The sequence below is a fragment of the Cellulomonas sp. RIT-PI-Y genome, assembly GCF_025642745.1.
Lineage (GTDB): Bacteria > Actinomycetota > Actinomycetes > Actinomycetales > Cellulomonadaceae > Cellulomonas.
Genome location: NZ_JANZKP010000013.1, coordinates 1 through 57,671, shown reverse-complemented (window position 1 = coordinate 57,671; position 57,671 = coordinate 1). Strand labels below are relative to the sequence as shown.

Here is a 57,671-nt window from a genome sequence, read left to right as displayed (position 1 = left end):
CGAGGTCCAGCGCAGCCCCTGGTAGGTGGACCGGCGGCCCGCCGAGTTGATGGCGGAGTAGCGGTGCAGCGACTCCTCCTCCCGGATGCCGATCAGCACCGCGGTGCGCGCGGCGCCCGAGACGGTGTGCAGCCACCGCTCGAAGTGGTCCTGGAACCGGTAGTCCCAGACACCGTCGTACTCCGGGAAGCCCGGCGGGACGTTCCCGGTGTGCACCACGCCCGGGTGGTCGGGCAGCTCGCGCACCCACAGGTCGCGCTGCTCCGGTGCCCAGGGTCGCCAGTGGTCGGCGTACATGGTGGCCGCGCACCCGGCCGCGACCGGCAGGCAGATCCGCCAGGGCACCATCAGCTCCGACGGGGTGGACATGATCGAGTCCACGTAGTCGGTGGTGGCCGAGTACTGACCCTCGTAGTCCAGGTGGAAGACCTGCACAGGCCGCCGGATGCCGTGCGTGCGCAGATGGTCCAGCACCAGCTGCAGCATCGCCCCGGAGTCCTTGCCGCCGGAGAACGCCACGATCACCTGGTCGAAGTCCTCGAACACCCGCGCGATGCGCTCCCGCGCGGCGTCCAGCACCGTCCGGCCGCCCCGGATGGCATGCGGCAGCCCCGCCAGGTATCGCTCCAGTTCCACCGCACCGTCCCCTCGCCGCGTCGCGGGTCCGAGTATCGGCACGTGGTGGCGACACCGGGCTCACCACTCAGGCCCGACGAGGCCGAGTTGAGTGTTTCCGGCACTCACGCCAGGTGGTCGGGAGGGCGGATCGGTGCGTCCCACTCACCCGGCTTCGCCCCTACCTGCGGAGCGGCCCGCACTGGGCGGAGGCCTCAGGGCTCCAGGTCGGGACGCCGGGTCTCCGGGGTGCCACCGACCCGGCCGTGGTGCGCCGGGGAGTCGTCCAGCGCGTGCTCGGCCTGGAACACCGCGTCCGCGACCAGGCGGCGCGCGTGCTCGTCGACCAGGGCGTAGAACACCCGGTTGCCCTCCTTGCGGGCCCGGACGATCTTGCTCCAGCGCAGTTTGGCCAGGTGCTGGGACACCGCGGCCGGTGCGGCGTCGACGATGTCGGCCAGGTGGTTGACCGACAGCTCGGCGTCGCGCAACGCCAGGATGATCCGGATCCGGGTGGGGTCCGCCAGCAGCCCGAAGATCTCGGCGGCCAGCTCGATGTACTGATCGTCGATCCCGAAGTCGTCCAAAGCCATGCGCCCGATCCTACGCATGTCCGCGTAGTTGCGTATTCACGCAGATACGCACCAAGCTGTGCCCGTGCTCAACGCTCTGCGGAACGCCACCTACCGGCGACTGTTCCTCGCCCAGGTGATCGCCCTGGCCGGGACCGGGCTCGCCACGGTCGCGCTCGGCCTGATCGCCTACGACGTGGGCGGCGACCGGGCCGGCAGCGTGCTGGGCACCGCCTTCGCGATCAAGATGCTGGCCTATGTGCTGGTCGCCCCCGCCGCGGCGGCGCTGCTGGCCCGGCTGCCCCGCCGCGCGGTGATGGTCGGCGCCGACCTGGTCCGGCTGGCAGCCGCGGCCTGCCTGCCGTGGGTGGACCAGAGCTGGCAGATCTACCTGCTGGTGCTGGTGCTGCAGTCGGCGTCCGCGACCTTCACCCCGGCGTTCCAGGCGACCATCCCGGCGGTGCTCGCCGACGAGCGGGACTACACCGGAGCGCTGTCGCTGTCCCGTCTCGCCTACGACCTGGAGGCGGTGCTGTCCCCGGTGCTCGCGGCCGCACTGCTGCTGGTGGTGCCGGATCGCGCGCTATTCCTCGGCACCGCGGCCGGGTTCGGCGCCTCCGCCCTGGTGGTGCTGAGCAGCACGCTGCCCAGGACCACCGCCGCCGACGACTCCCCCGCCCCGCTGTCCGACCGGATGCTGGCCGGGGCCCGCCTGATGGTGCGCGGTCCCGCGCTGCGTCCGGTGCTGGCGCTGAACGTCGCGGTGGCCGCGGCCGGGGCGACCGTGCTGGTCCAGACCGTGCTGATCGTGCGCGGCCACTTCGGGCAGAGCGCCGGGGTGATGGCCCTGGTGCTGGCGGCGAACGGGGCGGGGTCGATGCTCACCGCGTTCACGCTGCCCCGGGTGCTGACCGAGCAGCGCGAACGTGCGGTGATGCTGGGCGGCGCGGTGGTCGCGACCGCCGGGGTCCTGCTGCTGCCGCTGGCGTTGCGGGCGTCGTCGCCGGTGCTCGGCCTGCTCGCGGTCAGCCTGCTCTGGCTGGCCGTCGGGGTCGGCTGGGCGATGGCCGAGACCCCGGTCGGCCGGATCATCCGACGCGCGGTGGCCCCCGGGCAGCTGCCCGCGGTGTTCGCGGCCCAGTTCTCGCTGTCGCATGCCGGCTGGCTGCTCACCTATCCGCTGAGCGGCGCGCTGGGCACCGCGTTCGGCTCGGGCGGCTCCGCGCTGGCGCTCGGGGTCGTCGCCGCGGTCGCGACCGGCATCGCCGCGACGACCTGGCCGGGCACGACCCGGGACCCCGCTGCCGTTGACCGGGCGGGGCCGCCGATCGGCCCGTAGCCTCGCTGGTCACAGCAGACTTCCAGGAGGGTGAACACGCGCATGGGGTGGTCGAGGCGACCGAGGACCGAGCAGCCCCCGGGGCCGGTGGCCCAGCGGTCCCGGGCGGGAGCGCTGTGGGCGGACGGATTCGGCCGGGCCGGCACCCGGTCGGTGCAGGCGCTGGCGCTGCTCACGCTGGTGACGGTGGCGGTGTTCGCCCTGACCAAGCTCACGCTGGTGGTCATCCCGGTGCTCATCGCCCTGGTGCTGGCCAGCGCGATCCATCCGCTGGTGTCCTGGCTGCGCCGGCGCGGACTCCCGTCGCTGGCGGCGACCTGGGCCGCGCTGCTCGCGATCGTCGCCGTGTTCGGCGGGGTGCTGACCGCGGTGGTCTACGCGGTCGCGAACCAGTGGCAGGACCTGGCCGACCAGGCCGTCGCGGGGCTCAGCGAGCTGCAGGACTCGATCAGCCATCTGCCGATCGAGATCACCGACCAGCAGATCCAGGACGCCCAGGACGCCGTGACCGGCTTCCTCACGTCCAGCAGCTTCGGCAGCGGTGCGATCGCGGGCTTCTCGGCCGGGGCGAACTTCGTCACCGGCGGGGTGCTGACCATCGTGGTGCTGTTCTTCTTCCTCAAGGACGGGCCGCGGATCTGGGAGTTCCTGCTCCGGCCCTTCGACGGCGAGGCCTACGCGCGGGGCAGGCGGGTCGGCGGCCGGACGGTCACGACCATGGGCGGCTACGTGCGCGGCACCGCGATCGTCGCGGCGGTGGACGCGGTCGGCATCGGTCTCGGCCTGGTGATCATGGGCGTCCCGCTCGCCATCCCGCTGGCCGTGCTGGTGTTCCTGCTCGCCTTCATCCCGCTGGTCGGCGCCACGCTGGCCGGGGTGCTCGCCGCGCTGGTCACCCTGGTCGCCAACGGCTGGGTCGATGCGCTGATCGTGGTGGCGATCGTGATCGCGGTGAACCAGTTGGAGGGGAACCTGCTCCAGCCGGTGGTGATGGCACGCTCGCTCGCGCTGCACCCGCTGGTGATCCTGGTCGCGGTGACGGTCGGGACGGTGCTGGCCGGGATCACCGGCGCGGTGCTGGCGGTGCCGGTCGCGGCGTCGGCGTGGGGTGCGGTCCAGGTGTGGAACGGGCCGGACCTCCCGGCACGGCCGGTGCAGCAGAAGAGACGGGAGACCGCCGAGGGGCGGTGACGTACCGCGCCTGCGGTAGACGGAGCACGACCGGCGGCTGATCCGCGCCGGGGACGACTGCGGCATCCTGGACCCCGTGCCTCTCCGCCCGTCGCCGCGCGCTCTCCTCGACCTCGGTCGCGGCGGACGGCCCAGCCGCGGGCAGCTCGCGGTCACGGTGCTCTGGCTCGCCGGGATGTACACCACCGCCGCGGTGCGGACCGGGGCCCTCGAGTTCCCCGGCACCGCGCTGACCGTGGCCGTGGCCGGGGCCTGGGCACCGCTGCTGCTGCGGACCTGGCGTCCGGTGCTGGCGCTGCTGGGCGCGCTGGTCGCGGAGACGCTGATCCTGGTGTTCCTGGCGGTGCCCGACTCGCTGGCGGCGACCGAGGGGATGGGCGCGTACCAGCCGGTCCCGCTCGCGACCATGCTGGCGGTGGCCACGCTCACCGCACGGGTGCCGTCCCGCTGGGGATGGTGGATCGGCGCTGTCGCCGGCGGCTACCTGGCACTGGTCGGGCTGTCGCAGCGGTCCAGCGCTACCTCGCTGACCGACCTGGTGCTGTTCTACGTGGTGCTGACCGCCGCGGCGGTGGGCGTGTGGCGCTCCGGCCGACGGGAGCGGGCGCAACGGGCGGCGGCGCAGCGGGCGGCGGAAACCCAGGAGGCCGTCCTGGACGAGCGGCTGCGGATCGCCCGGGAACTGCACGACGTGCTCGCGCACAATCTCACGCTGGTCAACGCCCAGGCCGGGGTGGCGGGCTACCTGCTGCGGACCGACGCGGCCGCGGCGGAACGTGCGCTGGCGGACATCACCGCGCACACCCGGCGGGCGATCGACGACCTGCGCGCCACCATCGGGCTGCTGCGGACCGCGGACGGCACGACGTCCGACCCCGGGGCGGACGCGGGCGCGGGTGGGCCGGCCCTCCGCCCTGTGCCCGGACTGGCGGATTTGGACGAGCTGGTCACCCGGTTCACCGGTGCCGGAGCCCGGGTCGACGTCGCACGCTCCGGGGCTCCCCGGCCCCTGAGCCCCCAGGTCGACACCGCCGCCTACCGGATCGTTCAGGAGTCGCTCACCAACGCCGCGAAGCACGCGCCGGGCACGACGATCGACCTGGCGCTGACCTGGTCGGCGGGGGGCCTGCTGGTCGGCGTGCGTAATCCGGTGCGAGCGGACCAGCATCCCGGCCCCGGGACCGGGCACGGACTGATCGGGATGCGGGAGCGTGCGCTCAGCATCGGCGGCTCGTTCCGGGCCGGACCCACCACCGACGGGCGGTTCGAGGTGCTCGCCGCCCTGCCCGACCCCCTCGACGACGGAGACCTCACATGACCCCGATCCGGGTGCTGCTCGCCGACGACCAGGCGCTGCTGCGCGCCACCTTCCGGCTGCTGCTGGAGGCCACCCCTGACCTGGAGGTGGTCGGTGAGGCCTCCACCGGTGCGGAGGCGGTGCGGCTGGCCCGCGAGGCGCTGGCCGATCTGGTGCTGATGGACATCCGGATGCCGGACATGGACGGCATCGAGGCGACCCGGCGGATCACCGCGGATGAGTCGTTGGCCGGGGTGCGGGTGCTGATCCTCACCACCTTCGAGAACGACGACCTGGTGCTCGGGGCGCTCCGGGCCGGGGCGAGCGGGTTCCTCGGCAAGGGGGTCGAGCCCGGGGCGCTGATCGAGGCGATCCGGACCGTGGCGGCCGGTGAGCAGCTGCTGTCCCCCGCTGCGACCCGCGCGGTGATCGCCTCGGTGCTGGACCGGCCGGAGCCGCGCGACCGTGCCGCGGTGCCGGGGATGGCGGAGCTGACCGAGCGCGAGCGGGAGATCACCACGCTGGTCGCCGCCGGGCTGTCCAACACCGAGATCGCGGCCCGGCTGTTCATCAGCCCGGCGACCGCCAAGACCCACGTGAACCGGGCCATGATGAAGACGGGTGCGCGGGACCGCGCCCAGCTGGTCTACCTGGCGTACGAGGCCGGGCTCGCCGAGGTACCGCCGTCGCGGTAGCCCGATCACCGCGCCCGGCCGACGACCGGGCAGGGCCGGGCGACCGAGGCTGACGGACGTCCGAACGACGGTCGTCCCGAGGAGTCTCACGTGTCAGGTCTCGCGCAGTTCAGCTATCGACGGCGCAGGGCCGTCGTCGTCGGGTGGGTGGTGCTCCTGGTGGGGCTCGCGGTCGCCGCCCTCGGGATGGGCGCCGCGTTCACCACCGCCACTACCCTCCCGGACAGCGAGTCGTCCCGGGCCTACGCCCTGATGGGCAGCTCGGACACCTCGACCGGCACGGTGGTCTGGCAGGCGGCCGACGTCGACGGCCCCGCCGTCCAGGCCGAGGTCGACCCGATGCTGGCCGAGCTGGCAGCACTGCCCGGCGTCGAGGACGTCGCGAGCCCGTACGGCGATCAGGGCGCCCGGCAGATCAGCGGGGACACCGCCTTCGCCACGCTGACCACCACCGACCAGGTCGACGTCGACCAGGTCCGGGAGGTCACCGACAGGTACGCCGACGACGGTCTGACGGTCGCGGTCGGGGGCACGGCCTTCACCGAGCAGCCGGAGCCCTCGCACGGGCCGGAGGCGATCGGGCTGATCGCGGCCCTGGTGATCCTGCTGCTGGTGTTCCGCTCCGGGTGGGCGGCCGCGCTGCCGATCCTGACCGGCATCACCGGGGTGGGGGCGTCGCTGCTGGTCGTGATGATCGCCGCGCACGCGGTCGACCTGGACTCGACCTCCCTGACCATGGCCGCGTTGATCGGCCTGGGCGTGGGCATCGACTACGCGCTGTTCATCGTCAACCGGTTCCGCAAGGCGCTGGTGGCCGGGAGCTCGGTCCCGGACGCGATCACGCAGGCGGTGACCACCTCCGGCCGCGCGGTGGTGTTCGCCGGACTGACCGTGGTGGTGGCGCTGCTCGGGATGGCCGTGGTCGGGATGGAGGTGCTGACCGGGATGGGTCAGGCCGCCGCCGTGACGGTGCTGTTCACGGTGGCCGCGGCGATCACCCTGTTGCCCGCGCTGCTCGGCATGCTGGGCACCCGGGTGCTGTCCCGCAAGCAGCGCGCCGGGCTGGTCGAGGGCTCGCACGCCGCGCCGTTGTCCGCACGGTGGGCCCTGGTGCTGCGCGCGGCACCCCGCCGGATCGCCGCCGGCGTCCTGGTGGTGCTGGTCGCGCTCGCGGTGCCCGCGCTGAGCATGCGGGTCGGGAACGCCGATGCCTCGTCCGACCCGGTCGGATCGCCGACCCGGGAGTACGCCGACCTGATGGGACCGGCCTTCGGCGAGGGCGTCGACGCGACACTGGTGCTGGTCGCCGAGCTCCCGGACGCCGCCGCCGCGCAGGCGTTCACCGCGCTGACCGAGGAGCTGCCCGAGGTGCCGGGGGTCGCGGCCGTGCGGTCGGTGCCGGTCCAGGACGGGCAGACCGTGGCGGTCGCCGCCGTGACCCCCACCACCAGCGCGCAGGCCGAGGAGACCCAGCAGCTGGTCGACCGGCTGCGCACCGAGGTGATCCCGGACTCCGGCGTCACGGTGTACGTCGGCGGGGAGACGGCGACCAACATCGACATCGCCGAGGCCCTGATGAGCAAGCTGCCGCTCTACCTGGGGCTGGTCGCCGTGCTCGGGTTCCTGCTGCTGATGATCGCGTTCCGCAGCGTGCTGGTCCCTCTGGTCGGGGCGCTGACCAACCTGGTCACCCTGGCGGTCGGGCTCGGCGCGATCACCGCGATCTTCCAGTTCGGCTGGGGGGCGGGGCTGCTCGGGGTCGGGTCCGGGGCGCCGATCATGTACATCGTGCCGGTGATCATCGTCGGGGTGATGTTCGGGCTGTCGATGGACTACCAGGTGTTCCTGGTCTCCCGGATGCACGAGGAGTGGTCGCACACCCGGGACAACGGCCGTGCGGTCCGGGTCGGCGTCGCGGAGACCGGCCGGGTGATCGCGACCGCCGCCACGATCATGCTCGCGGTGTTCAGCTCGTTCGGGTTCTCCGGGGAGAGGATCGTGTCGGCGATCGGGATCGGGCTGGCGATCGCGGTGCTGGTGGACGCCTTCCTGGTCCGGCTGACGCTGGTGCCCGCGCTGATGCACCTGATCGGCCGGCGCAACTGGTGGTACCCCCGCTGGGCGGACCGGGTGACCCCGCACCTGTCGGTCGAGGGCGCACCGGAGCCCCGGGAGCTGGTCACGGCCCGCGACTGACCGCCGGGAGCCGCGCGGCGTGCTCGGCCGGGCGGCGCGCGGGCCCGGGCGGCACTCGCGGCCAGCCGAGTTCGGTACGTCGCGCGGCCGAGTTCGGCACATCGGTGCTGAGTTCGGTCGCCGGGGTACCGAACTCGGGGCCGATGTACCGAACTCGCTTGGGGCGACCGCAGACCGAGCGCGGATGTACCGATGTCGTGCGGCGGGTCCGGAGGATGTGGCGGCGGTCCCCGACGGCCCGCCCGGGACGGGTCACGGCGCGGCCGGGCCCGGCACCCGCGGTCGTGTCGCGGGGCCGGGCCGGGGTGTTCGTGTCAGGCGGTGCGGCGCTGGCGGACCAGCGTGCGGGTGGTGAGGAACACGCCGCCGACCAGGAGCAGGCCGATCACCACATCCGCGCCGATCAGCGCCTGCTTCCAGAGCGGGGTGACCGAGACCAGCTGGCTGCCGGAGGACAGGCCGTTCATCGCGTTGCTGGCCGTGATCGCGTAGGCGATGTTGTGCGACGCCCGCCGCATGTCGGTCAGGACTGACGGGGTGAGCTGGTCGTCGGACAGCTTCCACAGCGACGCGTCGGTGTTCAGCCAGAGGTCGGTGCCTGCGGCCAGTCCGGCGCGCAGGTCCTCGTAGGCGAAGACCGAGAACGACGCCTGGTCGGTGATCACCACGCCGCGGAATCCCCACTCGTCGCGCAGGGTGCCGGTCATCAGACCCTCGTGCGCTCCGACCCAGCGGGCCCCGATCCGGTTCATCCCGGCCATCGCGCCCCGGGCGTCGGCCTCGCGGACCGGCAGCTCGAAGGCGGTCAGGTACAGCTCGCGGATGGTCTGCTCGTCGGCGAAGGTGGCGAGGCCGATCCGGTCGGTCTCCTGGTCGTTGAGGACGAAGTGCTTCATGAAGACCAGCACGCCCTTCGACTGGGCGCCCTCGATCACCGCGGCGGCCATCCGCCCGGAGAGCCGGCCGTCCTCGGCGAAGTACTCGAAGTTCCGGCCGCTGTACGGCGAGCGGTGGATGTTCATCGCCGGGCCGTACCAGCCGGTCACGCCCAGATCGAGCGAGTCCTCGCCGATCGCCGCGCCGAACTCCTGGGCCAGGTCGTCGTTCCAGGAGGAGGCCAGCACGATCGCGGGCGGGTAGCCCATGCCGCTCTGGCCGCCCACCAGGGTGTCGGAGATCCCGGCGGGGCCGTCCTTGTCGACGGTGGCGGGCAGCTGGATCGAGTCCACCCGCTTGGTCGCGTAGCCGCCGATCCGGGTCAGCTCGTCCAGCTCGGTGGCTGACATCTGGTCCAGCAGCGCGTCCCAGGCGGGGGCGTCGTAGTCCTGGCCGACCAGGGTGGCCGCGTTGAGCTCGCCGTACTCGTCGCTGACGGTGTCCAGGACGGGCTGCTCGGCATCGGGGTCGTCGACGTCCGGGATCTCCAGGTCGGCCAGCAGCTGCTCCGGGGCGGTCCAGCTGCCGTCGGCGTAGGTGGTCGGCCAGGTGCCGGTCCAGTCCGAGCGGCTCAGGTAGGTGAAGTCGGCGTCGTAGGTGCGGACGTCGGCGTCGTCGAACCGGTTGACGATCGCGGTGCCGGTGTCGGCCGTGGCGTAGGTGGTGGTGTCCAGGCTGTCGACGGTGGTGGTCCAGGTCAGGTCGGCGTCGCCGTCGGCGGTCATCCCGTCGGCGACGGTGCGGCCCTTGGCGGCCAGGACGTTGTTCAGCGCGTCGTGCGCGTCGGTGCCCGCGGCCAGGTAGTAGTCACCGGCGTCGACCACGTAGGTGCCGGCGCCCTGGGCGTCGTAGGTCCGCATCAGCTCGCGCGGGACGGAGACGGTGACCGTCTCGGTGGCACCGGGCTCGATCTCGGCGGTCTTGGCGTACCCGGCCAGCTCGACCGCGGACTTCTCGATCCCGTTCTGCCGGTCGTAGTCCGTGTACGGCTGCTGCAGGTAGACCTGGACCACGTCCTTGCCCGCCACGTCACCGGCGTTGGTGACCGTGACGCTGACGTCATAGGCGTCCTCGCCCTCGGTGACGGTGTAGTCGGACCAGGTGAAGTCGGTGTAGGACTCCCCGAAGCCGAACGGGAACTGCACCTGGTCGGCGTAGTCGTAGGCGGTGGACTGCTCGGTGCCGAGCACCACGTCCTCGTACCGGGTCTCGTAGTACCGGTACCCGACGTAGATGCCCTCGGCGTAGACCAGGTACTTGTTCCCGCGGTCGACCTCGCTGTTGACGATGTCGTAGGAGCCGAGGTTCTCGATGCTCGGGGCGCTCAGCGAGTCGTAGGCGTAGGTGTCGACCAGCGCGCCGGAGGGGTTGACCTCGCCGTCCAGCACCCGGCCGACCGCGGTGGCGCCGGTCTCGCCGAAGGCGCCGACCCACAGGGCCGCGTCGACGTCGTACTCGTCCAGGAAGCCCAGCTCGACCGGGTTCTGGGTGTTCAGCAGCACCACGACGGTGTCGAAGGAACCGGTCACCGCGGTGAGCAGGTCGCGCTCGTCGTCGGTGAGCTGCAGGTAGGTCCCGTCCCCCGGGTCTCCGGTGGCGATCAGGTCCTTGCTCTCACCGCCGGAGCGGGCCAGCACGACCAGCGCGGCGTCGTCGTAGTCGGCGTAGGAGGCGGTGACGTCCGCGGAGTAGGCGCTCTGCGGCACCTCGTTCACCGCGAACTCGCCCTCGCCGTAGACGTCCGGGATCGAGCGGCGGTAGTCCTTGCCCGCGCCGTCGGTGTAGAAGTCGCGCAGCGTCGGGTTGATCGTGAAGCCCGCGTCGGTGAGGGAGTCCTCCAGGTCGACGGCCTGGGTGGTGTCCAGCGATCCCGCGCCGGTGCCGCCGTAGACCGGGTCGACCGAGCTCTGGCCGAACACGCTGAGCCGGGCGCCCTCGGCGAGCGGCAGGGCGCCGTCGTTCGCCAGCAGGGTGATGCCCTCCTCGCCGATCCGGGTGCCGACGTCCGCGAGGTACGCCTGGCGCTCCTCGTCCGAGCTGAAGTCGCTGGTGAAGTAGTCGGCGTCCTCGCCCTCGGCGGTGACCACCTTCTGGGTGGGCTGGTCCAGGTACACGGAGACCAGGTCCGAGTACTTCTGGGCGTAGACGTTGCCGACGACGAGCCCGCCGGCGAGGGCGGCGCACAGTGCGTACACGCCGACCGCCGCCGGCGTGGACAGCCGCCGGGGGTGCTTCCTGGACATCATTGGCCTCATCTCGTGGATCGACGGCGTGGACCGGGCGGCGGCGCTCCCCTGCGCGCGCACGCCGTCGGCCGGGGTCGTCAGCGACGCCCGCCGTGGACAGCTGGTGCTGTGGTGCGGGCAGATCGAAACACGAGGGCACTGGAATTCCGACGGGCGCGGAACAACTGGTCCTGCCAGCGGCACAGGCTGTCAGGCACCCAGGTAGTCGGTGAGCGCCGCCAGGAAGCCCTGCCGACGGGCCCGGCTGACCGGGATCCGCTGACGGGTGACCGTCTCGCAGGAGTCCTGCCTGGCGGTGACCACGTGCCGCAGACCGACCAGGAAGCCGTGGTGGCAGCGGTAGAACCCCCGCTCGCCGACCTGCTCCTCCAGCGCCTTGAGCGGGCCGCGCACCAGGTGCCGGCCGTCCAGCGTGTGCACGAGCACCTGCCGCCGGGAGCCCTCGAAGGCCACGATCTGCGCCGGGTCCAGGCGGAGCGGACCGCCGACCGCGTCCAGGAGCACCGGCTGCCCGCCCCGGCGCCCGGCGCGCTCCACGGCGCGGTCGAGCTCCCGGGCCAGCGCCGGGTAGCGCACCGGCTTCACCAGATAGCCCAGGGCGTCGACCGCGTACCCGCGCACCGCCTCGGTCGCGGCGCCGGTGGCGAAGACGATGTCCACCAGCCGGTCGCGCTGCCGGATCCGTTCCGCCACGGAGAAGCCGTCCAGGTCGGGCAGCACCACGTCCAGGAGCAGCAGGTCCGTCGCGCCGTCGTGCGCCTCGATCAGCGCGGCGCCGTCGGCGTGCCGGGTGAGCGCGATCTCGATCCCGCGCTCGCGGGCGTAGCGCCGGATCTGACCGGCCAGCTGCGCGGCGTCGGCGGGGTCGTCCTCGGCCATGGTGATGGTGAACATCGGCGTCCTCCGTGGGGGCTGAGGCGCAAAATCTACTCCACTCGAAATTCGCCCCGGCAGCAGTACGCTCTGACCCCATGACCTCCCGCCGCGGCCCCTACGCCAAGACCCGCGGCCGCGAGGAGGCCGTCGGCCGGGTCGCGTACGAGCTCGTGCGCTCCGCCGGCCACCGCGCCCTCACCATGACCGAGGTCGCCCGGCGCACCGAGCTGTCCGAGGCGCAGCTGCTCTACCTGTTCCCGTCCCGGGACCATCTGCTGGTCGCCGCGCTGGTCCACGCCGACAGCCGCTCGGACCAGGCCGCCCGGGAGCGACGACCGGACCCCGGCACCGAACCGGACGCGTCCCTGGCCCGCACGATCAACCACGAGCTGGCCGACCCGGCCTCGCTGCGGCTGTTCGTGTCGATGGCCGCCGAGGCCGGCGATCCCGAGCACCCGGCCCACCGGTGGATGACGGAGCGCCGGGCGCGGATCACGCTGAGCTACGCGACGTTCCTGCGCCGGCTCCAGGCCGACGGCTGGGCGCACCCGGACGTCGACCCCGAGCAGTTCGCCCGGCAGTTCATGGCGCTGTGGGACGGGCTGCAGGCGCACTGGCTGATCGACCCGAGCTTCGACCTCGGTGCCGAGGTCGGCGCGGGGCTGCGGGCACTGGCCCGGCGGGACGCGATGCTCGCGCGGGTGGCGATCAACCAGCTGCTGTGAGGCCGGGCACGACCGGGGTCAGTGCCGGACCTGCTCACGACCGCGCTGCCGCACCCGCTGCACCAGCGTCCCGGCACCGATCACCGCGCAGACCACGGCGAACTCCGCGAGCACGATCAGGACCTGCCAGGACACGATGACCTCCGAGGGGGGACGACTGGTGTCCATCGTTCCCGGCCGGCACGGTCGGCACATCGGCCGCGGGATGTATCCCGGGGTACGCCGTCAGGTGGACCCCGGGGCACCCCGGCTCAGTAGACGAACCGGCCGGTCCGGGTCCGCAGGTCCGCGGCGAGCCGCGCGAGCTCGTTGACCGCCGAGTCGACCTGGCTCATCGCCTCGGTGGTCGAGCCGACCTGGCCGGCGACCTCGTGGATGGTCGCGGCGATCTCCCCCGACCCCGAGGCGGCCTCGGCCACCGACCGGGACATCTCCGTGGTGGTCGCGGTCTGCTCCTCCACCGCACTGGCGATGGTGAGCTGGTAGTCGTTGATCGACGCCACGATCGAGGAGATCTCCTCGATCGCCGTCACCGCACCGGTGGTGTCGCCCTGGATCGCCTCCACCCGGCGCGCGATGTCCTCGGTCGCCTTGGCGGTCTCCTGGGCCAGCTCCTTGACCTCACCGGCGACGACCGCGAAGCCCTTGCCCGCCTCTCCCGCACGCGCCGCCTCGATCGTCGCGTTCAACGCCAGCAGGTTGGTCTGCTCCGCGATGCTGGTGATCACCTTCACCACGTTGCCGATCTCCTGGCTGGACTGACCCAGCCGGGACACCTGGTCGTTGGTGGCCGACGCGACCTCGGTGGCCTGACCGGCGACCTTGGCCGCCTGCGAGGCGTTCTGCGCGATCTCCCGGATCGACGCGCCCATCTCCTCGGCGCCCGCGGCCACGGTCTGCACGCTGCGGGACACCTGCTCGGCCGCGGAGGCCACCGTCCCGGACTGCGCGCCGGTCTCCTGGGCCAGTGCGGCCACCTGGGTGGAAGAGGCGGACAGCTGCTCGGTCGCCGACGCCACCGTCTGCGCGGTGTCGACCACGTGGCTCAGGGTGTCCCGCAGGCTGCGCTGCGACGCGGTCAGACTGGCGGTCATCCGGCCCATCTCGTCGTCCGACAGCACCGGCGCCTCGACGGTGAGGTCACCCGCCGCCATCGCGGCCAGCGAGCGCTGCACGCCGCCCACCGCCCGCAGGATCGATCGCACCACGGACACCGCGATCACGACCACCACCACCAGGGCGGCCGCCAGCGCCGACCAGAGCATCAGGATCGAGGTGCGCACCAGCCGGTCGCTGGCGGCGGCGCTGTCCATGGCGCGGTCGCTGATCGCGTCGATCGCCTCGTTGATCTCCGTGTCGGCCTGACCGGCCACCGTGGTGAGGTCGGCGTTCAGGAACGCGGCGGCACCCGGATCGGCATCCGCGACCATCTCCTGGTACTCGGTCATCAGCGTGAAGTAGGGCGTGACGGCACCCGTCAGCGCATCGGCCAGCTCCGGGCTCGCGGACTCGATCTCGGTCAGCAGCGCGTCGACCTGGTCCTCGTTGTCCTGGATCGACGCGAGGGTGCCCGGCCGTTCGTCCGCGGTGTTGGTCGCCAGGCGGACGTTCCCCAGCCGCACCAGGGTGAACGCCCGCTGCAGGTCGGCGACCTTCATCAGCGGGTCGATCCCCTCCGCCTGCATCACGTCCTGCTCGTCGGCGAGCGCCGTCATCCGGCTGGTCGCCACCCCGGTGATCGCGACCGCCACCAGCGCGAGCAGCGCGAGGCAAGCACCGATCTTCAGCGCGAGCGGTCGGTCGGCGAACCACCGTCGTCGGGAAACGTCTGATGTCATGGTCATCTCAACTCCTGGTCACGGGCCTTCTTTCACCCGATCGGGACCAGATGCTGAGATGTGAGCGGTCGGTCCACGCGTCACACCTGCGGCGGAATCGGCAGCCGCCGCACGCTCCGGAACCGCCTGGGTGAACCGTCGACCGGGTCGACGAAGGACAGTTCACCCGCCAGCAGCTGCAACGGGGTGCGGAAGTCGTCCACCGGCACGTCCCGCACCCGCGGGTACAGCGGGTCGCCGACGATCGGGATGCCCAGCCCGTGCAGGTGCAGCCGGAGCTGGTGGGTGCGGCCGGTGCGCGGTGCCAGCCGGTACACCCCGTGCCCGTCGACCTCCGACTCCAGCTCGATCAGCGTCTCCGCGTTCACCGGCGCGCCCGGCACCTCGTACGCCTGCCAGTCGCCGCGCTCCTTGTGCAGGTGGTTGCGCACCGTCACGGGGAACTCCAGACCCGCGCGGATCGGCGCCAGCGCCCAGTACGTCTTGGCCACCGCCCGGTGCTCGAACGCCGACTGGTACGCCCCCCGCCAGCGCCGCTCGGTCGCCAGCATGAGCAGTCCCGACGTCACCCGGTCCAGCCGGTGCAGCGGCGACAGCTCCGGCAGGCCCAGCTCGGCGCGCAGGCGCACCACCACGCTCTGCAGGACGTGCCGGCCACGCGGGATCGAGGACAGGAACGGCGGCTTGTCGACCACGACCAGCCGCTCGTCCCGGTGCACCAGGTGGAGCTGCCCCGGCACCGGCGGCTCCTCGCGCAGGTCCCGGTGGAAGAACACGAACAGATGCGGGCGGAACGGGTCGTCCCCGCGCACCGCGCCGCCGTCCTCGGCGACGAACCGGCCGTCGGCGAGCATCCCGGCCACGTCGACCTGCTCGGGCAGCCGGTCGCGCAGCCACGCCGCCATCGTGGGCCACGGCGTGCGCTCGGGATGGGCGCGGTCCCGGTCGGGGGTGCGTAGCCAGGCGGCACTCAGGCCGTGGCGGGGCGGGAGCGGTGAGCGGGGCGGCACGGGCCGATGGTACGGAGCCTCAGCGGTCCGGGATCAGCCTGGTCGCCGCCCGGCGGGCGACCTCGGTGCCGGCGGCCGGGTCGCGCAGTCGCATCGCCAGCGAGCCGGTCACCAGCAGGAGCAGTTGCTCGGCCAGCTCGGGCGCCGCGTCCCCGGCGAGCGGCACCGCCAACGTGGTGAGTCGGTCGCGCAGCGTGTCGGTGTCCAGCCGGACCGCGTCCGCCACGTCGGGGGGCGCGTCCGCGTACTCGGCAGCCGATCCCAGGAACGCGCACCAGCGCGCGCCCTCGGGTCCGGACCGGAACGCGTCCAGCGCGTCGAAGACCGCGAGCAGCCGGCCCTCGGCGCCGTCGGCACGGTCCAGCGCACGGTCCCAGCAGGCGAGCCACGCGTCGTGCCGCCGGGCCAGCGCCGCGGCGACCAGCGCCTCCTTGCTCGGGAACCCGCGGTACATGGTGGCCGCCGACACCCCGGCGCGGGCCAGCACCGCGTCCACCGGGGTGGCCGCGATCCCCCGGGTGAAGAACAGCTCCTCGGCGGCGTCCAGCAGCCTCGACTCGGTGCTGATGCGGATCGGCATGCCGACATCCTAGGCTGCGGATGTGAAACGTACGTTTTTGTTTGTGATCGCGAGCGGCACCGCCCTGATCGCCACCACCTACGGCCTGGTCCGCCTGGCCTACGGACTGCTGCTCCCGGAGGCCCAGGCCGAGCTGGGACTCGGGGACGCGTCCGCGGGGCTCGTCGCCGCCGGAGCCTCGGTGCTGTACTGCCTGGGCGCGCTGATCGGATTCGTCACGGCGGACCGGCGTCCGCGGGCCCTGGTGCTCGCGGCCGGGACCTCCGCCGCGCTCGGATGCGCGGCGATGTCGCTCGCACCCGGGGCCGCGGTGTTCGCCGCCGGAGCCGTACTGAGCTCGGCGGGGGCCGGACTGGCGTCACCCGCTCTGGTCGTGCTGGTCGACCGCTCGACGCCGCGCGCACGGGTCGACGGAGCGCGGGGGATCGAGCGCGCCGCGCGCGACCGGGCACAGACCGCCGTGAACGCCGGGACCGGACCGGGACTCGTGATCGCCGGGGCGCTGGCGCTCCTGCTCCTGCCGCACTGGCGAGCCGCATGGCTCCTCGCGGCCGCCGTCGCGGTGCTGACGACCGCCCTGACCCTGTCCGCGACCGCCCGGCAGGACGCACGACCCGATCACCGCTCCGGGCCCGGCAGCCGCGTCACGGCGGCGTGGCTGCACGCCCATCGCGCCCCGGTGGTCGCCGCCCTCACCCTGGGCGCCGGGTCGGCCGCGGTCTGGTCGTACGGGCGCAGCCTCCTGGTCGCGGCCGGGGATGCCGGATCGGCGTCGGCGGTGGCGTGGATCGCGCTCGGCCTCGGCGGTGTCGCGGTGCTGCCGACCGGCGGGTGGCTGGTCCGCCGTCGACCCGGCACCGCGTGGGCCCTGACCGCCGGGACGGTCGCCGCGGCCACGCTGGCCCTGCCGATCGCCGCTCCGGTCCTGCCTGCCGCGGCGCTGGTCTGCGGCCTCGCCGGCTGGGGCTACACCGCCGCGACCGGGGTGCTGATCACCTGGACCACCCGGATCGAGGCCCGGCGAGCCGCCGCGGGCACGGCCGGACTGTTCATCGCCCTGGTGCTGGGGCAGGCGGTCGGCGCGGCGCTGACCGGCGCGCTGCTGCCTGCGGCCGGTGCACTCGGGGCGTTCGCGGTATCGGGCCTGATCGGGGCGGTGGGGCTGGCCGTCGCCCGCGATCCGGCCGCGCGTTCACAGCTTCCGCACAGGACGTACGGCGCGAACCCGGACCAGGGGGACGGCTAGCATCGCCGCCATGGCACCCGATGCTCACCGCCGAGCGCGTCCGCGAAGCCGTCGCCGCTCCACCGGTCGGCGCGCCCTGATCATCAGCCTGTGCGTCCTGCTCGGCCTCGGCGCGGTCGGCGTCGGAGGCCTCTGGGGGATCCAGCACTGGCTGACCAGTCGGGTGGAGAAGATCGACGACCCGTTCGCGGCCCTGCCGAGCCGGCCCGCGACCTCGGCCACCGCCGCACCGGCCGACGACGCGGACGCACCGATGAACATCCTGCTGCTGGGATCGGACAGCCGGATCTCGGCCGGCGATCCCTCGCAGTGGGAGGTCGGCGCGCAGCGCACCGACACGATCATGCTGGTCCACCTGCCCGCCGACGGTGAGGCCGCCTACGTGATGTCCTTCCCCCGCGACTCCTGGGTCGACATCCCGGGACACGGCGAGGGCAAGATCAACGCCGCCTTCTCCTACGGCGGGCCGACCCTGATGATCCAGACCATCGAACAGCTGACCAACATCAGGATCGACCACTTCGTCATCGCGGACTTCGAGTCCTTCCAGCAGATCACCGACGCGATGGGCGGGGTGCGGATCACCCTGGACCAGCCGCTGACGGTGGACGGCACCACCATCCCCGCGGGGAAGCAGCAGCTGCTCACCGGCGAGCAGGCCCTCACCTGGGTGCGGGAACGCAAGACGCTGGCACGCGGCGACTTCGACCGGGTGCAGCGCCAACAGGCCTGGATCCGGTCGATGGTCGCCCGGATGCGCAACGAGGGCACCCTGTCCAACCCGGCCAAGTCGGTGCCCTTCCTCCGCTCGGTCGGCGATGCGGTCGCCACGGACCCGGGGCTCGACGACCAGGTGATGAGCCAGCTGCAGAACATGGCGAAGAACCTGGCCTCGACCGACATCGCGTTCTTCACCGTGCCGACCGACGGCACCGGTCGCAGCCCGGACGGCACCCAGAGCATCGTGGTGCTGAACCAGGAGGCGCTGGCCGCACTGATGGCGTCCGTGGGGACGGACACCGTGGACGACTACCTGGCGGCGAACGCCGACACGGTCGACATGCTGCCGCCGGTCGTGCAGTAGTCCACCAGCCGGGGGAACCCGGCCGAGGGGGCTGCCGGCCCGTCCTGACGATGGGCGAGCGCCGGGCACGGAGAGGCAACGGGACGCACGAGGGGGCTCAGACGTGACGACGCAGCACCGGGCCCTGCGCGGCCTGTCGGAGCGAGCCGACCACTGGCGCCGCGGCGTGTGGCACCTCCGGCACGGCGGACTGTCCGGCTTCCGGCGCTGGCGCGACCGGCGCACCCCGCCGGGCAGCTCGCCGACCGGGGTCCGCGCGGTGGCCCGCAAGGGCGGCCTCCGGTTCGCCGACCTGCCGGTGCCGCCGGCTCCGCTGCGCCGCTCCGGGTTGCGGGTGGCGGTGGTCCTGGACGACTTCTCCCGGTCGGCCTTCGGCTTCGAGTGGCAGCAGGTACCGGTCCGGCCCTCGGACTGGCGCGAGGTCCTCGCGGCGGACCCGGTGGAACTGCTCTTCGTCGAGTCCGCCTGGCACGGGAACGGCGGCGCCTGGCGCTACCACCTGGCCGGCGGGTCGGCGCCGCGTCCGGCGCTCACGGAGCTGGTCGCCTGGTGCCGCGAGCGGGGGATCCCGACCGTGTTCTGGAACAAGGAGGACCCGGCGCACTACGCCGACTTCCTGCCCACCGCCCGGCTGTTCGACCGGGTGTTCACCACCGACGCCGACCGACTGCCGGACTACCGCCGGGACCTGGGCCACGACCGGGTCGGCGTGCTGCCCTTCGCTGCGCAGCCGGCGCTGCACCACCCGGTCCGGCACGGCTCGGGGCATCACGAACGGGACATCGCCTTCGCCGGGATGTACTTCGCGCACCGGCACCCGGAGCGCCGCGCGCAGATGGACCTGCTGCTGGGCGCGGCGGTGCGGGCCGGGACCCGGATGGACACCGGCCTGGAGATCTACTCCCGTCAGCTCGGCGGGGACGAGCGGTACCAGTTCCCCGCCCCGTTCGCCTCGCACGTGGTCGGCTCGCTGCCCTACGCGCAGATGCTGTCCGCATACCGGGCGCACAAGGTCTTCCTCAACGTGAACACCGTGGTCGGCTCGCCCACCATGTGCGCGCGGCGCATCTTCGAGATCACCGCCAGCGGCACCCCGGTGGTCAGCACCCCGAGCCCGGCCATCGACGCGGTGTTCCCCGCCGACGAGGTCGCCCAGGTCTCCGCGCCGGACGAGGCGGAGTGGACCCTGCGCGCCCTGGTGCGCAACCCGGAGCTCCGCGACCGCATGGTGCACCGCGCCCAGCGCCGGATCTGGGCCGGGCACACCTACGCCCATCGGGTGGACGACGTGCTGCGGTCCGTCGGGCTGGACCACGCCACCGTCACCGGTCGGCTGCCGCGGGTCTCCGCCCTGGTGTCCACCCGGCGTCCCGGTCAGCTGGACCACGTCCTGCGCACCCTCGCCGCCCAGACCGGCGTCGATCTGCAGCTGGTGCTGCTCGCCCACGGCGTCGACCTGCCCGAGGCCGACGTGCGGGCCCGGGCCGCCGAGGCCGGTCTCACCGACCTGGTCGTGCTCGCCGCACCCGGTGACCTCCCGCTCGGCAGCTGCCTGAACCTCCTGGTCGAGGCCGCCGACGGCGAGCTGGTCGCCAAGATCGACGACGACGACCTCTACGGCCCGCACTACCTCGCCGACCAGGCCGCCGCTCTCGGCTACAGCGGTGCGGAGGTGGTCGGGAAGCAGGCGCACTACCTGCACCTGGCCGGACCCGACCTGACCGTGCTGCGCTACGCCCATGCCGAGCACCGGTTCGGCGACCGGGTGTCCGGCCCGACGATCGTCACCCGCCGGGACGTCGCCCGCATCCACCCCTTCCCCGCGCTGCGCCGCGGAGAGGACACCGGCTTCCTCGAGGCCGTGCTCGCTGCCGGAGGGCGGATCTACTCCGCCGACCGGTTCAACTTCGTCCAGGTGCGTGCAGCAGGGGGCACCGCACACACCTGGGCGGCCACCGACGCCGAACTGCTCGCCAGCAGCGACGTCGTGGTGGTGGGACCCGTACACGCCCTCGTCTGACCCACGTCCGTCCGTCGCACCACAGCAGGGGAACCGCACCATGACCGACAGTCCCACGGTGGCCGTCATCGGCCTCGGCTACATCGGCCTGCCCACCGCAGCCGTCCTCGCCACCCACGGCGCCGACGTGATCGGCGTCGACGTCAACGCCGCGACCGTCGACGCGGTGAACCGCGGCGAGGTGCCGTTCGTCGAACCCGACCTGTCCGTCTCGGTCTCGGGCGCCGTCTCCCAGGGCCGGCTCCGCGCCGACATCGCCACCCCCGAGGCGGACGTCTACATCGTCGCGGTGCCGACCCCGTTCCAGGAGGACCACACCGCCGACCTGTCGTACATCGACGCGGCGGCCGACGGCATCGCCCCGCGGCTGCGCGGTGACGAGCTGGTCATCCTCGAGTCCACCTCCCCGCCCGGCGCCACCCGCCACCTCGCCGACCGCCTCCTCGCCGCCCGGCCCGACCTGAGCCTCGACGGCACCGGCGGCCGCGCTCTGCTCCACGTCGTGCACTGCCCCGAACGTGTGCTGCCCGGCCGGGTCATGGTCGAGCTGATCACCAACGACCGCATCGTCGGCGGCCTGACCCCGGAGGCCGCCCAGCGCGCCAAGGACCTCTACGCCACCTTCTGCCAGGGCGAGATCATGACCACCGACGCGGTCACCGCCGAGATGGCCAAGCTGGTCGAGAACTCCTACCGCGACGTCAACATCGCCTTCGCCAACGAGCTCTCCGTCATCTCCGGCACGCTCGGCATCGACGTCTGGGAGCTGATCGAGCTCGCCAACCACCACCCGCGGGTGAACATCCTCCAGCCCGGCCCCGGCGTCGGCGGCCACTGCATCGCCGTCGACCCCTGGTTCATCGTGTCCTCGGCACCGGAGGAGGCCCGGCTGATCCGCACCGCGCGCGAGGTCAACGACGCCAAGCCCGGCTTGGTGGTGGACCGGGTCGTCGCGAAGGCCCGGCGACTGCGCGAGCCCCGCATCGCGGCGCTCGGGCTCGCGTTCAAGCCGGACATCGACGACCTCCGGGAGTCACCGGCCCGGCAGATCGTCGCCCGGATCGCCGACGAGCTGCCGGAGGCGCGCATCGCCGCCGTGGAGCCGAACATCGAACGCCTGCCCGACGAGCTGGAACAGCGGGAGAACGTCACGCTCGAGACGCTCGACGAGGCGGTGCGCGGCGCCGACATCGTGGTGCTGCTGGTGGACCACACGCCGTTCCGGGAGGCCGACCGACGGCGGCTGCGGCTGCGGGAGAGGGTCGTGATCGACACGCGGGGGGTGTGGCGGTGACCGCGAGCGCTGAGCGCTCGAGCCTCCACGTCGCCGACCAGGGCGATCTGCTGCCACCTCCCGCACTCGGCTGGCACGTCGCGCGACGACGACTGGCCCACTCCTTCGCGACGCGTCCGACCGTCGTCACCGCCCGCCACTTCGCGGGGAACCCCGACGACGACGCGGCGACAGTGATCGACCACGGATGGCAGCTCGAGGGCTTCCCCCGCATCCCGCTCGAACCGATCGCCTGGGAGCAGGCGGCACGCGCCCACCGCTCCTGGGGATTCCGCCTGCACACGTGGTCCTTCCTGGACCCCGTGGTCCGCGAGTACCTGGACACGGGCGCGCCGGACCTGCTCGCGTGGTGCGTCCGGGTGGCGGGATCATGGGTCCGCGCGCACCAGGCGGGGAACGAACCGGCCGACGACGGCGGGACCATGGCCTGGTACGACATGGCCCTGTCCCTGCGGGCGCCGCGCCTCGCCTGGCTGCTCCGGACCGCCCTCACCTCCGGCGAGAGCCTGCCCGACGGCCAGGTCGAGGTCCTGTACCAGGCCACACTCGCCCACCAACGCGCGCTGGGCCGTGCCGCCGCGTACAACGGCCGGAACAACCACGGCTTCTACACGGCCGTCGGCCAGATGGTCCTCGCCCGCGAGATGCGGCCCCTGCCCGGCATGGCCCGACTGCACGCACAGGGCCGCGCCCGACTCGCCGACATCGCCGGTCGGCAGTTCCTGCCGGACGGCGGCCACGCGGAGCACTCGCCCGGCTATCACCAGATGCTGCTCCGGGACTTCCGTCTGGCACAGGACCTCGGGCTGGTCACGGACCCGGCGGTCCGCCGACGTCTGGAGCGGGCTCGATCCGTGCTCGACTGGATGGTCCAGCCCGACGGACGCCTGGTGCAGTTCGGTGACACCGCCGACCTCGCGACCGATGCCCGACCGGACCGCTCGGACCGCGGCGACGTCGAGGCCGTCGCCTTCCCGGAGTCCGGGTACGCCTTCGCCCGGGCGGGGAGGCGGCGCGACGGAGAGATGTACCTGGCTCAGACGGCCGCCTTCCATTCTCGCGCCCACAAGCATGCGGACGACGGCGCGGTCGTCTGGCACGACCGCGGGCACGAGTGGCTCGTGGACGGCGGCCGGTTCGGGTACGCGGAGCTCCTGCCCGCCGACTCCCCGCTGCGAGCCCGTGGGTTCTACTACGGCACGCCCGAACGGCAGTACGTGGAGTCCAGCACGGCGCACACGACGGTGACGTGCGACCGGCAGGACCACGAACGCCGCGCTCGGGCGCCCTACGGTTCCGGGATCGTCGACGCGCAGGTCCGCGACGGACACGTCCGCCTGCGCTCCTCCGTCGACCACGGCCACTGGACGCACCGTCGATCGGTCGTGGCGCTCCCCGGTCGCTGGCTGCTCCTGCTCGACCAGGTCGATTCGTCCGACACCGGTGACCATGTCTTCCAGACCTGGCTCAACCTCCCCGGAGATGCCGAGGTGGTCCGCGAGGCCGACCGGCTCCGGGTGGCGAGGACGGATCCGGAGGCCGTGCTGTGGATCCAGTCCTGGGGGGAGGGCGGCCATCTCATCCGGCCCGTCCGGGGCGAGACGGGTCCCCCGCTGCGCGGCTGGCGTTCCGTGCAGGATCGTCAGCTGGACCCGGCCTGGTCGACCGGCTACGAGTCGGGGCCCACCGGACACCACCTGTTCCGCGTCCTCCTGCACCACGGTGACCACCCCGCCGCCGGAGTGCCGGAGCACCCGTTCGACACCGAGCGGTGACGCGGGCCCCGACTCCGACCGGCCCGCCCGGCTCTCACGAGGCCGGATCCCACCACTCGCACGCCTCGTGCCAGAGGGACTCGTAGACGTCCGGCGGGGGAGTCACGTGCCCGGGACCCGAGTCGATCTCGACCGAGCGGACCTCGACGCCGGGGGCGGCGAGCGCGACCCCGGCCAGGAACGGGTCACGGTGGCCGTCACGATGGACCCGGTCCCCGGTGTTCTGCACGTACACGATGCGGCACGCGGCCCGGGTGGCGCGCAACCGGTCCAGGACGCGCGTGCGCTCCGGCGGACCCGGTGACCCCGCTCCGAACACCGCGTCGGTCGCCGGGACGACCAGACGGCGGAAGTACGCGGACAGATCGGTCTGCGGGTTGATGACGAGCACGGCGCTGCCCTCGAGATGCGCCGCGACGTGGATCGCCGCGAAGCCGCCCCCGGACGCACCGACCAACACGATCTGCCGGGCGCCCACCGCCGCCGCGGCCCGGGAGATCTGCTCGGCCAACAGGACCGGCAGATCCACGTCACCCGTGCCCAGGTACCACCCCAGGCGGAGGGTGCGATCCAGATCCAGTGTCGGGTCGCCCACGGCCAGCAGCGGTCCGCCGAAGCGCTCGTGCGTGCGGACCCGCTCGAACCGCGGCAGAGCGGTCCGGGTCCGATCGAGGGCACCGTGGAAGAGGACCGTCAGCACCGATCCCTCCCCCGGCACGAAGAGGAAGGGCTGGGTGAGCCCACCCTGCTCGACGGTCAGGACCGCACGGTCCTGGAGCCCGGCCGGGAAGTCGGTGTCCGGCCCGGCGGAGACGACCGGCACCCCCTGCACCAGCATGTCGGTCCGAGGCCAGGCGATCAGTGGTTCTCGATCTGCCGTGAACGGCACCGCGCCGGCCCGGTCGCTGCCCAGCAGATCGGTCAGAGTCGCCCGCAGCCCGAGATCGCGATCCTCTCCGAGGTAGCCCGAGAACCGGGTCGCCAGGTCGGCGGCGATGGCGGTCCTGGTGTCCGGGGACGCCTCACGCCACGCCGACCGGCGGGCGTCCCGCACCGCCCGAGCCAGCGACCCGACGTCCGCCGGCCCCGCGGCACGCCCGGCGGCGGTGCTGTGCTCGACCGTGCTGGGGTCCGCCACCGCCAGCCAGTGCTCTCGCGGGAGCGCCGGGGCGCCGGGTGCGACCGGCACGATCACGGAGACCAGCCGTGACCGTGCGCCGCACGCCGTGACGGTGACCTGGACCGCCGGCTCCGCGGTCCCCCATCCGGTGGCGGCCCACCCCTGGTGCGGCTCGGTCCCGCCACTGACCTGGTCGATCCGTTCCACGTCGCCGAGGACGAGCAGCGTCGCCCGATCGTCACCACGGGCGAGCTCGAGGCCGTCGGCACCCGCGGTCGCCCGCACCCCGGGCGCGAGCAGCCAGCGCTGCTGGACATCGACCGGTGCTTCCGCGCGCACCTCGTCCACGACGACGAGAGCCTCGGTGCGGCGATCGAACGTGACGGTCCGTCGCACCTCGACGCCCTCGTACCCGTCGTCGGCGAGCACCAGACGGTCCTCGTCGGCGCCGGTCGTCGCGCTGACGAGCCGCACCCGGGCATCCACGGCGTAGGCCCGGCCCGGCACGTGCAGCACGTTGTGGGCCGCCCGGCTCTCGACCAGATCACGGATCGGATGGGTGCCGTACAGATACTTGCCCGGATCGACCACCCAGGACCCGCCACCGGCGTAGTAGGTGAGCGACCCGCCGTCCGGATGCCCGTGCACCCGGTCCGCTCGTCCGAAGGACACCGAGTAGAACGTCTCGTCACGGTAGCCACGGTCCGTCTCGCCCCAGCCGGTGCGTCCGAAGGCGTAGCCCTGGTCGTACACGGCGAGGACCTCCGTCGGCGGTTCGCCCTCCGATCCCTCGGACACCACGTACCGGGTCGCCGGGTGGTCGATCCCCTGGGGCCGACCACCGTCGCCGTCACCGATGCTCTCGTACACCCCGTCGGGGCGGGTCGCGTGCGCGAGCGCGAGCGGAGCCCGCTCCAGCCGTGCGGCGTGCTCCAGCGGAGGCACTCCCTCGCGACGCAGTCGTTCGAAGGCGCGGGACCACCACCGGAAGTTGAGATCGTGGTACCGCGGGCTGCCCTCCGCGTTGATGCCCTGGTCGTCGTAGCTGGCGGCGAACAGGAGCCCGAGACGATCCGTCGCCGCCTCGACCCACTCACCACGGCGCAAGGCGGTGCCCAGCACGAACAACGCCTCGTGCTGGTGCAGCGCGTGGTTCGAATGTCCGAGGCGGTCCTCGTCGAACAGCCACGCCCCGTGCTCCTCCAGCGCGACGAGCAGCCACCCCGGATCCTCGACCACGGTGAGCCCGGCGGTCAGGACGAGTGCCCGGGACGCGTCCACCATGCTCGACCAGGTCGACCGGGCGGCGGCGGGGCCGGGGGGATTGTGCGCGATCCACGAGCGCGCGTACCGCTCCCAGAGCGCGGCGGCCGCCGGATCACCCGCGGCCGCGACGCGGCGGACCGGCTCGAGCCACCGCAACATGTGCAGTTGGGCCCGCCAGTTGCGGTTGTCGAACGGGTCTTCCGTCCACGACAGGTCGCCGGACATCTGCCACACCGGATGCGGGTGCAGCGCGATCCGGCCGCCCGCGACCTCCGCGACGGTCGCCCGATCGGTCCGTCGCCACTCGAAGTGCGGGCCGAACGACTGCCGTGCGGCGACTCCCCGGGCATGCTCCACCGCGTCATCCGCCGAAGGGACCGGGGCGGCCTCAGCCATGCGACCCTCCCACCTGCGCGTACAACCGCCGGTACTGCTCGGCGTTGCCGGTCCACGAACGCTCGGCCCGCACCCACGCGGCGCCCTGCGCCGCGAGGCGTTCCCGGCGCTCCGGGTCACGCGCGAGCCGATCGAGGGTGTCGGCGAGCGAGCGGGGGTCCCCGGCGGTGAAGAGATCGGCGGCGCCCGAGTCCTCGGCGATCTCGCGCAGAGCCTCCACGTCGGACATCACCACGGCGCGGCCCGCCGCGAACGCTTCGAACGGCTTGAGCGGTGTGACCAGGTGGCACACCCGAGCCGGTCGGCGTGGTACCACGAACACGTCGATCAGGCTGTAGTACCCGAGCACGTCCTCGTGCGGCACCCGCCCGGTGAAGGTCACGTTGTCCAACCCCAGCGCCGACGCCTGCTCCTGCAGAGCGGAGCGCACGGGCCCGTCCCCGACGACCAGCAAGCGGAGCGGGGCCGGAGCGTCGGCCTCCGCCAGCAGCGCGAGGGCCTCGAGCAGGACGTCGATCCCCTCGTACTCGACCACTGAGGTGATGCATCCGAGGACCACGGTGCCGGCGGGGACACCGAGTTCGGCGGCCAGTCGTTGGTCGCGCTCCCCGATGCTGAACTGCTCTCCGTCCACCGCGTTGGGCACGATGGTCAGACGGTCCTGGTCGAGACCGTGATCCAGGATCCGGCGCGCCATCACCCGGGCGAGGGTGACCACGTGCGCGGCGGCCCCCCGGGCCTCCGCCTCCCGCGCCTGGCGCCAGCTGTAGGCCTCCGGAGCGCCGTACTCCGCGAAGAGCCGCTCGACGTCGTCCCAGCCGAACTTGTCGGCGGTCCGGGACAGCCACGACTCCTCCCAGAACCCGCGGGCCTCGTAGACCACCGGCAGCCCGGTGGCCGCCCCCACGGCCGAAGCGATCAACGCGTTGAAGAAGTCGGAATGCGCGTGCAGCACGGCGGGGCGGACCTCCTGGACGACCGCCAGCAACGCCTCGGCATTCGCCTGCAGCCAGGCGCCGTGCCCGGCGGTGAACACCGACCGGCCGACGGGGCGGTGGTAGGTCACCCCGTCGAGGACATCCGTGCTCGCGACCTCCGCCTCCGTGACCCCGAGCTGCACGAAGACGTGCGGCTCGAGCCCCTGATCCAGCTGCGCGCGCACCGTGCTGTGCGTCCTCAGGGTGTAGCCGGACTGCGTGGTCGGCACCGCCCGTCCGACGACGTGCAGCACCCGGTGGCTCGTCGGGACCACCGGGTCGGTCGCGGTGACCACCGGCCTGGCCGTGCCCGCCATCACCTCGATCTCGCTGCGCCGGAGCTCAGCCGTGGTGCGGTCCCGTTCGTCACCGATCGCCGCCGCCGCCGCGAAGTACTCGCCCGCACGGGCCAGGTAGCCACGGTCTCGCAGCCCGCGGGCCAGCAACCGCAGGGTGCGGAGCGGCAGGGCTGCGGCCACGTCGTACCGGCGCACGAGGTGGTCCCCGAAGAGGACGTCGCCGCGCTCCACCGCACGCAGCACCGCGGCGGCGAGGGTGGAGGCGGGAACCCCGGCGATCGCTCCGCCGCGCGTCCCGATGTGCGACGGCCCGGACAGCGCCTGCAGCTCGACCCGGGCCACCGCGAGGGTGAGATCCGCCCACAGGTCCTGGGGGTCGGCCTTCGCTCCCTCACCTCGCGAGGAGGCGGAGGGGCTCACCTGCGCGGTCAGGGCGTCGTGCTGCGACCGGAGCTCGCGCCAGCGACGCTCGGAGACAGCCAGCCGCATGCGCAGACTTCGCACCGCGAACAGGGCCGCGGCCACCCCGACCAGAGCGCACAGGACCGCGATGACCGTCCAGATCGACTGCCCGCCGAGCAGGGCGACCAGCGCGGCGACACCTCCCCCACCGAGTGCCCCGGCACCGACGATCTGCGCATGACGAACGTTCATTCGGGCCGGCCCCCTGCCGTGACGGCGACTTCTCGCTCGATCCGCAGCACCACGTCGTCGTAGGTGCTGGTCGCATAGTGGAAGGGCGCGCGCCCCCAGCGGTGGGAAGCACCCGCGACCGCCCGATCCGGCTCGACCGCCGCCACCCGCAGTCCGGCCTCCGCCGCGGCGTCGTAGTAGCGGGCGAACATCGCATTCGCCTCGTGCGAGGTGAGCCCGGCACTGCGCGGCACGGTTCCCGCGTCCTCGGCGATCGTGGCCCACGGCACGGCCAGGAGCAGCACGCGGTCGGCCAGCCCGATCGCCGCCAGCTGTCGCGTCAGCCGTCCGAGTGCCGTCCGCCAGGCGGCGAAGTGCTCGTCGCTCCCGAACGCGACCAGCCGCCATCCCCTGAGGCGGTCCACCAGTCCGCTCGAGACCGAGTCGACCGACCGGGTGATCACGTGTCCCTCGGGGGACACCAGCACACCCATCCGTTCATCCGTGAGGTCCCAGAGCACCAGGTCCGTCCGGTCGGCGTCGTCGACGAGCGCCGCGGGCAGGCTGCCCCGGACGTCGTCGTCGATCATCCGGCGCTGGAAGGCCGAGCTGGTGTGGAGATCTCCGTCCGGGACGACGGCAGCGGGAGAGTACGCGCTGATCAGCGACTGCCTCGCGATGTACCGCACGAGGGCGAGCCGCTCTGGTCCCGCATGGGCGAGCGAGTCGCGGGCGACACAGCTCCCGTAGATCAGGACCCGGGTGGGACCGGTCACGGCCGCGCACCCGCATCAGGACCGCTGCCGGGACGGCCGGATCGCAGTCCGCGGAGCGCGACGAGGCTGCGCCGGGCGGCGGTCCCGTCTCCGTACGGGTTGACCCCGGCGGCCATCGCGGCGTGGGCGGCAGGATCCCGCAGCAGTCTGGTCACCTCGTCCACGATCCTCTCCTCGTCGGTCCCCACGAGCCGGACCGTGCCCGCGACCACCGCTTCGGGTCGTTCGGTGGTGTCCCGCATCACGAGGACCGGCGTCCCCAGGCTCGGTGCCTCCTCCTGCACGCCGCCCGAGTCCGAGAGGATCAGGTGCGCCTCGGCCATGAGCCGGGAGAACTCACCGTAGGGCAGCGGTTCGGTCACCACGACGTTGGCCACTCCGTCGAGTGCGGGCAGCACGGCCTCCCGCACCACCGGGTTCCGGTGGGCGGGCAACACCACCAGCAGATCCGGGTGCTCCCGCGCGATCCGGGCGATCGCCCGCCCGACGCCCTCCATCGCCCCGCCCCAGTTCTCCCGGCGGTGGGTCGTCACCACCAGGAGCCGGCGGCCGACGTCGACCGCCTCCGCCAGCGCCGGGTCCGCGAACGGCACCCGCTTCGCCACCGTCTCCAGCAACGCGTCGATCACCGTGTTCCCGGTGACCACGATCCGCTCCGCCGGCACGCCCTCGGCGAGCAGGTTGTCCCGGCTGGTCGTGGTCGGCGCCAGGTGCAGCGACGCGATCTGGCTGGTCAGCTTCCGGTTGCCCTCTTCCGGGAACGGCGAGTCCAGGTCCCCGGAGCGCAGCCCCGCCTCCAGGTGCACGACCGGGATCTGCCGGTAGAACGCCGCCACCGCGGCCGCGGTGGAGGTGGTGGTGTCGCCCTGGACGATCACCGCGTCGGGGCGTTCCGCCTCGAGGACCGGATCCAGTCCGGCCAGGACCCGGGCGAAGATCCCGCTGAGCGACTGGCCGTGGCTCATCACGTCCAGGTCGTGGTCCGGCACGATGCCGAACAGCTCGTTGACCTGGTCCAGCATCTCCCGGTGCTGTCCGGTGACGACCGTGATCCCCGCGAAGTCCGGCGACTCCGCCAGTGCCTTGACCACCGGCGCGCACTTGATCGCCTCGGGCCGGGTGCCGTACACGGTCATGACACGGATGGGCATGGTGGCTCCGATCATCGGCGGGCGTGCCGCGGGACGACGTGGGTGGCATCGGCGGGCGAGAGGACGATCTGGGTGTCGACGCCCTGCCGGAAGGCGTCCTCCAGCAGACCGGCGGCCTTCTCGGTCTCACCCTTCGCGAGGTTCCAGGCCCACCAGCGGTACGCCTGGGCGACCTCGTAGGCGGGGCCGTCGGTGACCACCCGGCCGTGGTGCAGCCAGATCGCCCGGGTGCAGGTCTCCTCGACCGTCTTGGCCGCATGGCTGACCAAGAACACGCAGCCGGCGTTCTGGCGGAGCAGCTTCATCCGCTCCTCGGAGCGGTCGCGGAAGGCGGCGTCGCCGGTGGCGAGGGCCTCGTCGATCAGCAGGATCTGCGGTTCGGACGCGGCGGCGATCGCGAACTTGAGCCGGGCGGCCATCCCCGAGGAGTAGGTCTTCATCGGCCGGTGGATCGACGCGCCGATGCCCGCGACCTCCACGACGGTCGGGTAGGCCGCCTCGGCCTGCGCCGGTGTCATCCCCATGGCGAGGCAGCCGAGGTGGACGTTCTGGCGGCCGGACAGCTCGGGCAGCAGCGCCGCGTTCACGCCGAGCAGCACCGGAGTGCTGCGTGCCCGGGCCTGCCCCCGGTCCGGATGCTCCAATCCGGCGATGATCCGCAGCAGCGTGCTCTTGCCGGAGCCGTTGAGCCCGACGATGCCGACCGCGTCCCCGGCCCGTGCGACCAGGGAGACGCCCGCCAGTGCCCGCACAAGCACGGTGGGCTCACGCCCGATCACCCGGTTCGCGGCCCGCTGCCAGCGCGGCAGCGACCGGCGCAGCCCGGCGTCGTCCGAGGCGGTCCGGTAGCGCACGTGCACCTCGTCGACCGCGACCTGGACGTCCGGCCCGAAGTGCTCAGAGAGCGCCATAGCGGTCCTCCCCGCGCCAGAAGACGACCATGCCGATCCCGCAGGTGCCGACCGCCCAGAGGCCCAGCGTCAGCCACGCGCCGGCATGCGGGGTCACGCCGTACAGCAGGCAGTCGCGAGTGATGTCCAGGACCTGGAACATCGGGTTGAGCTCGATCACGCGCAGGATCCCCGGGTGGTCGATGAACCGCTCGTAGGAGAAGAACACGGCCGACCCGTACAGCCAGAACCGCGTCCCCATGCCGATCAGGTGCTGCAGGTCGGGCACCCGGGTGACGGGTCGTGCGAGCAGCAGGGCCAGGCCGAGGGCCAGCAGGACCTGGAGTCCGAGGACGAACGGCACCAGCAGCCATCGCCAGCTCAGGTCGGGCCCCGGCGGCAGGACGAGCACCACGCACACCATCGCGACCAGGACCGGGAGGTAGCTGACCGTCTCGCGGACGACCGCGGCGATCGGCAGGGAGGCGCGCGGGAAGGCGAAGGCCTTCATCAGCGTCCGCCCGGCGATCACCGACTGCGCGCCGGAGCTGACCGACCGCGCGGTGAACTGGAACATGAACGTCCCGATCACCAGGTAGCCGAGGAAGTTCTCGATGCCGCGGTCGGCCTTCAGGACCAGCCCGAAGATGATCAGGTACACGCTCGCGTCCAGCACCGGCCGCAGCACCAGCCACGCGGTGCCGAGCAGGGCGCCCCGGGTCCCCGAGACCACCCGGGCTCGGGCGTCCGCCCGGATGAAGTGGCGGCGCTGCCACAGCTGGGCGAGGTACTCGGTCAGCGGCGGGCGTCGGGACACCGGCAGCAGCACCGAGCCGTCGACGATCTCGGACCGGACCTCACGCCTGGTCGTGGTCGGGGCCGGGTCGGTCATGTCGCCCCCAGCCGCTCGTACAGCTCCCGGTACCGCAGGCCGTTGCGCTCCCAGGTCCGTCCGGCCGCGACCTCCCGTCCGGCCGCGACCAGCTCGCTCCGGGCCCGGTCGTCCTCGCGCAGCTCGGCGATCGTGTCCGCGAGCGCCCCGGCGTCCCCCGGAGGCACCAGTCGCCCCGCACCGCCCTCGAGCACCTCGGCCAGGGCGGGCAGATCGCTGGCCACCACCGGCCGGCCCAGCGCCATCGCCTCGACCGGTTTCAGCGGGGTCACCCGACGGCAGACCTCCAGGTCACGACGCGGCACCGTGAAGACGTCGAGCGCCCGGTGCCACCGCGGCGCCTCGGCCGCGGGTACCCGTCCCGGCAGGACGACGGCGTCGGCGATCCCGGCGGCGCGTGCCCGGCGTTCCAGCTCGGGCCGGGCCACCCCGTCCCCGACCAGGCACGCCCGCACGTCCAGGCCCCGGGCTCGCAGCATCCGTACCGCGTCGATCACCATGTCCAGACCCTCGTAGCCGACCAGGCTGCTCACCGTACCCACCCAGAAACCGTCCTCCGGGAGTCCCAGGTCCGCTCGCGCGTCCGCCGGCGACCGGTCCGGCAGGGTCAGCAACCGGCCGTCGACGGCGTTGGGGATCACGGTGACCCGTTCGGCCGGGACACCACGACCGGTCAGGTCGGCGTGCAACGTCCGGCTCAGGGTCACGACGTGATCGGCGCCCGCGGCCACGGCGGCCTCCTGGGCGCGCAGGAGCCGGAACCGCTCGCTCGCCGTGGCCCGCTCCCGGGCCGCGGGTCCGGGGCGGCCTGCCACCCAGGTCTGCTCCAGCAGTCCGCGCACCTCGTACACCCACGGCACACCGAGCTCGGCGGCGACGGCGGCGGCGATCTGCCCGTTGCCGTAGGGGGTGGTGGTGTGCACAACGGTCGCCCCGAACCGCTCGGCGACCGGCCGCAGCAGGGCCACGGTGCGGGACGCACGGTCCGGGACGGTCGCGGGCAGGCGCGGCGGCAGCAGCCGTTCGTAGGTGAGGCCGTCGACGGTGTCGCGGTGCCGGGCGGCGAGCGACCCGATGGTCACCGGGTACCCGATCCGGGTGACGGCGGTGACCTCGACGCCGGCGGCGGCCTGGGAACGCAGCACCGCGTGCGAGCGCAGGGCATACCCGCTCTGGGTGTGCGGCAGGGAGTTGGTCAGCAGGTGCAGGGCGCGCGGCGGACCCTCCGATCGGCACCGGTCGGTGCTCCGCCGGACCGGGAGCGCGAAGGCCGGGTCGAGGGTCTGCCGCTCCGCGAGGTACCGGTCGGCCAGACGATCGGCCCCGGCCGCGCGCGCGACCTCGGCCGCCCCGGACAGGTCACCGCTGCGCCAGGCCGCACGGGCCCGCACCCGTCCGGCCGGGGCCGCCGCGACCGGGACCGCCTCCAACTCCACCGCCAGTTCCTGCAACAGCCGCCGGCTGAGCCGGCCCCGGGGCCGGGCGTGCGGCACCGCCTGCGCCGCCGCCTCCCGTCGACCGGCCAGCCAGTGCCCGGCGACCGCGCGGACGCCGTCCCCGGGCCGCCCGGCCAGCAGCACCGCCGACACCGCGCCGGTCAGTCGCCGTGGCAGCCGGCGCGACGCCTGCACCACGAGCAGCAGCGGGTCCTCCCGGAGCATCCCCGCCGCGGTGGTCGCCGCGAGCAGCGTGTTCCGGGCGATGTCCAGGGGCGTCGTCACCGGGCGACCTCGCCGATGACCTCCAGGTAGTGCGCGGCCAGCCGATCGAAGTCGGCGTGCTCGGCGACCCAGCGGCGGCCGTTCTGGCCCACCCGCAGTCGCGAGCGATCGGCCGCGAGCGCCACCCAGAGATCCGCCAGCGCCTCCGGGTCCTCCGGGGGCACGACGTCCCCGGCACCGGCCTCACGCAGCACGTACTCCGCCTCACCGGCCAGGGACGCGGAGACGTGCCGGCCCGAGGCCATCACCTCGTAGAGCTTGGAAGGCACCGTCCACTCGAACGGGTCCCAGGCGCGCAGTGACACCAGCACCGTGTCGGCCCAGGCGTAGTGCGCCTCCACCTCGGAGGGCGGCACCCGCCCGACGAACTCCGCGTCGATCCCCAGCTGGGCCGCCGCCTCCCGGAGCCCCTGCTCGTCATGACCGCCCCCGACGAGCCGCAGCCGCACCGGCACACCCCGCGCGGTCGCGTATGCCGCCGCGTACACCGCGTTCACCAGACCCTGGCTGCGCCCCATCGTCCCGAGGTACAGCACGTGCAGCGCCTCCCGGGTCGCCGACGGCGGCGCCAGCGGCTCGACCGAGGCGGCGCCGTTGCGGATCACCTCGACCCGGGGCATCCGCCGCCCGCGCAGGATGTCGGCGAACGACGCCGTGGTCGTCACCACGGCGTCCGCACGCCGCTGCAGGGAGGTCACGATCCGGTGCGCCGTCCGTGTCGCCCAGGCCTTCCAGCCACGCCGCCGCGCGTGCCCCCACATCCCGCTCGGGGCGATCAGGTCCGGCCAGGCATCGCGCATCTCGACCACCAGCGGCACCCGGAACCACCGGGACAGCAGATAACCGGCGCCCAGCGACGGGATCCCCGGAGCGGTGGCGATCACGACGTCGGGCCGGTCCTGGCCCCGCAGTCGTCGCGCACCCACCCACACCGAGTGCCCGGCGGCCACCGCCTGGTCGAGCGTCCGGCTGAGCAGGTCCGGCCCGTGCGGGCGGAACCGGACCCGGTGGATCGTCTCCCCGCCCTGCCCGCGGGAGGTCGCACGGGGGCGGTCCTCGTCGGCGAGGTCCTCCACGTCGCCCTGCGGATAGTGCGGGGGCGGTGCCAGCACGGTGACCCGGTGGCCCTGCGCGACGAACCGCCGGGAGAACTGCTGCCACCGGCGCTGCGGGGCGCCGACCTCGGGCGGGTAATGATGAGTGATCAGGACAATGTGCATCGCGCCATTGCCCCCCGCTCGCGTCCTCATGCACCGGCGCCGAAGCGCTCCCCGGAGGTTATCAGCGGGTCAGCGAGCCTTCAGCCGATCGGGTGACGACGGCACCGAGGGAGAAAGCCCGGGCACGGGACCGGTCCCTGCGCCCCGGCGGCGCGCCCTCTCCCGGCGGTGCGGCCGGGCGGTGCGCTCAGGGCCGGGCCGGATCCGGGCGACGCGCCGGAGGCCTCTCGGCTCAGGGTCGGAGACCGGCCCTGACGGCGAGGGAGACGAGCTGGGCGCGGTCGCGGGCCCCGACCTTGGTCATCGCGCGGTTGACGTGCGTCTTGACCGTGAACGGGGACACGAACAACTGCTCCGCGATCTGCTGGTTGTCCAGACCCTGCACCACTGCCTCGACGACCTCGCGCTCGCGCGCGGTGAGGGCGGCGAGCAGCTGGCGAGCGGTCTCGTCGGGCGGCACGCCGGCGTCGGTGGCGACGTGGTCGATGATCGCGGCCGCCGCCGCCGCCGACAGCGTGCCCCCTCCCGCGGCGACGTCGAGGATCCCGGCCGTCAGCTCGGCCGGCCCGACACCCTTGCTGAGGAACCCGTCGGCGCCCGCACGCAGGGCCGCCAGAACGTTCTGGTCCTGGTCGAAGGTGGTCAGCACGACGATCCGGACGTCCTCGGGCGGGTGCGACCGCCGGATCCGGCGCGTGGTCTCGACGCCGTCGATGCCGGGCATGCGGAGGTCCATCAGGATGACGTCGACGTGGCTCTCCCCCGCCTCCAGGGCGCGCAGGGCGTGCAGACCGTCCGGGGACTCGGCCACCACCGACAGGTCGGGGTGGGCGTCGATGATCGTGCGCAGCCCGAAGCGGATCATCTCCTGGTCTTCGACCAGCATCACGCGGACCATCGATACCTCCCGGTTGTTCGCGCAGCCCGTGCGTCGCGGGCCCTCATCCTCGCAGTGGTCCTCCCGGTGACGTCGGACATGGGGTGCTCCTCGGGGTCGGGGTGATCGGAATGCGGTGCGTGCGGTGTCAGCGGACGGCGGTCACGACCGGGGAGGAAGGGCGGTCGGCGCCGGGGGACGGCGTGGCGGCGGGATCCTCGCGCCCGGCCGAGGCGGGGATCGTGGCCGCGACGACCGCGGCGAGGACGCCCGCCGCGCACCCCACAGCCAGCGCGAGGCGGAAGGCGCCCTCGGACGGGACCAGATGCCCGTCGGTGAGGGAGCCCAGCGTGGCCAGCAGGACCCCGACGACGGCTGCCGCGGTGCTGGTCCCCAGGGACCGGACGAGGGTGTTGAAGCTGTTGGCGGAGGCGATCTCCGAGCGCGGGACCCCGCCCATGATCAGCAGCGGGATGGCCCCGTACGCCATGCCGGTGCCGACGTTGACCAGCATCACCGCGACCATCAGGCCCCAGGTCGAGCCCATGAGCAGCAGCGAGGCCGCATAGGCGGCGGCGATCGCGGCGGCGCCCGCCGTGAGCGTGATCTTCGGTCCGCGGGTGCGCGACAGGCGTGCGCCGAGCGGGGCGACAGCCATCATCACGAACCCGCCGGGTGCCAGCCACAGCGCCATCGCGAGCATCGACTGCCCGAGCCCGTACCCGGTGGCGGTCGGCAGCTGGAGCACCTGGGGGATCACCAGGGACTGGGCGTACATCCCGAACGAGACCAGGAGCGAGGCGGCATTGGTCACCGCCACGGGACGGCTGGCGATCGACCGCAGGTTGACCAGCGGGTGCGTCGAGCGCAGCTGCACGACCACCCACAGCCCGAGGACCACCAGGGCCCCGGTGGCGCAGCCGAGCGTCGCCGGGGAGGTCCAGCCCCAGGACGCTCCCTTGGACACCGCCAGCAACAGGCTGATCAGTCCCCCGGAGAGCAGGATCGCGCCGACCGGGTCGAACCGCTGGCCCGAGGGCCTGCGGTTCGACCCGGTGGGCACCACCCGCCACACCGCGACCAGTGTGAGGGTCGCCAGCGCCGCGAAGGTCCAGAACATGGCCTGCCAGCTCGCGGTCTGGGCGATGGCGGCGGCGAACGGCAGCCCGAACGCTCCGCCGATGCCCATCGACGCGCTCATCAGCGCGACCGAGGACGCGACGCGCTCGGGCGGCACCACTTCCCGCAGCAGGGCGATGCCGAGGGGCGCCACTCCCATGCCGAGTCCCTGCAGACCTCGCCCCAGGAGCATCGGGGCCAGCGAGGCCGACAGAGCACAGACCGCGGACCCGCCGATCAGCGGGACCATGCTGATCAGGAAGATGCGCCTCGTGCCGTGCAGGTCGCCGAGGCGGCCGGCGACCGGGACGGCCACGGCCGAGGCGAGCAGGGTGGCGGTGACCACCCAGGAGGCGTTGTCGGCGCTGGTGCCCAGGATGCTCGGCAGCTGACCGATCAGCGGGACGATCAGGGTCTGCATGCCGGCGGCGATGACCCCGGCGAGCGCGAGGACGGCCACGATCAGCCCGGGCGCCCGGGTGCTGGTGCGGTGCATAGGAGGGTTCCTCCGGTGTGGTCGAGCGGTCGGGCACCCTCGTCCGGCCGTGCGGATGACAGGGCGGGACGCGGATCAGGCCAGCAGGTGCGCGGCCTGCTCGCCGGTCTCGTACACGACGTCGTACTGCTGGTCGATCAGCGGGGTGACCTGCGCGGTCTTCTTCGCCTTCACCCGCCCGTGCGCGAGGTAGCCCACGAGCCAGCCGATCAGGCCCACCGCGCCCAGGACGATGGACAGGGCGGTCAGGTCGGCCTCCAGGGAGAAGACCGACCCGGCCAGGAACGCCGAACCGACAATCCCGGTGCCCACGGCCGCCGCGGTGGCCGTCGTGGTCTTCGAACGCTCCAGGCTGGCGATGGAGTCCAAGGCGTGCTGGCACTTGCGCTGCAGCTCCAGGACCAGCGCGCGGTTCTTCACCCGGCGGTCGCGCTTGAACTTCAGGGTCACCGCGCCGGTCCCCGGCATGGTGGTGGCGTACCCCTCCGCGACCCAGCCGAAGTTGCGGTACGCGTCGCGGTACAGCGACTCCAGGTCGCGGTCGGCGCGCACCGTCGTGTACTCGTAGGCCACGAACTCGGTGCCCGTGGCGACGGCTTCGGTCTGGCTCATGATCGATCTCCTGTTCCTGCGACGGGCCGTCGGGTGGTGATCCGCGAGGAGCGGCCCGATCTCTCCTCCGGCATGTCCCCAGCCTGTCGACACGACAGCGGCCTGCCGTCCTCCGGGTGCACCGACTTCCCCTACTGCGACGGCAGTACGTGGCCGGTGACGCCCGATGGCACCATCGGACAGGTGACGGCCTCTGCTCCCCGCTCCCGCGCCGGAACGGCGTTCTGGAACCGGCTGCCCCGCGTGCTGGAACGGACGGTCCTGGTGATCGTCGCTCTGGCGCTGTCCGTTCAAGTGGTGATCGTGGTGGAGGCCGGGAACCCCGTCGGCGGCTGGCTCGCGATCGTGCTGTCGTCGGCCGGGATCTGGGTGCGCCACCGCGATCCCCACCTGGGGCTGGGACTCACGGCGGCGGCGCCGGTCGTCGCGGCGCTGCTGGGCTGGGACCCGATCGCGAGCTGGTCCCTGGCCTGCTTCGTGGCGTTCCTGCTGACCCTGCGGTCGCTTCCCGGTCTGCTCACCGGCGCCGTCGTCGGGGCCGCGAACCTCACGGCCTCGTGGATCTCCCTCGGCACGGCCCTGCCCTCGCAGAATCCCGGCGCGTCGATCGCCGCCTGCGCAGCCTTCGTCACCGCCTCGGCCGGCAGTGCGATACGCGGGCACCGGCAGTACTGGTCCGAGCTGGAGCGCCGCACCGCTCAGGCGATCGCCACCCGGGAGGCCGCCGTCAATCGTTCCGTGGCCGAGGAACGCGTGCGCATCGCTCGCGACCTGCACGACAGCGTCGGCCACCAGATCGCCGTGGTGAACATGCGCCTGGGCGCCGCGGAGGTGCATCTGCCCGCCGACTCCGAGGCGTCCCGTGCCGATCTGGGTGCCGCGCGCGCCGCGGTTCAGGAGGTGCTCCGCGAGACCCAGCAGATCCTCCAGGTGCTCCGCGTCGGCACCGAGGAGCAGACCGTCGCACCCACCCCGGGGCACGCGTTGCTGCCCGACCTGATCGCCTCGTTCCGCGAGGCCGGCCTGGAGGTCGAGGCGACGCTGCCCGAGCAGCCGCTCGATCTGCCGCCCGCCGTCGGCGCCGCCGTGTACCGGATCGCCCAGGAGTCCCTGACCAACGCCCAGAAGTACGGCACCGGGTCGGCGTCGATCCTCGTGGAGCGCACCCCCGGGGAGCGGATCGTGGTCGAGGTCGTCAACCCCCGGACGGACGCCGCGCGCCGCGGGAGTTCACCGGGCGGCAACGGCATCATCGGGATGAGAGAGCGCGCCGCCGCCGCACACGGGTCCTTGCAGGTCCGCGCGGACGGCCACCTCTTCTGGGTCCGCGCCGAACTGCCCGCTCGTGCGACCGACTGAACGCGGCCGCCGTGCGCCGGGCCCGTCGACCGCGGCGACGGTCCGACCTGGCGGCCCGGTCGGACGCTTCGGTCCGCTCACCGCCCTGCGGTACGCCGTGCACGACACGTCCGAACGCGGCATCTATCTCGCCGGTCTCTCGATCCCGATCGGGATCCTGGTGGCGGGATGGAAGATCGCGCTGACCGTGCTCTCCCCGTCGTGGTTCCTCGCCGCGAACGCCCTGTTCACCCTCGGTGCCGTGGTCGCGAAGCAGCACGTCGTGCGCGCGCACTTCCTGACCAGGACGGCCCCCGACCCAGACGGGACCCTGCGGCCGCACCCGGAGCGACGTCGCGCCTACCGGGCCACCGGCGCGATGGTGAGCGTGCTGGCTCTGCTCTACGTCGCCAGCTGCGTGCCGCTCGTCGTCGATCCGGGCGAGCAGGAGAGGTTCTCCGAGATCGTCGCGATCTCGATCGCGGTCGTCGCCTTCACCGAACTCGCCATGGCGATCCGCGGCGTCGTGGTGGCACGACGGAGCAAGGACCTGACCGTCGAGGCGATCCGGATGGTCAACCTCGCCGGGGCGATGGTGCTGATCGTCCTGACGCAGACGGCGCTGACGTCCCTCGACGGGGGGATCGGGACGAGCGTGTACAACGGTGGGGCCGGGATCCTGTTCGGGACGATCGCCGCGCTGATCGGCGTCTCCATGCTGGCCCGCCGGACCGACCACGTCCGGACGTCGGCCGAGCAGGGGACGGACGCGGAGCGCGTCAGTTCTCCGGCCGCCCCTCCCGCCAGTACCCCATGAACGCCACGGCCTTCCGGTCCACCCCGCACTCGGCCACCAGGTGCCGCCGCAGGGTCTTGATCGCCCCGGCCTCCCCGGCCAGCCAGGCGTACAGCGCCGCGTTCTGCCGCAGCGGCTGCCCCTGGGCGTCGACGGGCAGCTCCCAGAGCAGCCCGTTCTCGATGTCGACGTCCTCCAGCTCGATCCCCTCGGTCCGGGGCGCTTCCAGCGGCATCAGCCGGACACACGCGGCCTGGACCGCGGGCACCAGCCGGGACCCGTGGGCGGCGCCGTCGCGGGGCAGCCAGGTGATCGCGACGCCCTCCGGGGCACTCAGGTCGAGGAGGTCGCCGGAGACCGGGACCTCCAGGACGACCTCGCCGCGGGCGTCGGCGGGCAGGCGCTCCAGGATCGAGGCGATGGCGGGGACGGCGGTCTCGTCACCGGCCAGCAGCAGGCGGTCGGTGTGCGCGGGCGGGATGAAGTCGATGCCGCCGCTGGTGCCGTCGTGCGCGGCGTTGGGGCCGAGGATGGCGAGCGGGTCGCCGAGCCTGGCCTCGGTGGCCCAGCGGGAGGCGGGGCCGGTGGAGCCGTGCAGGACCAGATCGACGTCGATCTCGTTCGCGTGCTGGCGGACGGCCCGGACCGTGTAGGTGCGGATCGGGTGGCGGACCTCGTCGGGGAGGTCGCGCCACTCGGTGTACCACTCGGGGCCGGTGGGCAGGGTGTCGTAGCCGCAGGGCAGCGGCAGGAAGAGTTTGATCCGCTGGTCGAACCCGTTGTCGGCGAACAGGTGCAGGTCGTCGCCGGAAAAGGTGATCCGGCGGAACGAGGGGCACATGTCGACGATGCGCGACACCCGGACGTCGAAGGTCCGGAACGGCAGGACGGGCGGCTGAGTGACCTCGGCGGCGACAGCGGTCATGGGTCAACGGTAAGGGCAGCCAAACCTCATTCGGCACCCCTGTGACTCAGGTCACGCCGCTCCGGTGCCGAAGGCCAGGCCCAGCAGGTAGGTCGCGGCGGCGGCCCCGAAGCCGATCGCGAGCTGTCGCAGCGCCCGCTTGCCCGGGGAGGCGCCGGAGAGGACGCCGACCGTGGCGCCGGTGCCGAGCAGCGCGATGCCGACCATGCCGCCGGCCAGCGCGACGGCGGGCCAGCCGGTCATGCCCAGCAGGTAGGGCAGCACCGGGATCAGCGCGCCGGAGGCGAAGAAGCAGAAGCTGGACACCGCGGCGGCGACCGCACTGCCGACCGTCTCGTGCTCGTCGACGTCGGGGAGCTCGGCCTCGGCGGTGGTGAGGGCGCGTTCGGCGGGCAGTTCGTGGTCGATCCGGTGCAGGACGGCGGCGGCGCGGGCACTGGCCGCCTCGGGTTCGAGCCCGCGAGCGCGGTAGACCAGGGCGAGCTCGTTGGCGTCGAGGTCCAGCGCGCTGAGCGCGGCCCGCGCCTCCTTGCTGGGCCGGGCGGCGTCCAGGAGCTCGCGCTGGGACCGGACCGAGACGTACTCACCCGCTCCCATGGACAGCGCACCGGCGAGCAGGCCGGCCAGACCGGTGAGCAGGACGGTGTGCGCGCCGACCCCGGAGGCGCCGATGCCGAGCACCAGGGCGAGGTTGGACACCAGGCCGTCGTTGGCCCCGAACACGGCGGCGCGGAAGGTGCCGGAGATCCGGCTGCGCCCCCGGATCGCGAGCGCCCGGACCACCTCGCCGTGGATCTGCTCGTCGGCGGCCATCGACGCGGTGGCGTCATCGTCCGTGTCGTACTCGCTGCGGGCCTCGGCACGCTGGGCGAGCGCCAGGACGAACACGCCCCCGAACCGGCGGGCCAGCCAGCCGAGCGCCCGGGACCGGATGTCGCCGCGCAGCGGTCGGCCGACCCGGTCGCCGAGCAGCTCCAGCCAGTGCGCCTCGTGGCGGCCCTCGGCGTCGGCGAGGGCGAGCAGGATGTCCCGTTCCTCGCCGGTCCGCCGGGAGGCGAGGTCGCGGTAGACGGCGGCCTCGGCGCGCTCGTCCGCGAGGTACCGCCGCCACCGGCGCACCTGTCTCCCGGTGGGATGCTCGCTCATGGGTCAACTCTCCCAGGCCGGTGGACCGGGGGCGTCGGTCACTCCGACGGCGCGGCGGCGCGCAGCTTCTCCAGCAGCGGGCCGGCGGCCTCGTCCAGGAACCGCTGCTGGGCCGCGTCCCCGACCTGGACCAGTGCGATGTCGGTGAACCCCGCCTCCCAGTACGCGGAGACGGAGTCGACGATCGCGTCCAGGTCCGGGCCGCACGGGATCGTCTCCGCGACGTCGTCCGGCCGGGTGAACTGGGACGCGGCGTCGAAGGCCTCGGTGGTCGGCAGGTCCGCGTTCACGTGCCAGCCGCCCGCGAACCAGCGGAACTGCTCGTGGGCGCGCTGCGTGGCCACGTCGGCGTCCGGGTCCCAGGAGATCGGGATCTGGCCGATCTTCCGGGACGGCGCCTCGTGCGCCTCGTCCCACTGGCTGATGATCTCGGCCTTGGGCTCGGTCGCGACCAGGTGGTCGGCCAGCGGGGCGAACCGGGAGATCGACTGCGCCCCGGAGACCGCGACCGCGAGGTCCACGCCGCCGTCGGGCAGGTCCCAGAGCCGGGCGGAGTCGGTGCGGAAGTGCACGCCGTCGTAGGTCAGCCGCTCGCCGTCGAGCAGGGCGCGGATGATCTCGATCGCCTCCTCGAGCATGTCGTGCCGCTCACCGACCGCGGGCCAGCGCTCGCCGACCACGTGCTCGTTGAGGTTCTCCCCCGACCCGAGGCCCAGGGTGAACCGCCCGTCCGAGAGCACGCCGAGCGTGGCGGCCTTCTGCGCGACGACCGCCGGGTGGTACCGGACGGTCGGGCAGGTGACGTAGGTCATCAGGTCGACCCGGGAGGTCACCTGGCTGACCGCGCCCAGTAGCGACCAGGCGTAGGGGGCGTGGCCCTGCTCGTCGATCCAGGGGAAGTAGTGGTCGGAGCTCACTTCGAAGTCGAATCCGATCCGCTCGGCCGCGGCGGCGTAGCCCACCAGCTCCTTGGGCCCGGACTGCTCGGTCATCAACGTGTACCCGAATCGCGTCATGCCCTGAGCCTCGCCCGAGTTGCCCCGACCCGCACCCGCACCGGTCTCCCGGGGGCGCGGGCCGGGGAGCGCTCAGGCCTGCGCCGCCCGCAGCGCGTCGACCAGCGGGGTGGTCGGACGCCCGATCAGGGCCGGCAGGTCACCGGTCACCTCGGCGAGCGCGCCGTTCGCGGTGGTCTCGTCCATCGTCAGCACGAACCCGATCGTCCCGGCGTCCAGCCCGGCGGCCTCCAGCGCGGCCCGGTGCTCGTCGATCGTGACCGACCGGTACTCCACCGGGCGTCCCAGCACCTCGGTCGCGGCCGCGGCCAGCTCGTCGAAGGTCCACGCGGTGTCGCCGGTCAGCTCGTAGACCGCGCCCTCGTGGCCCTCGGTGCTCAGCACCTTCGCCGCGGCGGCCGCGTAGTCGTCCCGGGCGGCGGAGGCGACCCGGCCGTCCCCGACGGCGGCGACGATCGCGCCGGACCGGGCGGCCTGCGCGAGGTCGCCCAGGTAGTTCTCGGTGTACCAGCCGTTGCGCAGCAGGGTGATCGCCAGGCCCGAGTCGCGCAGCAGCGCCTCGGTCTCGACGTGCTCGGGCGCGACCGGCAGGGTGCTGCGGTCGGCGTGCAGCACGGAGGTGTAGACGATCCGCTGCACACCGGCGGTCTTCGCGGCCTCGATGGCGTTGCGGTGCTGGGGGGTGCGCTGCCCGACCTCGGAACCCGAGACCAGCATCAGGGTGGTGGCGCCGGCGAAGGCCTCGACCAGGGTCTCCGGGCGGCTGTAGTCGGACTCGACGACCCGCACACCCCGCTCGGACAGGTCGGCGAGCCGCTCGACCCGGCGTCCGGTGGCGACGATCTCCCCGGGGGCGACCCCGTCGGCGATCAGGTGCTGCACGATCAGGCGACCGAGCTGGCCGGTGGCTCCGGTGACGACGATGGACATCTGCGTTCCTCCAGATCTGTGCCGGGCGGTCCGGCGACCAGCGATAACACCCCGGCCGCTCGGAAACCTTCCGGATGGCGGGTGCCCACTTTGCGGTCAGGTACTGCCCGAGGCGTAAGCAATGAGGTCACACGGGCGTAGCCTGGTCCCATGACGGTGATCGACACCCGTGTGTCCCTGCTCGACGAGCTGATGGTGGACGGCGTCCTGAGCGCCGCGTGCCCCAGCCGGGTGGTGCTGGACCACATCTCCAGCAAGTGGGGCGTGCTGGTCCTGGTCGCCCTGGCCGAACGCGGTCAGCGCTGGGGCGAGCTGCGCCGGACGGTCGAGGGGATCAGCGAGAAGATGCTCGCCTCCACCCTGCGCACCCTGGAGCAGGACGGCCTGGTGCTCCGCGAGGCGCAGCCGACCATCCCGCCGCGGGTCGACTACTCGCTGACCCCGCTGGGTCAGGAGCTGGCCACCGTGCTGCTGCCGCTGGTCGGCTGGGTCGCCCGGAACGCCAGCCGGATCGTCGGCGACTGAGGGCACTACCTAGACATCCCCGCCAGGCCACTCAACTTCGCCCGATCCGCCGGGCCGATCCCGCCGGCGCTACCCAGTTCCGCGCAGAACCGCCGTGTGCGCCCCCTCCGCGTCGAAGACTGATCGTCGACGCCGCCACCCGGGCCGTGTCCGAGCCGCGGAGGTGGACCCTTGCCCGCACACCAGTCGACGACCACGCTCCGGGTCGCCCTGCCCCCGGCCCACCGCGGTGTCGTCCCGCTGTCCCCGGACCAGGCCGCCGAGCTGTACCGCGCACTGCGCCGGCTGGACCAGTGGCAGCGGTCGAGCGCCCGCGACGGCGCCCCGGTCGATCTGGAGCAGGAGTGCCGGACCCAGTCCGCGCTGCTGCTGGTCGAGCTGATCGCGGCCCGCGGCGGGGAGATCTCCCAGGAGCTGGCGCAGGTGCTGGCCTCCCTGGGCCTGGCCCGCCTGACCTGATCCCGCACCGGGCACAGGTCGCCGGTCTACCATCGACGCGCCCGGCCTCGGCCCAGCACGCCGATGCCCGCCCCCGACGTGAGGACCCCTCGTGCGCCGTACGGCTGCCGCCATCATCGCCGCCACCCTGTTGCTCGCCGGCTGCTCCGGCGGCGGTGACGACCCCGACCCCACCAGCAGCGCCTCGTCGACCGCGTCCGCCGCGGACGCCCTCGCGGCGCTGGACGAGGTGACCGTCACCGGCGACCCGGGCACGGAGCCGGAGATCACCGCCGACTGGCCGTTCGAGATCGGTGCCGACGCCGCCACGGTGCTCGACGCGGGCGACGGCGCCGACATCGCCGACGGCCAGCTGATCAGCCTGCACCTGCGCGCGGTCAGCGGCGCGGACGGCACGGACCAGGGCGGCACGTACTCCGGCGACCCGCAGAGCTACTGGATGAGCGACCAGTCGAGCAGCACGCTGCCCGAGGCCCTGGCGAACGCGGTGATCGGCCAGCAGGTCGGCGTCCGCGTGCTGTACGCCGGACCGCGCACCCTGGACTCCGGCGAGGAGAGCTCGTTGATCTGGGTCGTGGACGTGATGGCCACCCAGGACGTGCTGGACGCCCCCGAGGGCGAGGCCGTGACCCCGGCCGAGGGCCTGCCGACCGTGACGCTGGCCGACGACGGCGAGCCCTCGATCACCACCGTGGACACCGCCGCCCCGACCGAGCTGGTCGTGCAGCCGCTGATCCAGGGCACCGGCCCGGAGGTCACCTCGACCGGCACCGTGGTCGCGAACTACAGCGGCTGGCTGTGGGACGGCACCTCCTTCGACTCCTCCTGGTCGCGTGGCGCCCCGACCGACTTCAGTCTGAGCCAGGTCATCGCGGGCTGGACCCAGGGCCTGGCCGGTCAGACCGTCGGCAGCCAGGTGCTGCTGATCGTGCCGCCGGACCTCGGCTACGGCGACGAGGACACCAGCTCGATCCCGGGCGGCTCGACCCTGATCTTCGTGGTGGACATCCTCGCCGGGAGCTGACCGGCTGCGGGGCCGACCCGATCGCCGTAGCGTCGGGTGGACGGAGGTGCTCGCCTCCGTCCACCCGCCCCATCGGGGCTCTGACGAGGGAGATCGAGTGAAGCTCCGCCACCTGCCGCTCCGACTGGGAGCAGGCGCGTACATCCTCAGTTCGGGGCTGGACAAGCTGTCCGCCTCCGACGACGCCGCCGCGAGCTACCACGGCATGGCGTCGAACGCGTATCCCGTGTTCAAGAACGTCGACCCGAAGACCTTCACCACGGTGCTGGCCGGGTCCGAGGTCGCCCTCGGGGCCTCCCTGCTGGTGCCGGTCCTGCCGAAGACCGTGGTCGCGGCCGGCTTCACCGCGTTCTCCGCCGGACTGGTCGGCCTGTACCTGCGCACGCCCGCGCTGCACCGCGGCCCGGGCGACTACCGCCCCAACCCGGACGGCATCGGGATCGCCAAGGACGTGATCATGCTGGGCGCCGCCGCGACGTACCTGCTGGACGCCCTCGGCTCCAACGCGAAGAAGGCCGGGAAGAAGGCCGGGAAGAAGGCGTCCAAGAAGGCCGCCCAGGTGCTGCACCGCTGATCAGGCTGGTCGGGCGGGTCTAGGCTCGGATCCCGCCCGACCAGACCCCCGGAGGACACCCATGCGCCAGCCGACCCGCTGGGAGCAGATCGGCCAGGCCAACCCGGACCGCTCGGTCTGGTACATCGAGCGGTTCCGCGCGATGGCCGCCCAGGGTGCCGATCTGGCCGGTGAGGCCCGGCTGATCGACGCGATGGTGCCGCGCGGGTCGCGGATCCTGGACGCCGGCAGCGGACCGGGCCGGGTCGGCGGGGAGCTCGCCCGGCGCGGGCACGTCGTCGTCGGGGTCGATGTGGACCCGTTGCTGGTCGAGGCCGCGCAGGCCGAGCACCCCGAGTCGACCTGGCTGGTCGGCGACCTGGCCGAGCTTGACCTGGACGACCGCTTCGACATCGCGGTGATGGCGGGCAACGTGCTGACCTTCGTCGCGGAGGGCACCGAGGTCGAGGTGCTGCGCCGGATCGGGAACGTGCTGACCCCGGAGGGGCGGCTGGTGATCGGGTTCGGCGCGGGCCGCGGGTACGCCTTCGACCGGCTGCCGGACGACGCCGGGGCGGCGGGGCTGCGGATCGACCAGCGGTTCAGCACCTGGGACCTGCGACCCTTCGGGCCGGGATCGGAGTTCCTGGTCGCGGTGCTGTCCCGGGCCTGATCCTCGCTCCCGGGCCGGTGTCGGGAAGCGGGCCTACCCTGGCAGGTATGGCCCGCTACCTGGATGTCCACCCGCACGACCCGCAGCCTCGTGCGCTGGCCCAGATCGTGGCCGCGCTGCGCGACGACGACGCCCTGATCGCCTATCCCACCGACTCGGGCTACGCGCTCGGCTGCCGCCTGGACTCGCACACCGGTCCGGACCGGATCCGCACGCTGCGGCACCTGAGCGACAAGCACCACTTCACTCTGCTGTGCAGCGACTTCGCGCAGCTCGGGCAGCTGGTGCACCTGGACAACGGACCGTTCCGCGCGATCAAGGCGGCCACCCCCGGGGCGTACACCTTCATCCTCCCGGCGACCAAGGAGGTGCCGCGGCGGCTGGCCCACCCGAAGAAGAAGACCGTCGGCGTGCGCATCCCGGACAACCGTCTGGTGCAGGCGCTGCTGCGCGAGCTCGGTGAGCCACTGCTGTCCAGCACCCTGATCCTGCCCGGCGAGGACGCCCCGATGACCGACGGCTGGACGGTCAAGGAGGAGCTGGACCATCAGGTCGACGTGGTGGTCGACACCGGCGAGTGCGGCACCGAGCCCACCACCGTCATCGACTGGTCCGACGGTTTCCCCGAGGTGGTGCGGGTCGGGGCGGGCGACCCGGACCGGTTCGCCTGAGCCGTCGCGGACCTGCCCGATGAGCGACCGTCCCGACGACCCGGACTACCCCGCCACCACCGCCCCGGACGCCCTGGACCTGCTGGAGCTGGACGGCGCGGTCGCCGAGTGCCGGGCCTGTCCCCGCCTGGTCGCCTGGCGCGAACAGGTGGCGACGGAGAAGCGGGCGGCGTTCCGGGACCAGACCTACTGGGGACGCCCCGCACCCGGCTTCGGCGACCCGACGGCAGGCATCCTGATCGTCGGACTGGCGCCCGCCGCCCACGGCGCGAACCGCACCGGCCGGATGTTCACCGGCGACCGGTCCGGCGACTTCCTGTTCGCCGCCCTGCACGCGGCGGGCCTGGCGAACCAGCCCACCAGCACCCACATCGACGACGGGCTCCGACTCACCGGCGTCCGGATCACCGCCCCGGTGCACTGCGCACCCCCGGCGAACAAGCCCACCCCCGACGAGCGCCGCCGGTGCGGACCGTGGCTGTCCCGCGAGCTGGAGCTGGTCCGGCCCCGGGTGGCCGTGGTGCTCGGCGCCTTCGGCTGGGACGCGCTGCTGCGGACCCTGGAGGAACAGGGCTGGGCGGTGCCCCGTCCCCGGCCGCGCTTCGGCCACGGCACCGAGCTCGTCCTGCACCGGGGCGAGGCACGGCTCACCCTGCTCGGCTGCTTCCACGTCAGTCAGCAGAACACCTTCACCGGGCGGCTCACCCCCGCGATGGTCGGCGCCGTGCTGTCCCGCGCCCGGGACCTGGCCGACCTCTGACCCACCCCCGACGGCGCCCTCCCGCTCGCTGCGCCGCAGTGCCCGCCGAGTTCGGTACATCGGCCGCGAGTTCGGCACCTCGGGTACCGAAGTCGGCGCGGAAGTACCGAACTCGCGCCCGGCGGGGACTGAGCCGCTGCGTGACGGAGCGCCAGGCGGGCGGGTGCGTCAGGGCAGGAGGCGACCGCCGGTGACACCGATCCGGTCGCCGGTGATGTAGCTCGACTCCTGGGACGCGTAGAACACGTAGGCCGGGGCCAGCTCCGCGGGCTGTCCTGCCCGGCCGAGCGGCGTCTCGGCGCCGAACTGCTCCACCTTGCCCTCCGGCATGGTCGCCGGGATCAGCGGGGTCCAGATCGGGCCCGGTGCCACCGCGTTGACCCGGATGCCCTGCTCGGCGAGCTGCTGCGCCAGGCCCTTGGTGAAGTTCCAGATCCCGGCCTTGGTCACCGCGTAGTCGAGCAGCTGGGGGCTGGGGTCGAAGGCCTGGATCGAGGTGGTGTTGATGATGCTCGCACCCGCGGACAGGTGCGGGACGGCGGCCTGGGTGATCCAGAACAGCGCGTACAGGTTGGTGCGGAACGTGCGGTCGATCTGCTCGGTGGTCATGTCGAGCAGACCGTCGTCCTGGGCCATCTGGAACGCCGCGTTGTTGACCAGGATCTCCAGACCGCCGAACTCGGCGACCACGGCGTCCGGCAGGGAACGGGCGTGCGCCTCGTCCCGGATGTCGCCCGGGATCGTCAGAGCGCGACGGCCGGCGTCCCGGATCCAACGCACGGTCTCCTGGGCGTCGTCCTCCTCCTCGGGCAGGTAGGAGATCGCGACGTCGGCGCCCTCCCGGGCGAAGGCGATCGCCACCGCCCGGCCGATGCCGGAGTCGCCGCCGGTGATCAGGGCACGCTTGCCGTCGAGCCGTCCGGTGCCGGCGTAGCTGTGTTCGCCGTGGTCGGGCTGCTGCGCCATGTCGTCGGTGCGCCCCGGGTGCGCGATGGTCTCCGCGGGCTGCTCCGGGGTCGGGTGCTGGGTACGGGGGTCCTGGGGTGCGGTCTGGTCGCTCATACCGCTCCATCCTCCGGGCCCGGGCGCAGACCGCCACTCGTGACGCGGATCACGACCGTCTGCACAGCGCACACACACCGGTGCCACCGCGCGCTCCCCCTGGTCCGCCTAGGGTTGTCCGCGGCGCGGGATCGGTCCGCGACGGACCTCCTGGAGGACAGATGGGCACCGACGGCGACTACGTCGAGATCTGGGGCGACCGGGTCTCGCTGCGTGACCTGGTGATCGCACTGGTCGTCTGCGCCGTCCCCACGGTCGGCGCCGTACTCCTGGGCCAGGTCGTCGGCGGGCAGCCGCTGTTCTGGGGGCTGGGTGGCGCCGCGCTGGGGTTCGCGGTCGCCTGCGCGGTGATCCGGCCGAAGCGGGACGTGCGGATCGTGGACGACCCGGGCGCGGCCGTCGACTGACGACGACCCATCCACAGCCGCCGCGGCACCGAACCCGGTGCACCCTGAACCCGAGAGACCCGAGTGGACCTGACTCTGCTGCTGCCGATGGTGATCGCCGCCCTGGCCGCCGTCGTGCTGTACACCCTGATCGGCTTCGTGCCCGGCACCGACGAGACCTCGGTGCTGCTGCCGGTCACCCTCACCCTGGTGCTGGCCGGGGTCGACCCGCAGGTCGTGCTCGCGTTCTTCATCGCCGCGGTCATCACGCTGAACCTGACCAACTCGATCCCGACCGCACTGGTCGGGCTGCCGGGCGGGGTGCTGTCCGCTCCGATGATCGACCATGCCCTGACGCTGAAACGCGAGGGGCTGGCGGCCCAGACCATCCGCAAGATGGCGGCCGGGTCGGTGATCGGCACCCTGGTCTCGGTGCCGTTGGCGCTGCTGATCGCCGGGGCCATCGCACCCTACGCCGAGGACCTGCGCGAGCACGGGTCGCTGCTGTTCGTGATCGGCGCGGTGGTGCTGGCGCTGATCGGCAAGAACCGGTTCCTGTCGCTGCTGTCGATCGTGCCGCTGATCCTGCTGTTCCAGGGTGTGCAGGCGCTGTACCGGACCATCGGGATCCTCCCGGCCGAGGGCACGATCACGGTGTCCTTCTTCCTGTCGATCACCGCGGGTCCGCTGCTGGTCTCGCTGTTCGAGGTGCTGAACCCGGCGCTGCGGGCCGCGATGCCGCGCACCGGCCGCACCCCGGTGGTGATCACCCGCGAGGAGCTGAAGGGGCAGTCGCTCAGCCCGCGCAAGCTGCTGACCCGCGCGGAGCTGGGCACCAGCGCGGCGGTGTCGGCGATCTCCACCCCGTTGTTCTTCCTGAGTCCGGTGGCGCTCACGCTGTTGCTCGGCGAGGCGGCGGGCGCCCGGGCGAAGGACCCGGGTCAGCGGTCCAGCCGGGCGATCACCGCGATGGCCGCCCTGGCGCACTCGACCTACCTGGCCGGGCTGATCATCCCGCTGCTGGCGATCGGCCTGCCGCTGTCCCCGGTGTCGATCGGACCGGCGAACGCGCTGTTCAACGCACCGCCGGTGCTGACCCTCGACCACAATCTGCACCACATCCTCAGCACGCCGCAGTTCATCGTCGCGGTGCTGATCGGCGGGGCGATCAGCCTGGTGCTGTCCTACGTGCTGGCGGTGCGCTACTCCTTCCGCCTGACCGCGATCGTCACCCGGCGGGTGCCGCACGAGGCCGTGCTGGCGCTGTTCCTGGTGTTCGTCCTCCTGCTCGCGTACCTGGACGCGGGGTGGATCAATGTCTTCGCCGTGCTGCTGGTCGGCCTGACCTGCGGCACTCTGAACCGGATGGGTGTCAGTTACGGGGTGCAGTTCATGTCGCTGTACGCCGGCCCGTGGCTGATCACCCAGCTGATGTGAGGAGCCGATGATCGAGAACCGCGCCGGCACGGGCCACACCCGCGCCAAGGTGATCCTGACCGGGGAGCACGCCGTGGTGTACGGCGAGCCCGCCATCGCGCTGCCGTTGGCGAGCCTGCCGATGCGGGCCACCGTGCGCCGCGAGCCCGGGCCGCTGTCCGTCGAGTCGGTGCTGTACTCCGGCACGCTCGCGGACGCCCCGGAGGAGCTGGCCGCACCCCGCGCCGCCATCGAGGCCACCCTCGACCACCTCGGCCTGCCGCACCGTGACCTCGTCCTGAGCACCGAGTCGAGCATCCCGGCCGCCCGTGGCCTCGGGTCGTCGGCGGCGACCGCCGGGGCGCTGGCCCTGGCGCTGGCCGACCTGGCCGGCCGGACGCTGACCGCGCAGGAGCACTTCGACCTGGTGCAGGTCGGCGAGCGGGTCGCGCACGGCAGCCCCTCCGGTCTGGACGCCCGCACCACCGCCTCGACGGTGCCGGTCTGGTTCCAGGGCGGCGCGATGCGACCGCTGGACCTGCACCTGAGCGCGCACCTGGTGGTCGCCGACACCGGCGTGCACGGCCGGACCCGGGTCGCGGTCGCCGACGTCCGGGCGTTCCGGGACCGGCATCCCGCCCGCGGCGCCCAGCTGATCTCCGAGCTGGGCCGGATCACCCGGGCCACCGTGGAGGACCTCCGGCTGGACCGCCCGGTGCTGCTCGGCGAGCGGCTGACCCGTGCGCACCAGGCCCTGGCCGAGCTCGGGGTCAGCTCGCCGGAGCTGGACCGGCTGCAACGCGCTGCGATGGAGGCGGGGGCGCTGGGCGCCAAGCTGACCGGCGGTGGCCAGGGCGGTTGCCTGCTCGCGCTCGCGAGCGATGCCGCCTCCGCTGGTAGCATCGCGGCTGCCCTGCGCCGCTCGGGCGCACCCCGCACGTGGCTGCACCGGATCGACGCGCGTCAGTCCTCCCCCACCCAGGTGCACCTCGCATGACTGCTCCCGCGACCGCCGTCGCGCACGCCAACATCGCGCTCGCCAAGTACTGGGGCAAGCGTGACGAGGCCCTCGCCCTGCCGGCCACCTCCTCGCTGTCGCTCACCCTGGACGCGTTCCGCAGCACCACCACCGTGGTGCCGGACGACCCCGAGGCGCAGGCGACCGGCACGGACCTCGCCACCCTGGACGGCGCCCCGATGACCGGGAACTCGCTGGACCGGGTGCGGCGCTTCCTCGATCTGGTCCGCGAGCAGGCGGGCGGCGGCGGATTCGCCCGGGTCACGTCGACCTCCACCGTGCCGATCGGCGCCGGGCTGGCCTCCTCCGCCTCCGGGTTCGCGGCCCTGGCCGGTGCCGGGGCGCGGGCGTACGGACTGGACCTGGACGACCGCGGCCTGTCCCGGTTGGCACGACGGGGCTCCGGCTCCGCCTGCCGGTCGGTGTTCGGCGGCCTGGTGGTCTGGCACGCCGGGACCGACGACGCCGGCAGCTACGCCGAGCCGGTGCCGGGCGGCGAGCCCGGTGGTGCGCTGGACCCCGCGATGGCGGTGGTGGTGCTGAACCCGGGGATCAAGTCGGTGTCCAGCCGGGAGGCGATGCGCCGCACGGTGCAGACCTCGCCGTTCTTCGCCGGGTGGGTCGAGTCCACCGAGCAGGACGTCTCGCTGATGCTGGACCGGGTGGCCGCGGGCGACCTGGCCGGGCTCGGTGAGCTGGCCGAGTCGAACGCGCTGCGGATGCACGCCACGATGCTCGGCGCCCGCCCGCCGGTCCGGTACTGGACCGGGCAGACGGTCGCGGTGCTGGACGAGGTCGTCGCGCTGCGGGCCGCCGGCCTGCCGTGCTGGGCGACCATGGACGCCGGCCCGAACGTCAAGGTGCTGTGCGCCGCCGCCGATCTGGACCGGGTGGCCGCGGCGCTGTCCAAGGGTCCCGACGGCGATCTGGACCGCCTGGTGATCACCGCCCGCCCGGGTCCGGCGCTGAGCGTGGCGGGGGCGGTCGCATGATCGAGACCCGCGCCCACGGCAAGCTGTTCGTCGCCGGGGAGTACGCCGTGGTCGAGGCCGGCTACCCCGCGATCCTGATCGGCGTCGACCGGCACATCACCGTGCGCCTGGCCCCGGCCGAGGACGCCGGGTCGATCACCTCCGACCAGTACGGCCGGCTGCCGATCGTCTGGCGCCGCAACGGCCACCGGGTCGTGCTGGACCACGACTCCCGGCCGTTCGACTACGTGCTGGCCGCCATCGCGGTGGTCGAGCGGTTCGCCACCGAGCAGGGCCGCACACTGTCCTTCTACGACATCGAGATCAGCAGCGAGCTGGACGACGACTCGGGTCGCAAGTTCGGCCTGGGCTCCTCCGCCGCGGTCACCGCGGCCACCGTGCGCGCACTGGACACCTTCTACGAGCTGCACCTGCCGACCGACAAGCTGCTCAAGCTCGCCCTGCTGGCCACCCTGCGGGTCAACCCGATGGGCTCCGGCGGCGACGTCGCCGCCAGCCTGTACGGCGGGTGGATCCGCTACGCCGCGCTGGACCGCGAGTGGGTCCGGCTGCGACTGGAGACCGGCACCCCGCTGACCCACCTGCTCGCCGCCGACTGGCCCGGTCTCTCGGTCCGCCGGCTGCCGACCCCCACCACGATGGACCTGGTGGTCGGCTGGACCGGCCAGCCCGCCTCGACCACCCGGCTGGTCGAGGCGATGCAGTCCCGCAAGGGCGCCGCCGAGTCGCACTACCCCGACTTCCTGGCCGAGTCCCGGGACTGCGTGGACGCCCTGGCCGACGCCATCGCGCACGACGACGCCCCGGCAGCCAAGGTCGAGCTGCGGCGCGCCCGCGGACTGCTCACCTCGCTGGCCAACGCCGCCGGGGTCGACGTCGAGACGCCCGCGCTCAAGGCCCTGTGCGAGGGCGCGGAGACCGTCGGCGCGGCCGCCAAGTCCTCCGGGGCCGGCGGCGGCGACTGCGGCATCGTCCTGGTCGACCGGGGCAGCGACCTCGGCCCGATGATCGCGGCCTGGACGGCGACCGGCGTGCGGCACCTGGACCTGCACGTCGCGGAGCCGACGCCGTGACCGGCCCCGCCGAGCGCGACGCCACCCGCAAGGCCGACCACGTGCGCCTGGCCTCCGCCCAGCACGCCGAGCCGCTGCCGCACGACTTCGACCACGTCCGCCCGATGAACCACCCGCTGTCCGCCGGGAACCGCGCCGCGGTCGACCTCGCCGTGCACGGGCGGGTGCTCGCCTGGCCGGTCCCGCTCTACATCAACGCGATGACCGGCGGCACCGAGCACACCGGCACCATCAACCGCGCCCTGGCCCGCGCCGCCCGGGAGACCGGCGTGCCGATCGCCAGCGGCTCCACCGGCATCCTGCACCGCGAGCCCGCTGCCGTCCCCTCCTTCCGGATCCTGCGTGAGGAGAACCCCGACGGGTTCGTGCTGGCCAACATCAATGCGAACCTCAGCCCGGAGCAGGCCCGCCGATCGGTGGAGATCCTGGAGGCAGACGCGCTGCAGGTGCACCTGAACCCGGCGCAGGAGATCGTCATGCCGGAGGGCGACCGGGACTTCACCCGGTGGGCCGACAACCTGGCCGCCATCGTCGAGGGCGTGGGCGTCCCGGTGATCGCCAAGGAGGTCGGTGCCGGGATGTCCCGCGGCACCGTCACCGCCCTGCGCGCCCTGGGCGTGGCCGCCGTCGACGTCTCCGGCCGCGGCGGCACCGACTTCACGGCGATCGAGTCCGACCGCCGCACCGACGGCGGCATGCCCTACCTGGCCCACTGGGGGCAGTCCGCGGTCGAGGGCCTGCTGGACGCCGCCGGCACCGACGTCGACCTGCTGGCCTCCGGCGGGCTGCGCCACCCCCTGGACGCGGTGCGGGCCCTGGCGCTCGGCGCCCTGGCGGTCGGCGTCGCGGGCGGGTTCCTGCGCACCCTGCTGACCGACGGCGAGCCGGCCCTGATCGCCCGGATCGAGACCTGGCTGAGCCAGATCGGCGACATCATGACGCTGCTCGGCGCCCGGACCCCGGCAGAGCTGCGCGGGACGGATCTGCTGCTCACCGGTCCGGTGCGGGAGTTCTGCGAGCTGCGCGGCATCGACGCCGGAGCCTACGCGCGGCGGTCGGGGCGCTAGCCCTCCGCCAGTCCCGCCCGGTCCACCAACGTGGCCAGCTGCACCCGGTTCTCCAGTCCCAGCTTGGTCATCGCCCGTGCCAGCTGCGTCTTCACGGTCGCCTCGCTGACGAATCCCTGCGCCGCGATCACCGCGTTCGACAGTCCCCGGGACACCGCGACCGCCACCTCCAGCTCGCGATCGCTCAGCACCTCCAGCCGACGCCGGGCCTCCGCGGCGCGGTGGGCGCCGGAGTCCGCGCCGACGTGGTCGACCAGCGCCCGGGCGGCCCGGTCGGAGAGCCGGCTGCCTCCGGCGGCGACCGCGTGCACGGCGTCGGCGATCTCGGCCGGGGCGGAGTCCTTGGCCAGGTAGCCGCGGGCACCGGCGTGCAGCGCGGCCAGCACCAGGTCCTCCGCGTCGAAGGAGGTCAGCACCAGCACCGCGGGCGGGTCCGGCAGCCGGGTAACCGCGGCGGTGGCCTCGACGCCGGACATCCGGGCCATCCGCAGGTCCATCAGCACCACGTCCGGGCGGTGCGCCTGGACCGCCGGGACCACCTCGTCGCCGTCGGTGGCGTCGCCGACGACGGTCACGCCCTGCTGCTCCAGGATCGTCCGGAGCAGGGTGCGCACCAGCGCGTCGTCGTCCACGACCAGTACCCGGGTCACCGCGCCAGGGTAGTGCGCGGTCAGTCCACCGTGGGCCAGGGCAGGTGCGCGGTCAGCACCCAGCGGTCACCTTGGGGTCCGGCCTCGACGGTGCCGCCCACCGACGCGACCCGCTCCCGGACGCCGAGCAGACCGGTGCCGGAACCGGGCGCGTCGACCGGGCCGGACGGCAGCGGATTGGCCACCCGCAGGTGCACGCCGATGCCGGGCGACGCCCGCAGATCCAGGTCGATCCGGCGGTGCGGAGCGTGCTTGATCGCGTTGGTCAGCGACTCCTGCACGATCCGGTAGACCGCCCGGGTGAGCGGAGTGGGCGCGGACTCCCCGCCGGTGACGAAGACGTTCGCGGCCACGTCCGCGCCGGACTCCCGGGCGGTCGCGATCAGCTCGGGCAGCTCCGACAGGGTGCGGCCGGGACCCGGGCCGGCGGTCAGCGACGCCTGACCGGTGCGCAGCACGCCGATCAGGTCGCGCATCTCCTCCAGTGCCTGGTGGGTCGAGGTCCGGACCGACTGGGCGGCCTCCTGCACGGCGTCGTCCCCGCTGACCTCCAAGGCGGAGGCCCGCAGCGACACCACGGACAGGTGGTGGGCGACGGTGTCGTGCAGCTCGCGGGCGATCAGGTCGCGCTCGTCCTGGCGGCTGAGCTCGGTGGTCAGCTCGGCCCGCAGTCGGCGTTGCGCGGACTCGGCCTGCGCCACGGTGCCACGACTGCGCCGGAGCAGACCGACCCCGATCGCCACCACCAGCAGGAACACCCCGATCGCGGCATAGCCGACCGCGGGCCACGGCAGCCGCTCACCGGTCACCTCGTCCGCGATGAAGAAGATCGACCGCTCCGGACCCAGGAGGGCGTCGCGCACCAGCGCCACCATCGCCGCGACCGAGGCCAGGACGCCGACCCGCCAGGCGGTGCGGGCCGGGCACCGGGCGATCACCCACGGCAGGCAGATCAGCACCGCGAGGTTGTCCAGCGGCTGCACCAGGGTGAGGCAGGCGGCGATCACGGTGGCGAGAACCGGGTGACGGCGGCGGAACAGGATCGTCACCGAGGCGGCGACCGCCCCGAGCATGAACAGCAGCACCCACCAGCCGTCGATCCCGTCCGACTGCACCCCGGCGGTGCCGACCGCGAAGAACAGGCACACGATCAGGAGCAGGACGTCCAGGACGATCCGCAGCGCACGGGACAGGGCACGGGACAGGACGCG

General features: G+C 73.3%; 51 protein-coding genes (1 of these 51 running past the window's edge). 26 read left to right on the top strand and 25 right to left on the bottom strand.

Annotated elements, in window-relative coordinates; translation table 11 throughout:
* Positions 1-636 carry the 5' end (the start) of a DUF3440 domain-containing protein gene (locus tag OGL89_RS06445; protein ID WP_263119087.1) on the bottom strand. 723 nt of this gene lie to the left of the window's left edge, so only the first 636 of its 1,359 coding nucleotides appear in the window; it begins with the start codon at positions 634-636; its stop codon lies off the left edge, out of view.
* A 194-nt stretch (positions 637-830) separates the two neighbouring features.
* Positions 831-1,208 carry a metalloregulator ArsR/SmtB family transcription factor gene (locus OGL89_RS06440; protein WP_263119086.1) on the bottom strand — a complete coding sequence of 126 codons (378 nt, stop codon included), beginning with the start codon at positions 1,206-1,208 and terminating at the stop codon, positions 831-833.
* A 64-nt stretch (positions 1,209-1,272) separates the two neighbouring features.
* Here OGL89_RS06440 and OGL89_RS06435 point away from each other — a divergent pair, with 64 nt between their 5' ends.
* The 5 genes from OGL89_RS06435 to OGL89_RS06415 all read left to right on the top strand — a co-directional run bounded on the left by OGL89_RS06435 (position 1,273) and on the right by OGL89_RS06415 (position 7,905).
* The gene (locus OGL89_RS06435; protein WP_263119085.1) at positions 1,273-2,526 is read left to right on the top strand and encodes an MFS transporter; all 1,254 of its coding nucleotides are present in this window, start codon (positions 1,273-1,275) and stop codon (positions 2,524-2,526) included.
* A gap of 87 nt (positions 2,527-2,613) precedes the next feature.
* Positions 2,614-3,717: an AI-2E family transporter gene (locus OGL89_RS06430; RefSeq protein WP_263119084.1), complete on the top strand. Its 1,104-nt coding sequence runs from the start codon at positions 2,614-2,616 to the stop codon at positions 3,715-3,717.
* A gap of 76 nt (positions 3,718-3,793) precedes the next feature.
* A complete protein-coding gene (locus OGL89_RS06425; RefSeq protein ID WP_263119083.1) occupies positions 3,794-5,035 on the top strand; it encodes a histidine kinase in 1,242 nt (413 codons plus the stop codon).
* Complete coding sequence (locus OGL89_RS06420; protein WP_263119082.1) at positions 5,032-5,709, top strand: response regulator transcription factor; 678 nt, start codon at positions 5,032-5,034, stop codon at positions 5,707-5,709. The genes OGL89_RS06425 and OGL89_RS06420 overlap by 4 nt, the downstream gene beginning before the upstream one ends.
* Positions 5,710-5,799: 90 nt before the next feature.
* The gene (locus OGL89_RS06415; protein ID WP_263119081.1) at positions 5,800-7,905 is read left to right on the top strand and encodes an MMPL family transporter; all 2,106 of its coding nucleotides are present in this window, start codon (positions 5,800-5,802) and stop codon (positions 7,903-7,905) included.
* A gap of 314 nt (positions 7,906-8,219) precedes the next feature.
* On the opposite strand, the gene OGL89_RS06410 is transcribed toward OGL89_RS06415, so the two are convergent.
* Entirely contained in the window at positions 8,220-11,084 is a 2,865-nt protein-coding gene (locus tag OGL89_RS06410; protein WP_263119080.1) for a glycoside hydrolase family 3 protein, read from the bottom strand.
* A 192-nt stretch (positions 11,085-11,276) separates the two neighbouring features.
* Positions 11,277-11,981, bottom strand: a complete 705-nt coding sequence (locus tag OGL89_RS06405; RefSeq protein WP_263119079.1) for a LytTR family DNA-binding domain-containing protein — start codon at positions 11,979-11,981, stop codon at positions 11,277-11,279.
* A gap of 77 nt (positions 11,982-12,058) precedes the next feature.
* Here OGL89_RS06405 and OGL89_RS06400 point away from each other — a divergent pair, with 77 nt between their 5' ends.
* Positions 12,059-12,688 (top strand): TetR/AcrR family transcriptional regulator, encoded by a 630-nt coding sequence (locus OGL89_RS06400; RefSeq protein WP_263119078.1) that lies wholly within the window; start codon positions 12,059-12,061, stop codon positions 12,686-12,688.
* Positions 12,689-12,939: 251 nt separating this feature from the next.
* On the opposite strand, the gene OGL89_RS06395 is transcribed toward OGL89_RS06400, so the two are convergent.
* The 3 genes from OGL89_RS06395 to OGL89_RS06385 form a co-directional block, all read right to left on the bottom strand.
* The gene (locus OGL89_RS06395) at positions 12,940-14,532 is read right to left on the bottom strand and encodes a methyl-accepting chemotaxis protein (RefSeq protein ID WP_263119077.1); all 1,593 of its coding nucleotides are present in this window, start codon (positions 14,530-14,532) and stop codon (positions 12,940-12,942) included.
* A gap of 74 nt (positions 14,533-14,606) precedes the next feature.
* On the bottom strand, positions 14,607-15,536 hold the full coding sequence (locus OGL89_RS06390) for a pseudouridine synthase (RefSeq protein WP_263119076.1): 930 nt from the start codon (positions 15,534-15,536) through the stop codon (positions 14,607-14,609).
* Between the two features lie 19 nt (positions 15,537-15,555).
* Positions 15,556-16,116 (bottom strand): TetR/AcrR family transcriptional regulator, encoded by a 561-nt coding sequence (locus tag OGL89_RS06385; protein ID WP_263119075.1) that lies wholly within the window; start codon positions 16,114-16,116, stop codon positions 15,556-15,558.
* A 22-nt stretch (positions 16,117-16,138) separates the two neighbouring features.
* Here OGL89_RS06385 and OGL89_RS06380 point away from each other — a divergent pair, with 22 nt between their 5' ends.
* The 5 genes from OGL89_RS06380 (at position 16,139) to OGL89_RS06360 (ending at position 23,535) form a co-directional block, all read left to right on the top strand.
* The gene (locus OGL89_RS06380; RefSeq protein WP_263119074.1) at positions 16,139-17,362 is read left to right on the top strand and encodes an MFS transporter; all 1,224 of its coding nucleotides are present in this window, start codon (positions 16,139-16,141) and stop codon (positions 17,360-17,362) included.
* 10 nt (positions 17,363-17,372) lie between these two features.
* Complete coding sequence (locus OGL89_RS06375; protein ID WP_263119073.1) at positions 17,373-18,446, top strand: LCP family protein; 1,074 nt, start codon at positions 17,373-17,375, stop codon at positions 18,444-18,446.
* A gap of 103 nt (positions 18,447-18,549) precedes the next feature.
* Positions 18,550-20,466, top strand: coding sequence for a glycosyltransferase (locus OGL89_RS06370; protein WP_263119072.1), 1,917 nt, complete (start codon positions 18,550-18,552; stop codon positions 20,464-20,466).
* A 40-nt stretch (positions 20,467-20,506) separates the two neighbouring features.
* On the top strand, positions 20,507-21,760 hold the full coding sequence (wecC, locus tag OGL89_RS06365) for a UDP-N-acetyl-D-mannosamine dehydrogenase (RefSeq protein ID WP_263119071.1): 1,254 nt from the start codon (positions 20,507-20,509) through the stop codon (positions 21,758-21,760).
* Positions 21,757-23,535 (top strand): heparinase II/III family protein, encoded by a 1,779-nt coding sequence (locus tag OGL89_RS06360; protein WP_263119070.1) that lies wholly within the window; start codon positions 21,757-21,759, stop codon positions 23,533-23,535. The genes wecC and OGL89_RS06360 overlap by 4 nt, the downstream gene beginning before the upstream one ends.
* 34 nt (positions 23,536-23,569) lie before the next feature.
* Here the strand turns inward: OGL89_RS06360 and OGL89_RS06355 are convergent, their stop codons facing one another.
* From OGL89_RS06355 to OGL89_RS06305, 11 genes are all read right to left on the bottom strand, one after another.
* On the bottom strand, positions 23,570-26,317 hold the full coding sequence (locus OGL89_RS06355) for a heparinase II/III family protein (RefSeq protein ID WP_263119069.1): 2,748 nt from the start codon (positions 26,315-26,317) through the stop codon (positions 23,570-23,572).
* Complete coding sequence (locus tag OGL89_RS06350) at positions 26,310-28,247, bottom strand: glycosyltransferase (protein ID WP_263119068.1); 1,938 nt, start codon at positions 28,245-28,247, stop codon at positions 26,310-26,312. The genes OGL89_RS06355 and OGL89_RS06350 overlap by 8 nt, the downstream gene beginning before the upstream one ends.
* On the bottom strand, positions 28,244-29,002 hold the full coding sequence (locus OGL89_RS06345; RefSeq protein WP_263119067.1) for a DUF6270 domain-containing protein: 759 nt from the start codon (positions 29,000-29,002) through the stop codon (positions 28,244-28,246). The genes OGL89_RS06350 and OGL89_RS06345 overlap by 4 nt, the downstream gene beginning before the upstream one ends.
* The gene (wecB, locus tag OGL89_RS06340; protein ID WP_263119066.1) at positions 28,999-30,153 is read right to left on the bottom strand and encodes a UDP-N-acetylglucosamine 2-epimerase (non-hydrolyzing); all 1,155 of its coding nucleotides are present in this window, start codon (positions 30,151-30,153) and stop codon (positions 28,999-29,001) included. Before wecB ends, OGL89_RS06345 begins: the two co-directional genes overlap by 4 nt.
* Positions 30,154-30,164: 11 nt before the next feature.
* Complete coding sequence (locus OGL89_RS06335; protein WP_263119065.1) at positions 30,165-31,064, bottom strand: ABC transporter ATP-binding protein; 900 nt, start codon at positions 31,062-31,064, stop codon at positions 30,165-30,167.
* Positions 31,051-31,935, bottom strand: coding sequence for an ABC transporter permease (locus OGL89_RS06330; protein WP_263119064.1), 885 nt, complete (start codon positions 31,933-31,935; stop codon positions 31,051-31,053). The genes OGL89_RS06335 and OGL89_RS06330 overlap by 14 nt, the downstream gene beginning before the upstream one ends.
* Positions 31,932-33,656, bottom strand: a complete 1,725-nt coding sequence (locus OGL89_RS06325; RefSeq protein WP_263119063.1) for a glycosyltransferase family 4 protein — start codon at positions 33,654-33,656, stop codon at positions 31,932-31,934. Before OGL89_RS06325 ends, OGL89_RS06330 begins: the two co-directional genes overlap by 4 nt.
* On the bottom strand, positions 33,653-34,876 hold the full coding sequence (locus tag OGL89_RS06320; protein WP_263119062.1) for a glycosyltransferase family 4 protein: 1,224 nt from the start codon (positions 34,874-34,876) through the stop codon (positions 33,653-33,655). The genes OGL89_RS06325 and OGL89_RS06320 overlap by 4 nt, the downstream gene beginning before the upstream one ends.
* Before the next feature lie 232 nt (positions 34,877-35,108).
* The gene (locus OGL89_RS06315; RefSeq protein ID WP_263119061.1) at positions 35,109-35,762 is read right to left on the bottom strand and encodes a response regulator transcription factor; all 654 of its coding nucleotides are present in this window, start codon (positions 35,760-35,762) and stop codon (positions 35,109-35,111) included.
* Between the two features lie 139 nt (positions 35,763-35,901).
* Entirely contained in the window at positions 35,902-37,368 is a 1,467-nt protein-coding gene (locus OGL89_RS06310) for an MFS transporter (protein WP_263119060.1), read from the bottom strand.
* Positions 37,369-37,443: 75 nt separating this feature from the next.
* Positions 37,444-37,980 (bottom strand): hypothetical protein, encoded by a 537-nt coding sequence (locus OGL89_RS06305; RefSeq protein ID WP_263119059.1) that lies wholly within the window; start codon positions 37,978-37,980, stop codon positions 37,444-37,446.
* 183 nt (positions 37,981-38,163) lie between these two features.
* Here OGL89_RS06305 and OGL89_RS06300 point away from each other — a divergent pair, with 183 nt between their 5' ends.
* The gene (locus OGL89_RS06300) at positions 38,164-39,339 is read left to right on the top strand and encodes a histidine kinase (protein WP_263119058.1); all 1,176 of its coding nucleotides are present in this window, start codon (positions 38,164-38,166) and stop codon (positions 39,337-39,339) included.
* Positions 39,340-39,436: 97 nt separating this feature from the next.
* Positions 39,437-40,135 (top strand): hypothetical protein, encoded by a 699-nt coding sequence (locus OGL89_RS06295; RefSeq protein WP_263119057.1) that lies wholly within the window; start codon positions 39,437-39,439, stop codon positions 40,133-40,135.
* On the opposite strand, the gene OGL89_RS06290 is transcribed toward OGL89_RS06295, so the two are convergent.
* From OGL89_RS06290 to OGL89_RS06275, 4 genes are all read right to left on the bottom strand, one after another.
* Positions 40,098-41,039, bottom strand: coding sequence for a siderophore-interacting protein (locus tag OGL89_RS06290; RefSeq protein WP_263119056.1), 942 nt, complete (start codon positions 41,037-41,039; stop codon positions 40,098-40,100). The two genes, OGL89_RS06295 and OGL89_RS06290, sit on opposite strands and share 38 nt — an antisense overlap.
* 51 nt (positions 41,040-41,090) lie before the next feature.
* On the bottom strand, positions 41,091-42,185 hold the full coding sequence (locus tag OGL89_RS06285) for a VIT1/CCC1 family protein (protein WP_263119055.1): 1,095 nt from the start codon (positions 42,183-42,185) through the stop codon (positions 41,091-41,093).
* 38 nt (positions 42,186-42,223) lie between these two features.
* Positions 42,224-43,201 (bottom strand): TIGR03557 family F420-dependent LLM class oxidoreductase, encoded by a 978-nt coding sequence (locus tag OGL89_RS06280; protein WP_263119054.1) that lies wholly within the window; start codon positions 43,199-43,201, stop codon positions 42,224-42,226.
* Positions 43,202-43,273: 72 nt separating this feature from the next.
* The gene (locus OGL89_RS06275) at positions 43,274-44,131 is read right to left on the bottom strand and encodes an SDR family oxidoreductase (protein ID WP_263119053.1); all 858 of its coding nucleotides are present in this window, start codon (positions 44,129-44,131) and stop codon (positions 43,274-43,276) included.
* 150 nt (positions 44,132-44,281) lie between these two features.
* On the opposite strand from OGL89_RS06275, the gene OGL89_RS06270 reads away from it, so the two are divergent.
* The 7 genes from OGL89_RS06270 to OGL89_RS06240 all read left to right on the top strand — a co-directional run bounded on the left by OGL89_RS06270 (position 44,282) and on the right by OGL89_RS06240 (position 48,796).
* On the top strand, positions 44,282-44,656 hold the full coding sequence (locus OGL89_RS06270; RefSeq protein ID WP_263119052.1) for a helix-turn-helix domain-containing protein: 375 nt from the start codon (positions 44,282-44,284) through the stop codon (positions 44,654-44,656).
* A gap of 171 nt (positions 44,657-44,827) precedes the next feature.
* Positions 44,828-45,115 carry a hypothetical protein gene (locus tag OGL89_RS06265; RefSeq protein WP_263119051.1) on the top strand — a complete coding sequence of 96 codons (288 nt, stop codon included), beginning with the start codon at positions 44,828-44,830 and terminating at the stop codon, positions 45,113-45,115.
* A gap of 91 nt (positions 45,116-45,206) precedes the next feature.
* Positions 45,207-46,139 (top strand): FKBP-type peptidyl-prolyl cis-trans isomerase, encoded by a 933-nt coding sequence (locus OGL89_RS06260; RefSeq protein ID WP_263119050.1) that lies wholly within the window; start codon positions 45,207-45,209, stop codon positions 46,137-46,139.
* Between the two features lie 97 nt (positions 46,140-46,236).
* Positions 46,237-46,713 carry a hypothetical protein gene (locus tag OGL89_RS06255; RefSeq protein ID WP_263119049.1) on the top strand — a complete coding sequence of 159 codons (477 nt, stop codon included), beginning with the start codon at positions 46,237-46,239 and terminating at the stop codon, positions 46,711-46,713.
* Positions 46,714-46,774: 61 nt separating this feature from the next.
* On the top strand, positions 46,775-47,365 hold the full coding sequence (locus OGL89_RS06250; protein WP_263119048.1) for a class I SAM-dependent methyltransferase: 591 nt from the start codon (positions 46,775-46,777) through the stop codon (positions 47,363-47,365).
* A 47-nt stretch (positions 47,366-47,412) separates the two neighbouring features.
* The gene (locus OGL89_RS06245; RefSeq protein ID WP_263119047.1) at positions 47,413-48,036 is read left to right on the top strand and encodes an L-threonylcarbamoyladenylate synthase; all 624 of its coding nucleotides are present in this window, start codon (positions 47,413-47,415) and stop codon (positions 48,034-48,036) included.
* A 19-nt stretch (positions 48,037-48,055) separates the two neighbouring features.
* Positions 48,056-48,796, top strand: a complete 741-nt coding sequence (locus tag OGL89_RS06240) for a uracil-DNA glycosylase (protein WP_263119046.1) — start codon at positions 48,056-48,058, stop codon at positions 48,794-48,796.
* Between the two features lie 168 nt (positions 48,797-48,964).
* Here the strand turns inward: OGL89_RS06240 and OGL89_RS06235 are convergent, their stop codons facing one another.
* The gene (locus tag OGL89_RS06235; protein WP_263119045.1) at positions 48,965-49,858 is read right to left on the bottom strand and encodes an SDR family oxidoreductase; all 894 of its coding nucleotides are present in this window, start codon (positions 49,856-49,858) and stop codon (positions 48,965-48,967) included.
* A gap of 161 nt (positions 49,859-50,019) precedes the next feature.
* On the opposite strand from OGL89_RS06235, the gene OGL89_RS06230 reads away from it, so the two are divergent.
* From OGL89_RS06230 to fni, 6 genes are all read left to right on the top strand, one after another.
* Positions 50,020-50,265 (top strand): hypothetical protein, encoded by a 246-nt coding sequence (locus tag OGL89_RS06230; RefSeq protein WP_263119044.1) that lies wholly within the window; start codon positions 50,020-50,022, stop codon positions 50,263-50,265.
* A 63-nt stretch (positions 50,266-50,328) separates the two neighbouring features.
* Positions 50,329-51,681: a tripartite tricarboxylate transporter permease gene (locus OGL89_RS06225; RefSeq protein ID WP_263119043.1), complete on the top strand. Its 1,353-nt coding sequence runs from the start codon at positions 50,329-50,331 to the stop codon at positions 51,679-51,681.
* 7 nt (positions 51,682-51,688) lie between these two features.
* Complete coding sequence (gene mvk, locus OGL89_RS06220; protein ID WP_263119042.1) at positions 51,689-52,657, top strand: mevalonate kinase; 969 nt, start codon at positions 51,689-51,691, stop codon at positions 52,655-52,657.
* Complete coding sequence (mvaD, locus tag OGL89_RS06215) at positions 52,654-53,670, top strand: diphosphomevalonate decarboxylase (protein ID WP_263119041.1); 1,017 nt, start codon at positions 52,654-52,656, stop codon at positions 53,668-53,670. The genes mvk and mvaD overlap by 4 nt, the downstream gene beginning before the upstream one ends.
* Entirely contained in the window at positions 53,667-54,743 is a 1,077-nt protein-coding gene (locus OGL89_RS06210; protein WP_263119040.1) for a phosphomevalonate kinase, read from the top strand. The genes mvaD and OGL89_RS06210 overlap by 4 nt, the downstream gene beginning before the upstream one ends.
* Positions 54,740-55,810 carry a type 2 isopentenyl-diphosphate Delta-isomerase gene (gene fni / locus OGL89_RS06205; RefSeq protein WP_263119039.1) on the top strand — a complete coding sequence of 357 codons (1,071 nt, stop codon included), beginning with the start codon at positions 54,740-54,742 and terminating at the stop codon, positions 55,808-55,810. The genes OGL89_RS06210 and fni overlap by 4 nt, the downstream gene beginning before the upstream one ends.
* Here the strand turns inward: fni and OGL89_RS06200 are convergent.
* Positions 55,807-56,460 (bottom strand): response regulator transcription factor, encoded by a 654-nt coding sequence (locus OGL89_RS06200; protein ID WP_263119038.1) that lies wholly within the window; start codon positions 56,458-56,460, stop codon positions 55,807-55,809. The genes fni and OGL89_RS06200 overlap by 4 nt on opposite strands.
* 20 nt (positions 56,461-56,480) lie before the next feature.
* A partial coding sequence (locus tag OGL89_RS06195) for a histidine kinase (protein WP_263119037.1) occupies positions 56,481-57,671 on the bottom strand: 1,191 nt, incomplete at its 5' end.

Bases quoted from the DNA above. Each gene is read 5' to 3' on its own strand.
- OGL89_RS06230 (WP_263119044.1), top strand. From the start codon at position 50,020: ATGGGCACCGACGGCGACTACGTCGAGATCTGGGGCGACCGGGTCTCG.
- OGL89_RS06375 (WP_263119073.1), top strand. From the start codon at position 17,373: ATGGCACCCGATGCTCACCGCCGAGCGCGTCCGCGAAGCCGTCGCCGC.
- OGL89_RS06235 (WP_263119045.1), bottom strand. From the start codon at position 49,858: ATGAGCGACCAGACCGCACCCCAGGACCCCCGTACCCAGCACCCGACC.
- mvk (WP_263119042.1), top strand. From the start codon at position 51,689: ATGATCGAGAACCGCGCCGGCACGGGCCACACCCGCGCCAAGGTGATC.
- OGL89_RS06240 (WP_263119046.1), top strand. From the start codon at position 48,056: ATGAGCGACCGTCCCGACGACCCGGACTACCCCGCCACCACCGCCCCG.
- OGL89_RS06280 (WP_263119054.1), bottom strand. From the start codon at position 43,201: ATGACGCGATTCGGGTACACGTTGATGACCGAGCAGTCCGGGCCCAAG.
- OGL89_RS06350 (WP_263119068.1), bottom strand. From the start codon at position 28,247: ATGAACGTTCGTCATGCGCAGATCGTCGGTGCCGGGGCACTCGGTGGG.
- OGL89_RS06405 (WP_263119079.1), bottom strand. From the start codon at position 11,981: ATGTTCACCATCACCATGGCCGAGGACGACCCCGCCGACGCCGCGCAG.
- OGL89_RS06245 (WP_263119047.1), top strand. From the start codon at position 47,413: ATGGCCCGCTACCTGGATGTCCACCCGCACGACCCGCAGCCTCGTGCG.
- OGL89_RS06275 (WP_263119053.1), bottom strand. From the start codon at position 44,131: ATGTCCATCGTCGTCACCGGAGCCACCGGCCAGCTCGGTCGCCTGATC.
- OGL89_RS06250 (WP_263119048.1), top strand. From the start codon at position 46,775: ATGCGCCAGCCGACCCGCTGGGAGCAGATCGGCCAGGCCAACCCGGAC.
- wecC (WP_263119071.1), top strand. From the start codon at position 20,507: ATGACCGACAGTCCCACGGTGGCCGTCATCGGCCTCGGCTACATCGGC.
- OGL89_RS06395 (WP_263119077.1), bottom strand. From the start codon at position 14,532: ATGACCATGACATCAGACGTTTCCCGACGACGGTGGTTCGCCGACCGA.
- OGL89_RS06305 (WP_263119059.1), bottom strand. From the start codon at position 37,980: ATGAGCCAGACCGAAGCCGTCGCCACGGGCACCGAGTTCGTGGCCTAC.
- OGL89_RS06285 (WP_263119055.1), bottom strand. From the start codon at position 42,185: ATGAGCGAGCATCCCACCGGGAGACAGGTGCGCCGGTGGCGGCGGTAC.
- OGL89_RS06400 (WP_263119078.1), top strand. From the start codon at position 12,059: ATGACCTCCCGCCGCGGCCCCTACGCCAAGACCCGCGGCCGCGAGGAG.
- OGL89_RS06310 (WP_263119060.1), bottom strand. From the start codon at position 37,368: ATGCACCGCACCAGCACCCGGGCGCCCGGGCTGATCGTGGCCGTCCTC.
- OGL89_RS06355 (WP_263119069.1), bottom strand. From the start codon at position 26,317: ATGGCTGAGGCCGCCCCGGTCCCTTCGGCGGATGACGCGGTGGAGCAT.
- OGL89_RS06385 (WP_263119075.1), bottom strand. From the start codon at position 16,116: ATGCCGATCCGCATCAGCACCGAGTCGAGGCTGCTGGACGCCGCCGAG.
- OGL89_RS06315 (WP_263119061.1), bottom strand. From the start codon at position 35,762: ATGCTGGTCGAAGACCAGGAGATGATCCGCTTCGGGCTGCGCACGATC.
- mvaD (WP_263119041.1), top strand. From the start codon at position 52,654: ATGACTGCTCCCGCGACCGCCGTCGCGCACGCCAACATCGCGCTCGCC.
- OGL89_RS06210 (WP_263119040.1), top strand. From the start codon at position 53,667: ATGATCGAGACCCGCGCCCACGGCAAGCTGTTCGTCGCCGGGGAGTAC.
- OGL89_RS06290 (WP_263119056.1), bottom strand. From the start codon at position 41,039: ATGACCGCTGTCGCCGCCGAGGTCACTCAGCCGCCCGTCCTGCCGTTC.
- OGL89_RS06330 (WP_263119064.1), bottom strand. From the start codon at position 31,935: ATGACCGACCCGGCCCCGACCACGACCAGGCGTGAGGTCCGGTCCGAG.
- OGL89_RS06420 (WP_263119082.1), top strand. From the start codon at position 5,032: ATGACCCCGATCCGGGTGCTGCTCGCCGACGACCAGGCGCTGCTGCGC.
- OGL89_RS06410 (WP_263119080.1), bottom strand. From the start codon at position 11,084: ATGTCCAGGAAGCACCCCCGGCGGCTGTCCACGCCGGCGGCGGTCGGC.
- wecB (WP_263119066.1), bottom strand. From the start codon at position 30,153: ATGCCCATCCGTGTCATGACCGTGTACGGCACCCGGCCCGAGGCGATC.
- OGL89_RS06440 (WP_263119086.1), bottom strand. From the start codon at position 1,208: ATGGCTTTGGACGACTTCGGGATCGACGATCAGTACATCGAGCTGGCC.
- OGL89_RS06335 (WP_263119065.1), bottom strand. From the start codon at position 31,064: ATGGCGCTCTCTGAGCACTTCGGGCCGGACGTCCAGGTCGCGGTCGAC.
- OGL89_RS06270 (WP_263119052.1), top strand. From the start codon at position 44,282: ATGACGGTGATCGACACCCGTGTGTCCCTGCTCGACGAGCTGATGGTG.
- OGL89_RS06320 (WP_263119062.1), bottom strand. From the start codon at position 34,876: ATGCACATTGTCCTGATCACTCATCATTACCCGCCCGAGGTCGGCGCC.